This window comes from Enterobacter asburiae (assembly GCF_007035645.1).
Lineage (GTDB): Bacteria > Pseudomonadota > Gammaproteobacteria > Enterobacterales > Enterobacteriaceae > Enterobacter > Enterobacter asburiae_B.
Genome location: NZ_AP019632.1, coordinates 2,921,162 through 2,978,832, shown reverse-complemented (window position 1 = coordinate 2,978,832; position 57,671 = coordinate 2,921,162). Strand labels below are relative to the sequence as shown.

Annotated in this window: 48 protein-coding genes (1 of these 48 cut by a window edge); 27 read left to right on the top strand and 21 right to left on the bottom strand. The window is 55.9% G+C overall.

Features of this window, described 5'->3' with window-relative positions; all coding sequences use genetic code 11:
* Nucleotides 1-51 precede the first annotated feature (51 nt).
* The 7 genes from FOY96_RS14275 to FOY96_RS14245 all read left to right on the top strand — a co-directional run bounded on the left by FOY96_RS14275 (nt 52) and on the right by FOY96_RS14245 (nt 8,356).
* The gene (locus tag FOY96_RS14275) at nt 52-2,316 is read left to right on the top strand and encodes a ComEC family protein (RefSeq protein ID WP_143347287.1); all 2,265 of its coding nucleotides are present in this window, start codon (nt 52-54) and stop codon (nt 2,314-2,316) included.
* 36 nt (nt 2,317-2,352) lie between these two features.
* A complete protein-coding gene (msbA, locus tag FOY96_RS14270; protein ID WP_033145094.1) occupies nt 2,353-4,101 on the top strand; it encodes a lipid A ABC transporter ATP-binding protein/permease MsbA in 1,749 nt (582 codons plus the stop codon).
* Entirely contained in the window at nt 4,098-5,075 is a 978-nt protein-coding gene (gene lpxK / locus FOY96_RS14265) for a tetraacyldisaccharide 4'-kinase (RefSeq protein ID WP_143347286.1), read from the top strand. The genes msbA and lpxK overlap by 4 nt, the downstream gene beginning before the upstream one ends.
* Nucleotides 5,076-5,119: 44 nt before the next feature.
* Entirely contained in the window at nt 5,120-6,349 is a 1,230-nt protein-coding gene (locus tag FOY96_RS14260; RefSeq protein WP_143347285.1) for a winged helix-turn-helix domain-containing protein, read from the top strand.
* A gap of 45 nt (nt 6,350-6,394) precedes the next feature.
* The gene (ycaR, locus tag FOY96_RS14255; RefSeq protein ID WP_006174474.1) at nt 6,395-6,577 is read left to right on the top strand and encodes a protein YcaR; all 183 of its coding nucleotides are present in this window, start codon (nt 6,395-6,397) and stop codon (nt 6,575-6,577) included.
* Complete coding sequence (gene kdsB, locus FOY96_RS14250; RefSeq protein ID WP_143347284.1) at nt 6,574-7,320, top strand: 3-deoxy-manno-octulosonate cytidylyltransferase; 747 nt, start codon at nt 6,574-6,576, stop codon at nt 7,318-7,320. The genes ycaR and kdsB overlap by 4 nt, the downstream gene beginning before the upstream one ends.
* Nucleotides 7,321-7,462: 142 nt before the next feature.
* Nucleotides 7,463-8,356 (top strand): YcbJ family phosphotransferase, encoded by an 894-nt coding sequence (locus FOY96_RS14245; RefSeq protein ID WP_023311002.1) that lies wholly within the window; start codon nt 7,463-7,465, stop codon nt 8,354-8,356.
* Here the strand turns inward: FOY96_RS14245 and elyC are convergent.
* Nucleotides 8,333-9,112 carry an envelope biogenesis factor ElyC gene (gene elyC / locus FOY96_RS14240; RefSeq protein ID WP_064672221.1) on the bottom strand — a complete coding sequence of 260 codons (780 nt, stop codon included), beginning with the start codon at nt 9,110-9,112 and terminating at the stop codon, nt 8,333-8,335. The genes FOY96_RS14245 and elyC overlap by 24 nt on opposite strands.
* Before the next feature lie 124 nt (nt 9,113-9,236).
* Between elyC and cmoM the strand changes: the two genes are divergently transcribed.
* The 7 genes from cmoM to FOY96_RS14205 all read left to right on the top strand — a co-directional run bounded on the left by cmoM (nt 9,237) and on the right by FOY96_RS14205 (nt 19,874).
* Nucleotides 9,237-10,016 (top strand): tRNA uridine 5-oxyacetic acid(34) methyltransferase CmoM, encoded by a 780-nt coding sequence (cmoM, locus tag FOY96_RS14235; protein WP_143347283.1) that lies wholly within the window; start codon nt 9,237-9,239, stop codon nt 10,014-10,016.
* A gap of 3 nt (nt 10,017-10,019) precedes the next feature.
* Complete coding sequence (gene mukF / locus FOY96_RS14230; protein ID WP_033145101.1) at nt 10,020-11,342, top strand: chromosome partition protein MukF; 1,323 nt, start codon at nt 10,020-10,022, stop codon at nt 11,340-11,342.
* On the top strand, nt 11,323-12,027 hold the full coding sequence (mukE, locus tag FOY96_RS14225) for a chromosome partition protein MukE (protein WP_008499954.1): 705 nt from the start codon (nt 11,323-11,325) through the stop codon (nt 12,025-12,027). The genes mukF and mukE overlap by 20 nt, the downstream gene beginning before the upstream one ends.
* A complete protein-coding gene (mukB, locus tag FOY96_RS14220; RefSeq protein WP_094935416.1) occupies nt 12,027-16,478 on the top strand; it encodes a chromosome partition protein MukB in 4,452 nt (1,483 codons plus the stop codon). The genes mukE and mukB overlap by 1 nt, the downstream gene beginning before the upstream one ends.
* A gap of 178 nt (nt 16,479-16,656) precedes the next feature.
* The gene (gene ldtD / locus FOY96_RS14215; protein WP_033145103.1) at nt 16,657-18,480 is read left to right on the top strand and encodes a L,D-transpeptidase; all 1,824 of its coding nucleotides are present in this window, start codon (nt 16,657-16,659) and stop codon (nt 18,478-18,480) included.
* 174 nt (nt 18,481-18,654) lie between these two features.
* Nucleotides 18,655-19,206 carry a peptidoglycan L,D-endopeptidase MepK gene (gene mepK / locus FOY96_RS14210; RefSeq protein WP_033145104.1) on the top strand — a complete coding sequence of 184 codons (552 nt, stop codon included), beginning with the start codon at nt 18,655-18,657 and terminating at the stop codon, nt 19,204-19,206.
* Between the two features lie 20 nt (nt 19,207-19,226).
* On the top strand, nt 19,227-19,874 hold the full coding sequence (locus FOY96_RS14205) for an MBL fold metallo-hydrolase (protein ID WP_033145105.1): 648 nt from the start codon (nt 19,227-19,229) through the stop codon (nt 19,872-19,874).
* 48 nt (nt 19,875-19,922) lie between these two features.
* Here the strand turns inward: FOY96_RS14205 and aspC are convergent, their stop codons facing one another.
* The 4 genes from aspC to pncB form a co-directional block, all read right to left on the bottom strand.
* Complete coding sequence (gene aspC, locus FOY96_RS14200) at nt 19,923-21,113, bottom strand: aspartate transaminase (RefSeq protein WP_033145106.1); 1,191 nt, start codon at nt 21,111-21,113, stop codon at nt 19,923-19,925.
* A gap of 184 nt (nt 21,114-21,297) precedes the next feature.
* Nucleotides 21,298-22,401 (bottom strand): porin, encoded by a 1,104-nt coding sequence (locus FOY96_RS14195; protein WP_047651295.1) that lies wholly within the window; start codon nt 22,399-22,401, stop codon nt 21,298-21,300.
* 606 nt (nt 22,402-23,007) lie between these two features.
* The gene (gene asnS / locus FOY96_RS14190) at nt 23,008-24,408 is read right to left on the bottom strand and encodes an asparagine--tRNA ligase (RefSeq protein ID WP_033145107.1); all 1,401 of its coding nucleotides are present in this window, start codon (nt 24,406-24,408) and stop codon (nt 23,008-23,010) included.
* Nucleotides 24,409-24,574: 166 nt separating this feature from the next.
* A complete protein-coding gene (gene pncB / locus FOY96_RS14185) occupies nt 24,575-25,777 on the bottom strand; it encodes a nicotinate phosphoribosyltransferase (RefSeq protein WP_033145108.1) in 1,203 nt (400 codons plus the stop codon).
* Nucleotides 25,778-26,031: 254 nt separating this feature from the next.
* Between pncB and pepN the strand changes: the two genes are divergently transcribed.
* A complete protein-coding gene (pepN, locus tag FOY96_RS14180) occupies nt 26,032-28,644 on the top strand; it encodes an aminopeptidase N (protein ID WP_143347282.1) in 2,613 nt (870 codons plus the stop codon).
* A 96-nt stretch (nt 28,645-28,740) separates the two neighbouring features.
* Here the strand turns inward: pepN and ssuB are convergent, their stop codons facing one another.
* From ssuB to ssuE, 5 genes are read right to left on the bottom strand one after another with little or no spacing between them, the layout of a single operon-like run.
* A complete protein-coding gene (gene ssuB / locus FOY96_RS14175) occupies nt 28,741-29,511 on the bottom strand; it encodes an aliphatic sulfonates ABC transporter ATP-binding protein (protein ID WP_032658179.1) in 771 nt (256 codons plus the stop codon).
* Nucleotides 29,508-30,299 carry an aliphatic sulfonate ABC transporter permease SsuC gene (ssuC, locus tag FOY96_RS14170; RefSeq protein WP_143347281.1) on the bottom strand — a complete coding sequence of 264 codons (792 nt, stop codon included), beginning with the start codon at nt 30,297-30,299 and terminating at the stop codon, nt 29,508-29,510. Before ssuC ends, ssuB begins: the two co-directional genes overlap by 4 nt.
* 9 nt (nt 30,300-30,308) lie before the next feature.
* On the bottom strand, nt 30,309-31,454 hold the full coding sequence (gene ssuD / locus FOY96_RS14165; protein ID WP_143347280.1) for an FMNH2-dependent alkanesulfonate monooxygenase: 1,146 nt from the start codon (nt 31,452-31,454) through the stop codon (nt 30,309-30,311).
* On the bottom strand, nt 31,451-32,413 hold the full coding sequence (locus FOY96_RS14160; RefSeq protein ID WP_143347279.1) for a sulfonate ABC transporter substrate-binding protein: 963 nt from the start codon (nt 32,411-32,413) through the stop codon (nt 31,451-31,453). The genes ssuD and FOY96_RS14160 overlap by 4 nt, the downstream gene beginning before the upstream one ends.
* Complete coding sequence (gene ssuE / locus FOY96_RS14155) at nt 32,406-32,981, bottom strand: NADPH-dependent FMN reductase (protein ID WP_023335146.1); 576 nt, start codon at nt 32,979-32,981, stop codon at nt 32,406-32,408. Before ssuE ends, FOY96_RS14160 begins: the two co-directional genes overlap by 8 nt.
* Before the next feature lie 248 nt (nt 32,982-33,229).
* Between ssuE and pyrD the strand changes: the two genes are divergently transcribed.
* Nucleotides 33,230-34,240 (top strand): quinone-dependent dihydroorotate dehydrogenase, encoded by a 1,011-nt coding sequence (gene pyrD / locus FOY96_RS14145; protein ID WP_023311019.1) that lies wholly within the window; start codon nt 33,230-33,232, stop codon nt 34,238-34,240.
* Nucleotides 34,241-34,405: 165 nt separating this feature from the next.
* On the top strand, nt 34,406-34,948 hold the full coding sequence (zapC, locus tag FOY96_RS14140) for a cell division protein ZapC (protein ID WP_023311020.1): 543 nt from the start codon (nt 34,406-34,408) through the stop codon (nt 34,946-34,948).
* On the opposite strand, the gene FOY96_RS14135 is transcribed toward zapC, so the two are convergent.
* Nucleotides 34,945-36,054 (bottom strand): YcbX family protein, encoded by a 1,110-nt coding sequence (locus tag FOY96_RS14135; protein WP_143347278.1) that lies wholly within the window; start codon nt 36,052-36,054, stop codon nt 34,945-34,947. The genes zapC and FOY96_RS14135 overlap by 4 nt on opposite strands.
* Before the next feature lie 98 nt (nt 36,055-36,152).
* On the opposite strand from FOY96_RS14135, the gene rlmKL reads away from it, so the two are divergent.
* From rlmKL to rmf, 6 genes are all read left to right on the top strand, one after another.
* Nucleotides 36,153-38,261 carry a bifunctional 23S rRNA (guanine(2069)-N(7))-methyltransferase RlmK/23S rRNA (guanine(2445)-N(2))-methyltransferase RlmL gene (gene rlmKL, locus FOY96_RS14130; protein ID WP_039261606.1) on the top strand — a complete coding sequence of 703 codons (2,109 nt, stop codon included), beginning with the start codon at nt 36,153-36,155 and terminating at the stop codon, nt 38,259-38,261.
* Between the two features lie 12 nt (nt 38,262-38,273).
* A complete protein-coding gene (locus FOY96_RS14125; protein WP_033145115.1) occupies nt 38,274-40,181 on the top strand; it encodes an ABC transporter ATP-binding protein in 1,908 nt (635 codons plus the stop codon).
* A 13-nt stretch (nt 40,182-40,194) separates the two neighbouring features.
* Nucleotides 40,195-41,448: a membrane integrity-associated transporter subunit PqiA gene (gene pqiA / locus FOY96_RS14120; protein WP_023311024.1), complete on the top strand. Its 1,254-nt coding sequence runs from the start codon at nt 40,195-40,197 to the stop codon at nt 41,446-41,448.
* A gap of 4 nt (nt 41,449-41,452) precedes the next feature.
* Nucleotides 41,453-43,093, top strand: a complete 1,641-nt coding sequence (gene pqiB / locus FOY96_RS14115) for an intermembrane transport protein PqiB (RefSeq protein WP_033145117.1) — start codon at nt 41,453-41,455, stop codon at nt 43,091-43,093.
* The gene (gene pqiC, locus FOY96_RS14110; RefSeq protein ID WP_033145118.1) at nt 43,090-43,656 is read left to right on the top strand and encodes a membrane integrity-associated transporter subunit PqiC; all 567 of its coding nucleotides are present in this window, start codon (nt 43,090-43,092) and stop codon (nt 43,654-43,656) included. Before pqiB ends, pqiC begins: the two co-directional genes overlap by 4 nt.
* A 255-nt stretch (nt 43,657-43,911) precedes the next feature.
* Entirely contained in the window at nt 43,912-44,079 is a 168-nt protein-coding gene (gene rmf, locus FOY96_RS14105; protein WP_013097261.1) for a ribosome modulation factor, read from the top strand.
* A gap of 71 nt (nt 44,080-44,150) precedes the next feature.
* Here the strand turns inward: rmf and fabA are convergent, their stop codons facing one another.
* Nucleotides 44,151-44,669: a 3-hydroxyacyl-[acyl-carrier-protein] dehydratase FabA gene (gene fabA / locus FOY96_RS14100; protein ID WP_008499931.1), complete on the bottom strand. Its 519-nt coding sequence runs from the start codon at nt 44,667-44,669 to the stop codon at nt 44,151-44,153.
* Between the two features lie 68 nt (nt 44,670-44,737).
* Nucleotides 44,738-46,498, bottom strand: coding sequence for an AAA family ATPase (locus tag FOY96_RS14095; RefSeq protein ID WP_094934908.1), 1,761 nt, complete (start codon nt 46,496-46,498; stop codon nt 44,738-44,740).
* 186 nt (nt 46,499-46,684) lie between these two features.
* Between FOY96_RS14095 and matP the strand changes: the two genes are divergently transcribed.
* Nucleotides 46,685-47,137: a macrodomain Ter protein MatP gene (gene matP, locus FOY96_RS14090; protein ID WP_032658161.1), complete on the top strand. Its 453-nt coding sequence runs from the start codon at nt 46,685-46,687 to the stop codon at nt 47,135-47,137.
* 63 nt (nt 47,138-47,200) lie between these two features.
* Here matP and ompA read toward each other — a convergent pair whose 3' ends face one another.
* A complete protein-coding gene (gene ompA / locus FOY96_RS14085) occupies nt 47,201-48,256 on the bottom strand; it encodes a porin OmpA (RefSeq protein ID WP_023311028.1) in 1,056 nt (351 codons plus the stop codon).
* 354 nt (nt 48,257-48,610) lie between these two features.
* The gene (gene sulA / locus FOY96_RS14080; protein WP_033145120.1) at nt 48,611-49,120 is read right to left on the bottom strand and encodes an SOS-induced cell division inhibitor SulA; all 510 of its coding nucleotides are present in this window, start codon (nt 49,118-49,120) and stop codon (nt 48,611-48,613) included.
* Nucleotides 49,121-49,337: 217 nt separating this feature from the next.
* Here sulA and FOY96_RS14075 point away from each other — a divergent pair, with 217 nt between their 5' ends.
* Nucleotides 49,338-49,964, top strand: coding sequence for a TfoX/Sxy family DNA transformation protein (locus FOY96_RS14075; RefSeq protein WP_033145121.1), 627 nt, complete (start codon nt 49,338-49,340; stop codon nt 49,962-49,964).
* Here the strand turns inward: FOY96_RS14075 and yccS are convergent.
* Both yccS and FOY96_RS14065 read right to left on the bottom strand, forming a co-directional pair.
* Entirely contained in the window at nt 49,921-52,083 is a 2,163-nt protein-coding gene (gene yccS / locus FOY96_RS14070) for a YccS family putative transporter (protein WP_143347277.1), read from the bottom strand. The two genes, FOY96_RS14075 and yccS, sit on opposite strands and share 44 nt — an antisense overlap.
* A 19-nt stretch (nt 52,084-52,102) precedes the next feature.
* Nucleotides 52,103-52,549 carry a YccF domain-containing protein gene (locus FOY96_RS14065; protein WP_023311032.1) on the bottom strand — a complete coding sequence of 149 codons (447 nt, stop codon included), beginning with the start codon at nt 52,547-52,549 and terminating at the stop codon, nt 52,103-52,105.
* Between the two features lie 123 nt (nt 52,550-52,672).
* Here FOY96_RS14065 and helD point away from each other — a divergent pair, with 123 nt between their 5' ends.
* On the top strand, nt 52,673-54,727 hold the full coding sequence (helD, locus tag FOY96_RS14060; protein WP_143347276.1) for a DNA helicase IV: 2,055 nt from the start codon (nt 52,673-52,675) through the stop codon (nt 54,725-54,727).
* 57 nt (nt 54,728-54,784) lie between these two features.
* Here the strand turns inward: helD and mgsA are convergent, their stop codons facing one another.
* Entirely contained in the window at nt 54,785-55,243 is a 459-nt protein-coding gene (gene mgsA, locus FOY96_RS14055) for a methylglyoxal synthase (RefSeq protein ID WP_033145124.1), read from the bottom strand.
* Between the two features lie 80 nt (nt 55,244-55,323).
* Nucleotides 55,324-55,986: a curli synthesis inhibitor gene (gene csgI, locus FOY96_RS14050; RefSeq protein WP_033145125.1), complete on the bottom strand. Its 663-nt coding sequence runs from the start codon at nt 55,984-55,986 to the stop codon at nt 55,324-55,326.
* Between the two features lie 173 nt (nt 55,987-56,159).
* Between csgI and FOY96_RS14045 the strand changes: the two genes are divergently transcribed.
* Nucleotides 56,160-56,573: a CoA-binding protein gene (locus FOY96_RS14045; protein ID WP_023311036.1), complete on the top strand. Its 414-nt coding sequence runs from the start codon at nt 56,160-56,162 to the stop codon at nt 56,571-56,573.
* 36 nt (nt 56,574-56,609) lie between these two features.
* Here FOY96_RS14045 and hspQ read toward each other — a convergent pair whose 3' ends face one another.
* Nucleotides 56,610-56,927: a heat shock protein HspQ gene (hspQ, locus tag FOY96_RS14040; RefSeq protein ID WP_008499919.1), complete on the bottom strand. Its 318-nt coding sequence runs from the start codon at nt 56,925-56,927 to the stop codon at nt 56,610-56,612.
* Between the two features lie 60 nt (nt 56,928-56,987).
* Nucleotides 56,988-57,671: the 3' portion of a 23S rRNA (cytosine(1962)-C(5))-methyltransferase RlmI gene (gene rlmI / locus FOY96_RS14035; RefSeq protein ID WP_032658151.1), read on the bottom strand. The gene runs 507 nt beyond the window's last position; the window shows 684 of its 1,191 coding nt (coding positions 508-1,191); the start codon falls outside the window, past its right edge — the gene reads right to left on this strand; its stop codon occupies nt 56,988-56,990.

Sequence of the window (57,671 nt, the reverse complement as noted above, 5' to 3'; positions counted from 1 at the left end):
CAATTCCTTCTACCTGATTACATACTGCCCCTCTGAAACAGGGAGGTAGCAATGGGAATTCCCGCGCTTAGTATCTGCGCCATTCTGGCGATAGCCCCGTTACTCTGGTTACCTGAACTGCCATCACGTCACACCGTGTGGATAATGATTGTTGGCGGGATCGTGCTGGCCGCACGGCGAAACGTACGACTGAAGTATGCGGGTATCACGCTGTTATGTTGCGTGTGGGGTATTCTGGCTGCGAAGGAGAGCGTCTGGCCGATGCAGCATTTAACCACGGGGGCCGTGCAGGCTGAGGTAGCGATCGCCGCCACAGATGGCGCAACGCAGCATCAGGGAAACATTCTTAGCGTTGATGGCAAGCGCTGGTGGGCCTCTACCGGCATAACGCTGTATGGCAATTATCTGCCACAGAAAGCGTGTGCCGGTCAGCGCTGGACCATGACGCTCCGGCTCAGGCCTGCCCACGGCGAGCTGAACGACGGCGGTTATGATTCTCAGCGCAGCGCTTTTGCCCGCCACCAAACGCTGAGCGGGCGCTTCACCCGTGCGGAACTCGTTGATGGACGCTGCAGCCTGCGAGCGCAATATCTCATGTCACTGCAAAACCGCCTTTCTGCTTACCGATGGGGGGCGGTTATCCTCGGACTGGGAATGGGTGAACGTCTGGATATGCCCCGGGAAATACAAGACCTGATGCGCGAAACCGGGACGCTGCATCTGATGGCGATTTCGGGACTGCATATCGCGCTGGCGGCATCCCTCGCCTGGTTACTCGCACGTGGGCTACAGTTTTTATTACCCAGCCACCGTATCCACTGGCAAATGCCTCTTCTGGCCGGGTTATGCTTTGCCGCTTTCTACGCCTGGCTTACCGGTCTTCAACCGCCTGCGCTACGAACGGTCATCGCGCTTGCTGTGCTTGCAATGTTGCGGATCGCTGCCCGACAATGGTCTCCCTGGCAGGTGTGGGTCTGCTGTATCGCGGCGATCCTGATAAGCGATCCCTTAGCCATACTCTCGCAGAGTCTGCTCTTATCTGCATTTGCCGTCGCCGCGCTGATTTTCTGGTTTCAGTGGCTGCCTCTTCCTGGCTGGCGCAGGGCACGATGTATACGGCCGCTGCTGAACCTGATCTATCTGCAGGTGGGCATGCTGATGCTGCTGATGCCGTTACAGGTTCTGATTTTCCACGGCTTCAGCATTTCTTCTCTGGTCGCGAATCTCTTTGCCGTTCCCCTGGTGACGTTTGTCTCCGTGCCGCTGATCCTGCTCGGTATGCTGCTTCATCTGCTGCCGCTGGCGGCACCTGAAAGCATTGTCTGGTTCGCAGCCGATAAGTCACTTGCGGGGCTGTTCTGGCTCCTCATGCGCTTGCCTGACGGCTGGCAGAGTGTCGATCAACGCTGGGAGTACATGACGCTACTGCCCTGGCTTATCATCATTGGCTGGCGCTTTCGTGCCTGGAAAACCCTTCCAGCCGTTTGTCTTGCAGGAAGTGCCTTACTGACATTTCCTCTGTGGCGAACGGAAAAAAGCGAGAGCTGGACGCTGCATATGCTGGATGTGGGTCAGGGGCTGGCGATGGTCATTGAACGGCAGGGGAAAGCCATTCTCTATGATACCGGGCTCGCCTGGCCGGGCGGGGATAGCGCGCAGCGGTTGATTATCCCGTGGCTTCGCTGGCATCACCTGCGGCCTGAAGGCGTTATTCTCAGTCATGAGCACCTCGACCATGCGGGAGGACTCGCATCGTTGCAAAAAGCGTGGCCTGACGCGTGGGTAAGAAGCCCATTGCGCCAGGCGAGACATCGCCCCTGTTTTCGCGGGCAGAGATGGAAATGGCAGGGACTCTCCTTCACCGTCCACTGGCCCCCCGAAAATTACCCGGCTCAGGGAAATAACCATTCCTGCGTGGTCAAGGTGGACGACGGTGAGCAGAGCGTTCTGCTAACAGGGGACATTGAAGCGCAAGCGGAACAGGCTATGCTTAGCCATTACTGGCGTTATCTGACGTCTACGCTTATACAGGTGCCCCATCATGGCAGCAATACTTCGTCGTCATTGCCGCTGGTACAGCGGGTGGAAGGTCAGATCGCCCTGGATTCAGCGGCCCGCTATAACGCATGGCGATTCCCGTCGGCAAAAGTTGTTCGACGTTATCGAAAAGAGGGGTATATCTGGCACGATACCCCTCATTCTGGACAAATATCGGTGACATTCTCGCAACATCACTGGCAAATCCGGCGCTTGCGAGAGCAATTTTTACCCGTTTGGTATCATCAGTGGTTTGGCGAGCCCGTCGATAACGGGTAGAATATGCGGCTATTTCAACGAATGCTGGTTTTTTGAATGCATAACGACAAAGATCTCTCCACGTGGCAAACCTTCCGCCGACTCTGGCCGATGATTGCGCCCTTTAAAACAGGCCTGATCGTGGCGGGAGTAGCGTTAATCCTCAACGCAGCCAGCGATACTTTTATGCTATCGCTTCTCAAACCGTTACTGGACGACGGTTTTGGTAAAACGGATCGCTCAGTGTTGCTATGGATGCCTCTGGTGGTTATCGGACTGATGATCTTACGCGGCATCACCAGCTATATCTCCAGCTACTGTATTTCCTGGGTATCAGGGAAAGTGGTGATGACCATGCGCCGTCGCCTGTTCAGCCACATGATGGGCATGCCGGTCTCGTTCTTTGACAAGCAGTCTACCGGGACGCTGCTGTCCCGTATTACTTACGACTCAGAGCAGGTTGCCTCCTCGTCCTCAAGCGCGCTGATCACCGTTGTGCGTGAGGGTGCGTCAATCATCGGCCTCTTCGCGATGATGTTCTATTACAGCTGGCAGCTGTCGATCATCCTTATCGTTCTGGCGCCGATAGTTTCTATTGCTATCCGCGTCGTCTCAAAGCGCTTCCGCAATATCAGTAAGAATATGCAGAACACGATGGGGCAGGTGACGACCAGCGCGGAACAGATGCTGAAAGGGCATAAAGAAGTTCTGATTTTTGGCGGTCAGGACGTCGAAACCAAACGCTTCGATAAAGTCAGCAATAAAATGCGTCTGCAGGGGATGAAAATGGTCTCGGCCTCTTCCATCTCTGACCCGATTATTCAGCTGATTGCGTCACTGGCGCTGGCATTCGTCCTGTATGCCGCAAGCTTCCCAAGCGTGATGGAGACGCTGACGGCGGGTACTATCACCGTGGTCTTCTCCTCAATGATCGCCCTGATGCGTCCGCTGAAATCCCTGACGAACGTGAACGCCCAGTTCCAGCGCGGGATGGCCGCCTGTCAGACGCTGTTCAGTATTCTGGATTCCGAACAGGAAAAAGATGAAGGTACTCGCGAGATTGAGCGCGCCCGTGGTGACGTTGAATTCCGCAATGTCACTTTCGCCTATCCTGGACGTGAAACGCCGGCGCTGCGTAATATCAACCTGTCCATTCCGGCGGGTAAAACCGTGGCGCTGGTAGGCCGTTCCGGCTCGGGTAAATCGACCATTGCCAGCCTGATCACCCGTTTCTACGATATTAACGAAGGTGAGATCCTCCTGGACGGTCATGATCTGCGGGAGTATACCCTGCAGTCGCTGCGTAACCAGGTGGCGCTGGTTTCCCAGAACGTGCACCTGTTCAACGATACTGTGGCTAACAACATTGCGTATGCGCGCACGGATGAATACAGCCGTGAGCAGATTGAGAACGCCGCGCGTATGGCCTACGCAATGGACTTTATCAACAAGATGGATAACGGCCTGGATACGATAATCGGTGAGAACGGGGTACTGCTCTCCGGCGGTCAGCGTCAGCGTATCGCCATTGCGCGTGCGCTGCTGCGCGACAGCCCAATTCTGATTCTGGACGAAGCGACCTCCGCGCTGGATACGGAATCTGAACGCGCTATTCAGTCTGCGCTGGATGAGCTGCAAAAGAACCGTACCTCGCTGGTGATTGCGCACCGTCTGTCGACTATCGAGCAGGCTGACGAAATCGTCGTGGTTGAGGACGGTATCATTGTTGAACGCGGAAGCCATGCTGATTTGCTGGAACACCGCGGCGTTTACGCCCAGCTTCATAAGATGCAGTTTGGCGAATGATTGCACGCATCTGGTCCGGTGAATCTCCGCTGTGGCTGCTGCTTTTGCCGCTCTCCTGGCTATACGGCCTGGTGAGCGGCACAATTCGTCTGCTTTACCGTCTCGGGCTGAAGCGTGCCTGGCGCGCGCCGGTTCCGGTGGTGGTGGTTGGTAATCTTACGGCGGGCGGCAACGGTAAAACGCCGGTGGTGATCTGGCTGGTGGAGCAATTGCAAAAACGCGGTATCCGCCCGGGGGTGGTATCGCGCGGATATGGTGGTAAAGCGGCGCGTTATCCGCTGCTGCTGACGGCGGAAACCACGACTGCCGAAGCGGGTGATGAGCCGGTATTGATTTTCCAGCGCACCGGCGCGCCGGTTGCGGTCTCCCCGGTGCGCAGCGACGCCGTTCAGGCACTGCTTGCCGAACACGCGGTACAAATTATTATCACTGACGATGGCCTGCAGCATTACGCCCTGGCGCGTGATAAAGAGATTGTGGTCATCGACGGGGTTCGCCGCTTCGGTAACGGCTGGTGGCTGCCGGCCGGCCCTATGCGCGAACGCGCTTCGCGTCTTAAGTCCGTTGATGCGGTGATTGTGAACGGTGGTGAGGCAAAAGCGGGTGAAATCCCGATGTACCTGCAGCCGGGCCTGGCGATCAACCTGGTGACGGGTGAACGCCGGTCGGTTGCTGAGCTGCCTTCACCGGTGGCGATGGCGGGGATTGGACATCCGCCGCGCTTCTTCGCGACGCTGGAACAGTGCGGTGCCCGGCTGGAAAAACGCGTTCCGCTGGCCGACCACCAGGCGCTGGTGGAAGGGCAGGTCGACGCCCTGACCGTACCCGGGCAGTCGCTGATCATGACCGAAAAAGATGCGGTGAAATGCCGTGCCTTCGCGAAAGAAAACTGGTGGTATCTGCCGGTTGACGCTGAACTCAGCGGCGAGCAGCCGGAACGTTTGCTCAAGGAACTGATTGCGTTGGTGAAATAAACGCTTACGCGGTTCTGGTGGCGCTTTGACTGACAGGATAACGCATGTCTTTACCGCAACTCTCGCTTTCAGCCGCACGTCATTTACACCTTGCCGCGCAGGGGCTGCTTAAAAAGCCCCGCCGCCGCGCGCAGCCTGCCGATATTCTCTCTACCGTCCAGCGCATGTCGCTGCTTCAAATTGACACCATTAACATTGTGGCCCGTAGCCCTTACCTCGTGCTGTTTAGCCGCCTGGGAAATTATCCTTCGCAGTGGCTGGATGAGGCGCTCAGCAAGGGGGAGTTAATGGAGTACTGGGCGCACGAAGCCTGCTTCCTGCCCCGCAGCGATTTTGCCTTGGTTCGACACCGCATGCTTGCCCCTGAAAAGATGGGCTGGAAATACCGTCAGGCGTGGATGCTGGAACATGCGGCCGAAATTGAGCAGCTTATCGCGCATATTCAGGAAAACGGCCCCGTACGCTCCGCCGATTTTGAACACCCGCGCAAAGGCACCAGCGGCTGGTGGGAGTGGAAGCCGCATAAACGTCATCTCGAAGGGCTGTTTACCTCAGGCAAAGTCATGGTGATTGAGCGGCGTAATTTTCAGCGCGTCTACGACCTGACGCATCGCGTGATGCCGCACTGGGACGACGAGCGTGACCTGCTTACCCAGGAGGCGGCCGAGGCTATCATGCTCGAAAACAGCGCCCGCAGCCTGGGGATTTTCCGCCCGCAATGGCTGGCTGATTATTATCGCCTTCGCCAGCCCGCGCTGAAACCGCTGCTGGACATCTGGCAACGCGAACAGCGCATCATCCCCGTCACGGTGGAAACGCTGGGCGAAATGTGGCTGCATGCGGATCTCCTCCCGCTACTGCCTCTGGCCCAGGAGGGGAAACTTCAGGCAACCCACAGTGCGGTGTTGTCGCCTTTCGACCCGGTCGTCTGGGACAGAAAACGCGCCGAGCAGCTGTTCGATTTTAGCTACCGGCTGGAATGTTATACCCCAGCGCCAAAGCGCCAGTATGGTTACTTTGTTCTCCCGCTGCTGCATAAGGGGCAACTGGTCGGGCGTATGGACGCCAAAATGCACCGCAAGACAGGCACGCTTGAAATTATTGCGCTTTATCTGGAAGAGGGTGTCAGGGTGACGGCGAGCCTGGAAAAAGGGTTAACGTTCGCCATTAGCGAATTCGCGCGCTGGCAGGGTGCCTGCGACGTGACGCTGGGCCGGGTGCCCGACGGACTGTTTACATCCTGTCGAAGTGGCTGGGAAACAGGCACTCCCTGAAAAGGGAATGTGTTAAGCTTTAGCGATTACCCATACGGAGGAACTATGGATCACCGTTTACTTGAAATTATTGCCTGCCCGGTTTGCAACGGCAAACTCTACTACAGCCAGGACAAACAGGAGCTGATCTGCAAGCTGGACAGCCTGGCTTTCCCGCTGCGTGACGGCATTCCGGTACTGCTGGAAAATGAAGCCCGTTCCCTGGTGGCAGAAGAGAGCAAACCATGAGTTTTGTTGTCATTATTCCTGCGCGTTATGCCTCAACGCGTCTGCCGGGTAAACCGCTGGTGGATATCAATGGCAAGCCGATGATTGTGCATGTCCTTGAGCGTGCGCGTGAATCCGGTGCCGATCGCGTGATTGTTGCTACCGATCATCCTGACGTCGCCCGTGCGGTTGAGGCGGCAGGCGGTGAGGTATGCATGACCCGCTCCGATCACCAGTCCGGCACCGAGCGTCTGGCGGAAGTGGTTGAAAAATGTGGCTTCAGTGATGATACGGTCATCGTAAACGTGCAGGGTGACGAGCCGATGATCCCGGCGGTGATTATCCGTCAGGTGGCAGAAAACCTGGCTCAGCGTCAGGTCGGTATGGCGACGCTCGCGGTGCCCATTCACCACGCTGAAGAGGCATTCAATCCCAATGCGGTGAAGGTGGTCATGGATGCCGAAGGCTATGCGCTCTATTTCTCACGCGCCACGATCCCGTGGGATCGCGATCGCTTTGCGCTCTCTAAAGAGACAATCGGTGATACTTTCCTGCGTCATATCGGGATCTACGGCTATCGCGCCGGTTTTATTCGTCGATATGTTACCTGGGCGCCGAGTCCGCTGGAGCAGATCGAAATGCTGGAGCAGCTTCGCGTGCTCTGGTACGGCGAAAAAATTCACGTTGCCGTTGCCAGCGAAGTGCCTGGAACGGGCGTTGATACGCCGGAAGATCTTGAGCGCGTTCGCGCCGAGTTGCGCTAATACCGCCTGCATCCCTCCTGTCGGAGGGATGTTCTCTCCCTCGATAATTCCTCTTTCTTTTTCCTAATTGTTCTCTTCCGGGTGACATCTCCCTTCAGGACGCTCATTATAAAAGCAGTAGTCTTAATGGGGGTAATCTCATATGGAACAGCTGCGTGCCGAACTTAGCCATCTGCTGGGTGAGAAATTAAGCCGGGTCGAATGCGTGAGTGAAAAGGCCGATACCGCGCTTTGGTCGTTGTATGACAGTCAGGGCAACCCAATGCCGCTGATGGCCAGAAGTTTCACCTCGCCGGGCGTTGCCAGGCAGCTGGCATGGAAAATGTCGATGCTGGCGCGGGAGGGAACCGTCCGTATGCCGACGGTGTACGGCGTGATGACCCACGAGGAACACCCCGGCCCGGACGTGCTGCTGATTGAGCGTTTACGCGGCGTGCCCGTTGAAGCGCCCGCGCGCACGCCGGAACGCTGGGAGCAGTTAAAAGACCAGATTGTCGAGGCGCTGCTGGCCTGGCACCGTCAGGATAGCCGCGGGCTTGTCGGTCCGGTCGACAGCACTCAGGAAAACCTGTGGCCGCTGTGGTATCGCCAGCGGGTGGAAGTGCTGTGGGGAACGCTTAACCAGTTCAACAATACCGGTTTAACCATGCAAGACAAACGTATTCTGTTTCGCACCCGCGAGTGCTTACCGGCGCTATTCGACGGTTTTAATGACAACTGCGTGCTGATCCACGGTAATTTCACCCTGCGCAGCATGCTCAAGGACTCCCGCAGCGATCAGCTTCTGGCGATGCTTGGGCCGGGGATCATGCTCTGGGCTCCGCGCGAATACGAGCTGTTCAGGCTCAGCGACAGCGGGGCGGCGGAAGGTCTACTGTGGCACTACCTTCAACGCGCACCCGTTGCAGAAGCGTTTCTCTGGCGGCGCTGGCTTTACCTGCTCTGGGACGAAGTCGCGCAGTTGGTTAACACCGGACGTTTTAATCGCGCAAATTTCGATCTGGCAACAAAATCACTCCTGCCCTGGCTCGCCTGACGATCCTTTCAGCCACTGCCAGAGGCGCCCGAGCGTCTCATAACCGACGCGATCGCTATGCATCAGCCAGGCCGGGGATGGGATCGCCCGTTCCCACGGGTTGAGCGGCGCGTCGATGGCCATCTGGTTTGCCGGTGCGGGAAGCGGGTGCAGGCCTTGCTTCTGGAAGAAAATCATCGCGCGGGGCAGGTGTGAGGCGGAGGTCACCAGTAAGAACGGGACATCGCCAATTGCCTGCTTCACTGCGGCAGCCTCTTCTTCGGTGTCTTTTGGGCTGTCCAGGGTGATAATCGAGGAACGCGGCACGCCGAGTGATTCTGCGACCCTGGCGCCCGCTTCAGCCGTACTCACCGGGTTCGTTTTGGCCGCCGCGCCGGTGAAGATCATTTTTGATCCCGGGTTCGCCAGCCAGAGGCGAATGCCTTCGTTTAGCCGCGGCAGGCTGTTGTTGATCAGGTTTGAACTGGGGGCCCAGTCAGGATCCCAGGTATATCCGCCGCCCAGCACCACGATGTACGCCACTTTCTGATTTCCCTGCCATGTTGGGTATTTGTTTTCGATGGGGCGTAGCAGACCATCCGCGACCGGCTGCAGGCTCAACAGCAGCAGGACAAACCAGCCGAGCGTGATAAGCGTTTTACCACTCTTCTGAAAGCGACTGAGCCACACCAGCGCCAGCCCCAGCGCGATGATGATGAGCAGCAGCGGAAGGGGAAGCATCATCCCTCCAATGTATTTCTTAAGGGTAAAAAGCATCCTTTTTGGTTCCTTTTTTGACCATATAGCAGGTGATTACCCGTGATATTACACCAGAGAGGTTCATTCTCCGCGCGGGTGTGACAAAATAGCGGTTTTGCAGTTAGCGAGTGGAACTCTCCCAATGCGGGATCGCAATTTTGATGACATCGCGGAAAAGTTTTCGCGCAACATTTATGGCACCACGAAAGGTCAGCTCCGTCAGACGATCCTCTGGCAGGATCTGGACACCATTCTGGCTACCTTTGGTGGTCAAACGTTGCGCGTGCTGGACGCCGGTGGCGGTGAAGGGCAGACGGCGATAAAAATGGCCGGGCGCGGTCATCACGTCACGCTTTGCGATCTTTCTGCTGAAATGGTCGCCCGCGCGACGCGTGCTGCAGAAGAGAAAGGTGTGAGCGACAACATGCATTTTATACAATGCGCCGCTCAGGACATCGCACAGCATTTGGAAACACAGGTTGATCTGATATTGTTTCATGCGGTGCTGGAGTGGGTTGCCGATCCGCAAAGCGTGTTACAAACCCTCTGGTCTATGTTGCGCCCGGGCGGCACGCTGTCGCTGATGTTCTACAATGCTAACGGCTTCCTGATGCACAACATGGTTGCAGGAAACTTCGACTATGTGCAGGTCGGGATGCCCAAAAAGAAAAAGCGCACGCTTTCCCCGGACTATCCGCGCGATCCACAGCAGGTTTATGGCTGGCTGGAAGCGATTGGCTGGCAGATCGTCGGGAAGACGGGCGTCAGGGTGTTTCATGATTATCTGCGTGAAAAACACAAACAGCGTGACTGTTTTGACACCTTAACAGAATTAGAAACGCGGTATTGCCGTCAGGAGCCTTTTATCAGCCTTGGCCGCTATATTCACGTCACCGCGCACAAGCCGCAGATGCAAGGATAACCTATGAGTGAATTTTCCCAGACAGTCCCCGAACTGGTTGCCTGGGCCAGGAAAAACGATTTCTCCATCTCGCTGCCGGTAGACAGACTCTCTTTCCTGCTGGCGGTTGCCACGCTGAACGGCGAGCGGCTGGATGGTGAAATGAGCGAGGGTGAACTGGTGGATGCGTTCCGCCATGTCAGTGATGCGTTTGAGCAAACCAGCGAAACCATTAGCGTGCGTGCCAACAACGCAATCAACGATATGGTGCGTCAACGTCTGCTGAACCGCTTTACCAGCGAGCAGGCGGAAGGAAACGCCATCTATCGCCTGACGCCGCTGGGCATCGGCATCACCGATTACTATATTCGCCAGCGTGAATTTTCTACGCTGCGTCTTTCCATGCAGCTCTCGATCGTGGCGGGTGAGCTTAAGCGCGCCGCCGACGCGGCGGATGAAAACGGTGACGAATTCCACTGGCACCGTAACGTCTACGCGCCGCTGAAATATTCGGTGGCCGAGATTTTCGACAGTATCGATCTCACCCAGCGCCTGATGGACGAACAGCAGCAGCAGGTGAAAGACGATATCGCCCAGCTGCTGAATAAAGACTGGCGAGCGGCCATCTCCAGCTGTGAACTTCTGCTGTCAGAAACTTCCGGCACGCTGCGTGAGCTCCAGGATACGCTGGAAGCCGCAGGGGACAAGCTGCAGGCTAACCTGCTACGCATCCAGGATGCGACGCTGGCGCACGACGATCTGCATTTTGTCGACCGCCTGGTGTTCGATCTGCAGAGCAAACTCGATCGCATTATCAGCTGGGGCCAGCAGTCGATCGACCTGTGGATCGGCTATGACCGACACGTGCATAAATTTATCCGTACCGCGATTGATATGGATAAAAACCGCGTCTTTGCTCAGCGTCTGCGTCAGTCGGTGCAGACCTATTTCGATGCGCCGTGGGCGCTGACCTACGCCAATGCCGATCGTCTGCTGGATATGCGCGACGAAGAGATGGCGCTGCGCGATGAAGAGGTGACCGGTGAACTGCCGCCGGATCTGGAATACGAAGAATTTAACGAAATTCGCGAGCAGCTTGCGGCGATGATTGAAGAACAGCTCGCTGTCTACAAAACCAGACAAGTGCCGCTGGATCTTGGGCTCGTGGTGCGCGACTATCTGGCGCAATATCCACGCGCGCGCCACTTCGACATTGCCCGCATTGTGGTAGACCAGGCGGTGCGCCTGGGCGTTGCGCAAGCAGATTTCACCGGACTGCCGCCGAAGTGGCAGCCAATCAACGATTACGGAGCCAAGGTACAGGCGCATGTCATTGACAAATATTGAACAAGTGATGCCAGTTAAGCTGGCACAGGCGCTGGCGAATCCGTTATTTCCTGCGCTGGACAGCCAGCTGCGTGCCGGTCGTCACATTGGATTAGACGAGCTGGATAATCACGCCTTTTTGATGGACTTCCAGGAGTACCTGGAAGAGTTTTACGCACGCTATAACGTGGAACTTATCCGCGCGCCGGAAGGTTTTTTCTACCTGCGCCCGCGCTCCACAACGCTTATTCCGCGTTCCGTGCTCTCCGAGCTGGATATGATGGTCGGCAAAATTCTTTGCTACCTCTACCTCAGCCCGGAACGTCTGGCGAATGAAGGGATCTTCACCCAGCAGGAACTTTACGACGAGCTGTTGACGCTGGCAGATGAAAGCAAGCTGCTGAAGCTGGTGAACAACCGCTCCACGGGGTCGGATCTTGACCGTCAGAAATTACAGGAAAAGGTTCGCTCTTCCCTGAACCGTCTGCGTCGTCTGGGGATGGTCTGGTTTATGGGCCACGACAGCAGCAAATTCCGCATTACGGAATCAGTCTTCCGCTTCGGCGCCGACGTGCGCGCGGGCGATGACGCGCGTGAAGCGCAGCTCCGCATGATCCGCGACGGTGAAGCGATGCCGGTGGAAAACCATTTGCAGCTCAATGACGAGCATGAAGAGAATCTGCCGGATAGCGGGGAGGAAGAGTAATGATTGAACGCGGTAAATTTCGCTCACTGACGCTGATTAACTGGAACGGCTTCTTTGCCCGAACGTTCGATCTGGATGAGCTGGTCACGACGCTCTCCGGCGGTAACGGTGCGGGTAAATCCACCACCATGGCGGCCTTTGTTACGGCGCTGATCCCCGATCTGACGCTGCTTCACTTCCGTAACACCACCGAAGCGGGAGCCACAAGCGGCTCCCGTGATAAAGGTCTGCACGGTAAGCTGAAGGCCGGTGTCTGTTATTCGGTTCTGGACGTCATTAACTCCCGTCATCAGCGCGTTGTGGTGGGCGTGCGCCTGCAGCAGGTCGCCGGTCGCGACCGTAAAGTGGATATCAAGCCGTTTGCGATCCAGGGGCTGCCGACCTCCGTGCAGCCGACGGCGCTGCTGACGGAAACCCTGAACGAACGCCAGGCGCGCGTGCTGACGCTGCAGGAGCTGAAAGACAAGCTTGAAGCCATCGAAGGCGTACAGTTCAAGCAGTTCAACTCGATTACCGACTACCACTCGCTGATGTTCGATCTGGGCGTGGTGGCGCGTCGTCTGCGCACCGCATCAGACCGCAGCAAATACTACCGCCTGATTGAAGCGTCTCTGTACGGCGGTATCTCCAGCGCGATTACCCGCTCCCTGCGCGACTACCTGCTGCCGGAAAACAGCGGCGTGCGTAAGGCCTTCCAGGATATGGAAGCGGCGCTGCGCGAAAACCGCATGACGCTGGAAGCGATTCGCGTTACCCAGTCTGACCGCGACCTGTTTAAACACCTGATCAGCGAAGCCACCAACTACGTGGCGGCGGACTACATGCGCCACGCCAACGAGCGCCGCGTGCATCTCGATCAGGCATTAGAATACCGTCGCGAGCTGTTTACCTCCCGTAAACAGCTGGTAGCGGAGCAGTACAAGCACGTTGAAATGGCGCGCGAGCTGGGCGAGCACAACGGTGCTGAAGGCGACCTGGAAGCCGATTATCAGGCCGCCAGCGATCATCTGAACCTGGTGCAGACCGCGCTGCGTCAGCAGGAAAAAATCGAGCGCTATGAAGCGGACCTCGATGAGCTTCAGATTCGTCTCGAAGAGCAAAATGAAGTGGTGGCCGAAGCCGCCGACATGCAGGAAGAGAACGAAGCCCGCGCCGAAGCGGCCGAGCTGGAAGTGGATGAGCTGAAAAGCCAGCTTGCCGATTACCAGCAGGCGCTGGACGTGCAGCAAACGCGAGCGATTCAGTACACCCAGGCACTGCAGGCATTACAGCGTGCGAAAGAGCTGTGCCATCTGCCTGACCTTACGCCGGACAGCGCCGACGAATGGCTGGATACCTTCCAGGCCAAAGAGCAGGAAGCCACCGAGAAACTGCTCTCCCTTGAACAGAAAATGAGCGTCGCGCAAACGGCGCACAGCCAGTTTGAGCAGGCTTATCAGCTGGTAGTTGCTATTAACGGCCCGCTGGCGCGTAGCGAAGCCTGGGACGTTGCCCGTGAACTGCTGCGCGACGGTGTGAACCAGCGCCATCTGGCCGAGCAGGTTCAGCCGCTGCGTATGCGTCTGAACGAACTGGAGCAGCGCCTGCGCGAGCAGCAGGAAGCCGAGCGTCTGCTGGCGGAATTCTGCAAGCGTCAGGGAAAAAATTACGATTTCGACGAGCTTGAGGCCCTGCATCAGGAGCTGGAAGCGCGTATTGCGGCCCTGTCCGATACCGTATCAAACGCCAGCGAACAGCGTATGACCCTGCGTCAGGAGCTGGAGCAGATTCAGTCCCGTTCGAAGACGCTCCTGGAGCGTGCGCCGGTCTGGCTGGCGGCTCAAAGCAGCCTGAACCAGCTCAGCGAGCAGTGCGGCGAGCAGTTCGAATCCAGTCAGGAAGTGACCGAATACCTGCAGCAGCTGCTGGAGCGCGAACGTGAAGCCATCGTTGAGCGTGACGAAGTGGGCGCCCGCAAGCGCGACGTCGATGAAGAAATTGAGCGCTTAAGCCAGCCGGGCGGGTCAGAAGATCCGCGCCTGAATGCATTAGCCGAGCGTTTTGGCGGCGTGCTGCTGTCCGAGATTTATGACGACGTTGGCCTGGACGATGCCCCGTACTTCTCCGCGCTGTACGGTCCATCCCGCAACGCGATTGTGGTCCCGGATCTGTCGCTGATTTCTGATCAGCTTGCCGGCCTGGAAGATTGCCCGGAAGATCTCTACCTGATCGAAGGGGATCCGCAGTCGTTCGATGACAGCGTATTCAGCGTCGACGAGCTGGAAAAAGCGGTGGTGGTGAAAATTGCCGACCGTCAGTGGCGTTATTCCCGCTTCCCGGAGCTGCCGCTGTTTGGCCGCGCCGCGCGCGAAAGCCGCATCGAGAGCCTGCACGCCGAGCGTGAAACGCTGTCTGAACGTTTTGCGACCCTGTCGTTTGACGTGCAGAAAACCCAGCGTTTGCACCAGTCGTTCAGCCGTTTTATCGGCAGCCATCTCGCCGTAGCGTTTGACGCGGATCCGGAAGCCGAAATCCGCAAGCTCAATACCCGCCGTGGCGAGCTGGAACGTGCGATTGCCAGCCATGAAAGCGATAACCAGCAGAGTCGCGTTCAGTTTGAACAGGCGAAAGAGGGCGTCGCTGCCCTTAACCGCATTCTGCCGCGCCTGAATCTGCTGGCGGATGACACGCTGGCTGACCGTGTGGATGAGATCCAGGAGCGTCTGGATGAAGCGCAGGAAGCCGCGCGTTTCGTTCAGCAGCACGGCAATCAGCTGGCGAAGCTGGAGCCCGTCGTGTCTGTCCTGCAGAGCGACCCGGAACAGTTCGAGCAGTTAAAAGAAGATTATGCCTGGTCGCAGCAGGTGCAGCGCGAAGCGCGTCAGCAGGCGTTTGCCCTGACGGAAGTGGTGCAGCGTCGGGCCCACTTTGGCTACTCCGATTCGGCTGAAATGCTGAGCGGTAACAGCGATCTGAACGAAAAACTGCGTCAGCGCCTCGAGCAGGCGGAAGCGGAACGTACTCGCGCCCGCGAAGCAATGCGCAGCCACTCCGCTCAGCTGAACCAGTACAACCAGGTGCTGGCCTCGCTGAAAAGCTCCTTCGACACCAAGAAAGAGCTGTTAAACGATCTGCAGAAAGAGCTTCAGGACATCGGCGTTCGTGCCGACAGCGGGGCAGAAGAGCGCGCGCGTATTCGTCGTGACGAGTTGCATTCGCAGCTCAGCAATAACCGCGCGCGTCGTAATCAGCTGGAAAAAGCGCTGACCTTCTGCGAAGCCGAAATGGATAACCTGACCCGTCGCCTGCGCAAGCTGGAACGCGACTATCACGAAATGCGCGAGCAGGTCGTGACCGCCAAGGCGGGCTGGTGCGCGGTGATGCGCATGGTGAAAGACAATAACGTTGAGCGTCGTCTGCACCGCCGTGAGCTGGCGTATCTCTCTGCCGATGAGCTGCGCTCCATGTCGGATAAGGCGTTGGGTGCGCTGCGTCTGGCGGTGGCGGATAACGAACACCTGCGCGACGTGCTGCGCATGTCGGAGGATCCGAAGCGTCCGGAACGTAAAATCCAGTTCTTCGTGGCGGTTTACCAGCACCTGCGCGAGCGTATTCGTCAGGACATCATCCGTACCGACGATCCGGTTGAAGCCATCGAACAGATGGAAATCGAGCTGGGCCGTCTGACGGAAGAACTGACCTCCCGCGAACAGAAGCTGGCGATCAGCTCCCGCAGCGTGGCGAACATTATTCGTAAAACCATTCAGCGCGAGCAGAACCGTATCCGCCAGCTGAACCAGGGTCTGCAGAGCGTGTCGTTTGGCCAGGTGAACAGCGTGCGCCTCAACGTCAACGTGCGTGAGGCCCACGCGACGCTGCTGGAAGTGCTCTCAGAGCAGCACGAGCAGCATCAGGATCTGTTCAACAGCAACCGTCTGACCTTCTCCGAAGCGCTGGCGAAGCTGTATCAGCGCCTGAACCCGCAGATTGATATGGGCCAGCGTACGCCACAAACCATCGGTGAAGAGCTGCTGGACTACCGTAACTACCTGGAAATGGAAGTTGAGGTAAACCGTGGCTCAGATGGCTGGCTGCGTGCGGAATCCGGGGCGCTCTCTACCGGTGAAGCGATCGGTACCGGGATGTCAATTCTGGTGATGGTCGTACAGAGCTGGGAAGATGAAGCGCGCCGCCTGCGCGGCAAAGATATCTCGCCATGCCGACTGCTGTTCCTGGATGAGGCGGCGCGACTTGATGCCCGCTCGATTGCCACGCTGTTCGAGCTTTGCGAACGTCTCGATATGCAGCTCATTATCGCGGCGCCGGAGAACATCAGCCCCGAGAAGGGCACCACCTACAAACTGGTGCGTAAGGTGTTCCAGAACAGCGAACACGTTCACGTTGTGGGGCTGCGCGGCTTTGCGCCGCAGCCGCCGGAGTCGTTGCCGGAAACCACGGCGGACGCTTCCTGAAGCGTCTTCTGACCCGAAGCGGCGCACTGGCGCCGCTTTTTTTTTAAACTTAACTTGTGCTTGGGGCTGCGTTATCTTTAAACTTCTTTACATAAGGTAAGGCAACAGCTTAGCCGTCTACCTATAATGAAAGAAAGCCCCAGCGTGATGGGCATGTCGTGATAACAGGGGGCAAGGGATGTTGCTAAAGAAAGAATGTGGTCGTCAGCTGTCTGCGCTGAGTTTATGCCTGGCAGTGATGTTTGCTCCGCTGTTAACCGCCCAGGCCGACGAGCCTGAAATTGTGCCGACTGACAGCTCGGCAACGACAGGCGCGCAGCCAACGTCGTTGTCCCAGCCGCTGGAGCAGTCTCCGGCGACGGCTATCATGGCCGGAATTAAACCGCTGCCGGAAGGCATCGACGCGGAATCGCTCAGCCAGCAGCTGCAGTCGGAGCTGCCGTCAGGCTACACGCCTGTCTATATCAACCAGCTCACGCTCCTCTATGCTGCCCGCGATATGAAACCGATGTGGGAAAATCGCGATGCCGTGCGCGCCTTCCAGCAGCAGCTGGCAGAGGTTGCGATTGCAGGGTTTCAGCCGCAGTTTACAAAGTGGGTTGAGCTGTTAACCGATCCTGCCGTCACCGGGCAGGCGCGGGACGTGGTGCTTTCCGATGCCATGATGGGCTACCTGCAGTTCGTGGCGGGTATTCCGGTCAACGGCAACCGTTGGCTGTACAGCGATAAGCCGTACAAGCTGGCGACGCCGGCGCTGTCGGTGATTAACCAGTGGCAGCTCGCGCTGGACAATGGCGAACTGCCGCGCTTTATTGCCAGCCTGGCACCGGCGCATCCACACTATGCCACTCTGCACCAGTCGCTCCTCACGCTGGTGGGGGACACGCGTCCATGGCCGCAGATGCGCGGCACCGCGACGCTGCGTCCGGGGCAGTGGAGCAGCGATGTTCCTGCCCTGCGCGAGATCCTGACGCGTTCTGGTCTTCTTGACGGCGGGCCAAAGATTGTTCTCCCGGGTGACGATCCACAAAACGTCGCCGTCAGCCCGTCAGCGCCAGTTAAAGAGAAGAAAGCCGTTGCCCTGAGCAACAAACCCGCTGCTTACGATCGCGAGCTGGTTGCGGCCGTTAAACAGTTCCAGGCCGCTCAGGGGCTGGGGGCCGATGGCGTCATTGGCCAGACGACGCGCGACTGGCTGAACGTATCGCCTGCGCAGCGGGCAGGGGTGCTGGCGCTCAATATCCAGCGTTTGCGCTTGCTGCCGGGAACGCTCTCTACCGGAATTATGGTTAACATCCCGGCGTATTCCCTGGTCTATTACCAGAACGGCAGCGAAGTGCTGGCGTCGCGCGTGATTGTCGGGCGTCCGGATCGTAAAACACCGATGATGAGCAGCGCGCTGAATAACGTGGTGGTTAACCCGCCGTGGAACGTGCCGCCGACGCTGGCGCGTAAAGACATTCTGCCGAAAGTCTGGAACGATCCGGGTTATCTTGAACGTCATGGCTACACGGTGATGCGTGGATGGAACAGTAAAGAGGCCATCGATCCTTATATGGTCGACTGGTCGACGATCACAGCGTCGAATCTGCCGTTCCGCTTCCAGCAGGCTCCCGGAGCGCATAACTCTTTAGGGCGCTACAAATTCAACATGCCGAGTTCAGAAGCTATTTATCTGCACGATACGCCGAACCACAACCTGTTCCAGAAAGATACGCGCGCGCTGAGTTCTGGCTGCGTGCGCGTGAACAAAGCCTCGGAGCTGGCCAATATGCTGTTGCAGGATGCGGGCTGGAACGACACGCGTATCTCGGATGCCCTGAAGCAGGGGGATACGCGTTACGTGAATATTCGCCACAATATTCCGGTCAATCTTTACTATCTGACGGCATTTGTGGGTGAGGACGGGCGTACCCAGTATCGTACAGATATTTACAATTATGATCTCACCGCGCGATCCGGCGCACAAATATTGCCAAAAGCGGAACAATTAATCAGGTAAATGAAGCAGTTCGGGAAAAATGATTGTCGTAAGTTAGGGTGAATAGGGGGCAATATCGCTGTAAGCCGCGTATTCACTGGGGTTGGGCGCCTTGACGTACCTGGTTTTGCCAGTTAAGGTGCCCTTCGTGCGCTAAGCATATTACGATTTCTTTTACCTGTAGACCTGATTATCATGGACAAATTTGACGCTAATCGCCGCAAACTGCTGGCGTTAGGTGGTGTTGCGCTTGGCGCAGCGGCCATCCTGCCGACGCCAGCATTTGCCACCCTCTCGACACCTCGTCCGCGAGTTTTAACGCTCAACAACCTGCATACCGGTGAGTCGCTAAAAGCGGAGTTTTTCGATGGCAGAGGCTATATTCAGGATGAATTAGCAAGACTTAACCATTTTTTCCGTGATTTCCGCGCGAATAAAATAAAAGCCATCGATCCAGGACTGTTTGATCAGATTTTCCGCCTTCAGGGCCTGCTGGGCACCAGCAGGCCAGTGCAGCTCATATCTGGCTATCGCTCGATTGATACCAATAATGAACTGCGCGCCCACAGTCGCGGGGTAGCCAAAAAAAGCTATCACACGAAGGGACAGGCAATGGATTTCCATATTGAAGGCGTTTCGTTAGCCAATATTCGCAAAGCCGCGTTATCTATGCGCGCAGGTGGTGTAGGATATTACCCCAGCAGCAACTTTGTGCATATTGATACCGGTCCGGTTCGGCACTGGTAATAACGAAACACAGGAGCAGTATGAACTATCGTATTATTCCGGTTACCGCGTTCTCCCAGAATTGTTCATTGATCTGGTGCGAACAGACTAAACTGGCCGCGCTTGTCGATCCCGGCGGTGACGCTGAGAAAATCAAGCAGGAAGTCGCCGACAGCGGCGTGACGCTCATGCAGATTTTACTGACGCACGGTCACCTCGACCATGTGGGTGCAGCGGCTGAACTCGCTAAACACTACGGTGTGCCGATCGTCGGTCCGGAAAAAGAAGATGAGTTCTGGCTGCAGGGGTTACCCGCCCAAAGCCGCATGTTTGGCCTTGATGAGTGTCAGCCCCTGACGCCCGATCGCTGGCTGAACGAAGGAGAGCGCGTTAACGTAGGGAATGTGACTTTACAGGTGTTGCATTGTCCTGGGCATACGCCAGGCCATATCGTCTTCTTTGATGACCAGTCCCGTCTGCTGATTTCCGGCGATGTGATCTTCAAAGGTGGCGTAGGACGCAGCGATTTTCCACGCGGCGATCACGGGCAGCTGATTCAGTCGATTAAACAAAAGTTATTGCCGCTGGGTGATGACGTTACGTTTATCCCTGGACACGGTCCGATGTCGACGCTGGGCTACGAACGGCTCCATAATCCGTTCCTTCAGGATGAGATGCCTGTCTGGTAACCAGAATAAAAAAAGCCTGCATAATGCAGGCTTTTTTATGGGCACAAATTACAGTACGGCGACAATCGCTTCGCACAGTGGCGCCATGTTGTCAGGCGTCATGCCTGCAACGTTCACGCGGCCTGAGGCCACGGCGTACACGCCAAACTCTTCACGCAGACGCAGAACCTGCTCTTTGGTCAGGCCGCTGAACGAGAACATGCCGTTCTGTTTGATAATAAAGCTGAAGTCGCGGTCCGCGCCTTTCTCAGCCAGGGTGTTCACAAACAGCAGGCGCATGCGCTGAATACGCTGACGCATATCGTTCAGCTCTTGTTCCCAGATAGCGCGCAGCGCATCGTTGCTCAGGATAGTGGCCACAACAGATGCACCGTGTGCCGGTGGGTTAGAGTAGTTCGCGCGGATAACCGATTTCATCTGGCTGAACGCACGATCGACGGTCTCTTCGTTAGCGGCAACCAGCGTACAGGCACCCACGCGCTCATTGTACAGACCGAAGTTCTTGGAATACGAGCTTGCGACAATCAGCTCCTGGTGAACGGCTGCGAACGCGCGCAGGCCTTCGGCATCTTCTTCCAGACCACGGGCGAAGCCCTGGTAGGCAAAGTCAAACAGCGGCAGCCAGCCTTTTTCAACGGACAGTTTCGCCAGGTGTTGCCACTGCTCAAGCGTCGGATCGATACCGGTTGGGTTGTGGCAGCAGCCGTGGAACAGCACCACGTCACCTGCCTGCGCTTCGCTCAGGCTCGCCAGTAGGCCGTCAAAGTCGAGAGAGTGGTTTGCCGCGTCGTAGTATGCATATTCACGCACTTCCAGACCCGCAGAGTTAAACACGCTCTTGTGGTTCGGCCAACTTGGGTTGCTCACCCATACGCGCTTAACAGAGGTGTTTTTCGCAAGGAAATCCGCCGCTACGCGCAGCGCACCGGTACCGCCTGGGGTCTGTGCTGTACGGGCACGTTTGTCACTCACAATTGCGCTGCCTTTACCGAACAGCAGCTCCTGGGTGCAGCGACCAAACTCAGGGATACCATCAATACCGAGGTAGTTTTTGGTGGTTTCGTTTTCCAGCAGATACTGCTCAGCTTTCTTAACGCTGGTCAGTACCGGAGTTTTGCCGGTTTCATCTTTATATACACCAATACCCAGGTTGATTTTGCCAGGGCGGTCGTCGGCACGAAACAGATCGGCCAGGCCCAGAATAGGGTCGGCAGGAGCGGCGGTAATGTTCTCAAACATGACGAAGTTCCATTGTGATTACAGAAGTGAAATCCGCTATCAGGTTAACGGTAGATTTACAAAATGCCAACCGTTTGCGACGAAAAGCGTGCGGCTTTTCAAAAGTCGCCATTATTTTCTGTCACGCATAAAAAAACAGGGCCGAAGCCCTGTTCATTAAGCATATAACAAAGTGGTGTACTGATTAGAACTGGTAGGTTACGCCAACGGTAGCCTGGTTGTCAGAGCCAACCCAGCTGGTGGACGCATCTTTGTCGTCCAGCAGGTTGAAGCGGTAGTCACCGTACACGTTGAAGTTCTTGTTGAAGTAGTAAGTCGCACCAGTGGTGATGTATTTCGCCAGGTCACGGTCGCCGATGCCGTTCAGGTCTTTACCTTTGGACTGAACGTAAGAAACGGAAGGACGCAGGCCGAAGTCGAACTGGTACTGAGCGATAACTTCAAAGTTCTGGGTCTTGTTAGCGATGTTATAAACATTACCATCATCATTCGGAACATAGTTTTCGCCGCTGTTACCCAGGCGGCTCATGTTGCGAGTCTCTGCATAAACGGTCGCCAGGTAGATGTTGTTCGCGTCGTATTTCGCGCCAACAGCCCAGGATTCAGCTTTATCGCCTTTACCATCTTTTTTCTGCTCAAGCGTACGGTTAGCGGTACTGTAGGCACCGATCAGACCGAAGCCTTCACCGAACTCGTAACCCAGGGACAGGCCAACACCGTCGCCGTTTGCTTCATTCAGGTTTTTACGATCGTTTTTACCCTGGTATTGAACGCCAAAGTTCAGACCATCAACCAGACCGAAGAAGTTGTTGTTACGGTAGGTCAGCAGGCCAGTAGAACGGCTGGTCATGTAGTTATCAACATAGCCGCCACCCCAGGTTTCGCCAGAGAAGGACGGAGCCATATCGGTGTAGGATTCTACGTCGTAAACGATACCGTAGTTACGACCGTAGTCCAGAGAACCCGCGTCAGCGATTTTCAGGCCAGCGAAAGCCAGACGAGTTACGTTAGTCTGATCACCTTCAGCTGCACCGGCGCGTGCACGGTATTCCCACTGACCGTAACCGGTCAGCTGGTCGTTGATCTGAGTTTCGCCTTTGAAGCCGATCTGGCCGTAAGAGGAGTCAGCGTTTTTGTGTACGCCAGAAGTGGTGAAGCCGTGTTCGCCCACAACTTTACCGTAGAAGTCCAGTTTGTTGCCGTTCTTGTTATAGATTTCTGCAGCGTTAGCTGCACCGGCTACCAGCAGGGCAGGGATTACCACTGCCAGAATATTGCGCTTCATCATTATTTATTACCCTCATTGGTTTTTTTATGACACTCGCCACTGCCGTCAATAAATTCTGTCAATAAATATTTCCGGAACTATTGATGAGAGTTTGGTGTCTTTATGTATCTGACAGGCATCTTTCCATTCGGCGAAGCGTTTCGCTAGCCTGAAAGTGCTACAATTCTCAAGATTAAGTAACCGAAAGAAAATATGTGTAACCAAATATGTATTTTTCGGAACTTTGTGAACCATCTCAAACTTCAGAACACCCTGGCGAATTAAACAGCAAATCCTATCCTATATATATGAATTCCTTATGATTAATTGAGATAAAGGCGATTCGTATAAACAGACCTTAAACGGCTCGTTTTTTCTTATGACTGTGAAAGGCCTTCCGGATGGCTGTAAAAGTGGTTGAAATTTGTGCTATCGCTTGAGGGTGTAATAATCGCAATAAGAATGGGGTTTATTTTTTGTGGCTGGATATTTCGCGGAAACAAAACGTAACAGGTAGTGGTTGTGACGGGGGGAAGGTTTAAAGACGCTGACTTTGCGCTGACGAAAACTGACAATACAGAATAAAATAATGGCCAGCATTTGCTGGCCATTTCAGTCGTATACCGATTAGAAGCTGGCGTTACGTGGAGTACGTGGGAACGGGATCACGTCGCGTACGTTCTGAACACCGGTAACGTAGGCAATCAGACGCTCGAAGCCCAGACCAAAACCGGCGTGCGGTACGGTACCGTAACGGCGCAGATCGCGGTACCAGCTGTAGTCAGCGGGGTTGAGGCCCATCTCTTCCATACGCGCGTCCAGCACGTCAAGACGTTCTTCACGCTGAGAGCCACCGATGATTTCACCAATGCCAGGCGCCAGTACGTCCATCGCTGCCACGGTTTTACCGTCTTCGTTAAGGCGCATATAGAAGGCCTTAATGTCTTTCGGGTAGTTTTTAACGACAACCGGCGCTTTGAAATGCTTCTCGGCCAGATAGCGTTCGTGCTCAGACGCCAGGTCAACGCCCCAGTAAACCGGGTTCTCGAACGTCTCACCGCATTTCTCGAGGATCGCCACCGCGTCCGTATAGTCCACCTGCGCAAAGTCGGCAGAGACGAAACGCTCCAGACGCGCTACAGCATCGCTGTCTACGCGTTCTGCGAAGAATTTCATGTCGTCAGGACGCTCTTCCAGCACCGCTTTGAACACATACTTCAGCATGGCTTCTGCCAGGCCAGCGACATCGTCGAGGTTGGCGAACGCCACTTCAGGCTCCAGCATCCAGAATTCCGCCAGGTGACGACTGGTGTTGGAGTTTTCGGCGCGGAAGGTTGGGCCAAAGGTGTAGATCTTTGACAGCGCACAGGCGTACGTTTCGCCGTTGAGCTGACCAGATACCGTCAGGAAGGCTTCTTTACCAAAGAAGTCTTTGTCATAGTCCACTTTACCTTCAGGCGTGCGCGGCAGGTTTTCCATGTCCAGCGTCGAAACGCGGAACATCTCACCGGCACCTTCCGTATCGGACGCGGTGATCAGCGGGGTAGACACCCAGAAGTAACCCTGCTCATCGAAGAAACGATGCAGCGCCTGCGCCAGCGTATGACGCACGCGCGCCACCGCACCAATCAGGTTGGTACGCGGACGCAGGTGGGCGACTTCACGCAGATATTCGATGCTGTGGCGTTTTGCCGCCATCGGATAGGTATCCGGATCTTCAACCCAGCCGGTGACTTCAATCGCAGTGGCCTGAATTTCGAAGCTCTGGCCCTGACCCGGTGAAGCCACAACCACGCCGGTAACAATGACGGAGCAACCCGTTGTCAGTCGCAGAACGTCATCATTGTAATTGGGCAGAGAATTATTAATGACGGCCTGTACAGGATCAAAGCAGGAACCGTCATAGACGGCGAGGAAGGAGATGCCAGCTTTAGAATCTCGGCGGGTACGCACCCATCCGCGCACGGTGACTTCCTGGTCAACGGCGACACGGCCCTGGAGTACGTCGGCTACAGGCACAACGCTCATAATATTCTCTCTGTTAATAGTCGGAAAAAATAAACACTTGTCCACCCTTATGGGGGGATATCTATGTTACCTGCCATCCGCTATCAGACAAGTAAATTTCGCAGTCAAAAGAGAAGAATTGAGAAATAAATAATAAGAAGGGAGCCATAAAGGCTCCCGTAAGCGCTTAACTGGCTTTTTTGATCAAGGGGAGGTCGAACGCTTTGCGCAACGCGCGGACAAACGCTTTGTCATGGCAGATGGTTTTACCCGGGCTGTCGGAGAGTTTCGCCACCGGCTTGCCGTTACATTCCACCAGTTTGATGACGATATTCAGAGGTTTTACCTGAGGAATATCGCAGGTCAGACGGGTACCAATCCCGAAGCTCAGGTTCACACGGGTGTTGAAATGACGATAGAGGTCGACCGCTTTCGCCAGGTCGAGATTATCCGAGAAGACCAGCACCTTGCTCATCGGGTCAATGCCGAGTTTTTCGTAATGGGCAATGGCTTTCTCGCCCCATTCAACCGGATCCCCGGAGTCGTGCCGTAATCCCTGGTAACGTTCAGCGAACTCGGGACCAAAGTCGCGCAGGAAAGCATCCATCGTAATACAGTCGGTGAGGGCAATTCCGAGCTGATTCGGGTACTCTTCAAGCCATGCGGCCAGCGCCGCGCGCTGGCTGTTAGCCAGATCGGGGCTGATCTGCTGATGCGCCTGGAACCACTCGTGTGCCTGGGTGCCCATTGGCGTCAGGCTGAGGCGGCGTGCCAGATCGTAGTTGCTGGTGCCCACGAACCACGGCTCCTGCTGCAGACGTTTAACGATGGCCTCCTGAACGTCACGCGAGAAACGGCGACGCGTGCCAAAGTCCATCAGGCGGAAGCGGGACAAGTCCAGCCCTTCGGTCAGCGTGGAGAAGGCTGCGAGTTTATTTTCCAGCGCGGCGACCGCCTGCTCGACGCCTTTTTCCGGCGAACGGTAGCGGTGAGCCAGTTCACTGATCACCGCCAGAAGCGGCACTTCCCACATGATCACTTCCCGCCACGGACCTTCAAGGCGAATATCCAGCTTGCCATTATCGTTAACCACGCTGACCTGCTCCGGCTTATAGCGGAAATCGCGCAGCCAGTTCAGGTAGTCGGCTTTGAAGAAGGGCAGGCCAGAAAGCCACTGATATTCCTCGTCCTGCAGCGTCAGATGCTGCATAGCATCGACCTGTTCACGAATGGCGTCTGCGTAGATACCGAGCAAGTCGTCGCCACGACAGCGGAATTCCGCCGCGACGTGAACGTCATAGTAATGGTGGAAAACGGCTTGCTGCATATGCAGTTTATACGCGTCGGTATCCAGCAACGTATGCAGAACTGGAGAAGCGAATTGAGTCATAGGTGCGCAGTAGCATCCTCTCACAGGAGCGTTTAGTACAATAAACAACTCCGGAGTATACCTTGTTTAGTGATTTATTGAACCCCGATCACAACATAAGCGCGTTTTATGGTCGAGGGCATTTTGTGCCCCGTGTTATACAAATGTAGCAAAAAAAGGTTTTGACCCTGAAAAGATGAACATTCTGCATAGCGCGATTTGCGCAACAGGAATATATTGAAACGTTACTCGACAAACGATGCATAAGGTTTTCTATGACACAACAGCCACAAGCCAAATACCGCCACGACTACCGTGCGCCGGATTACCTGATTAGCGAAATCGATCTGACTTTTGACCTGGATGCCACTAAAACCGTTGTCACGGCGGTGAGCCAGGTGACGCGCCATAGCGCAACTGCGGTGCCGCTGCGTCTGGATGGTGAAGACCTGACGCTGGTCTCCCTGCATATTAATGATGAAGCCTGGTCAGACTATAAAGAAGAAAACAACCAGCTGGTCATCGACAACCTGCCGGAACAGTTTACGCTGCGCATCGTGAATGAAATCAGCCCGGCCGCCAACACCGCGCTGGAAGGGCTTTACCAGTCGGGCGTGGCGCTGTGTACCCAGTGTGAAGCGGAAGGGTTCCGCCACATAACCTGGTATCTCGACCGTCCGGACGTCCTGGCGCGCTTCACCACCAAAATCATCGCCGATAAAACCCTGTATCCCTTCCTGCTCTCTAACGGTAACCGCGTAGGCGAAGGCGAGCTGGAGAATGGCCGTCACTGGGTGCAGTGGCAGGATCCCTTCCCGAAACCGTGCTACCTGTTTGCGCTGGTGGCGGGGGACTTCGACGTGCTGCGCGACACCTTCAAAACGCGCTCAGGCCGCGAGGTGGAGCTGGAGCTGTTTGTTGACCGCGGCAACCTTGACCGCGCGCCGTGGGCGATGACCTCCCTCATCAACTCCATGAAGTGGGACGAAGAGCGCTTCGGCCTCGAATATGACCTCGACATCTATATGATCGTCGCCGTCGATTTCTTCAACATGGGCGCAATGGAGAACAAAGGCCTTAACGTCTTTAACTCCAAATACGTGCTGGCGCGTACCGATACCGCAACGGACAAAGACTACCTTGATATCGAACGCGTTATTGGCCACGAATATTTCCACAACTGGACCGGTAACCGCGTCACCTGCCGCGACTGGTTCCAGCTGAGCCTGAAAGAGGGCCTGACCGTCTTCCGCGATCAGGAATTCAGCTCCGATCTGGGTTCACGCGCGGTGAACCGCATCAACAACGTGCGTACCATGCGTGGCCTGCAGTTTGCGGAAGATGCCAGCCCAATGGCGCACCCGATCCGCCCGGATAAAGTCATCGAGATGAACAACTTCTACACCCTGACGGTGTACGAGAAGGGTGCTGAAATTATCCGCATGATCCACACCCTGCTGGGCGAGGAGAACTTCCAGAAAGGGATGCAGCTGTACTTCGAGCGTCATGACGGCAGCGCGGCCACCTGCGACGATTTTGTGCAGGCTATGGAAGATGCCTCTAATGTCGATCTCTCTCACTTCCGCCGCTGGTACAGCCAGGCCGGGACGCCGGTTGTCACCGTCAAAGACGATTACAATCCGGAAACCGAGCAGTACACCCTGACCATCAGCCAGCGCACGCCGCCGACGGCGGAGCAGGAAGAGAAATATCCGCTGCATATTCCGTTCAGCATTGAGCTGTACGATAACGAAGGCAAAGTCATCCCGCTCCAGAAGGGCGGCCACCCGGTGCACCACGTGCTGAACGTGACCCAGGCCGAGCAGACCTTTATCTTCGATAACGTCTACTTCCAGCCGGTGCCTGCGCTGCTGTGTGAATTCTCCGCGCCGGTGAAGCTGGAATACAAGTGGAGCGATCAGCAGCTGACGTTCCTGATGCGTCACGCGCGTAACGACTTCTCCCGCTGGGACGCGGCGCAAAGCCTGCTGGCGACCTACATTAAGCTCAACGTAAACCGTCATCAGCAGGGCCAGCCGCTGTCGCTGCCTGTCCATGTGGCTGACGCGTTCCGCGCGATCCTGCTGGATGAGAAGATTGACCCGGCCCTGGCCGCTGAAATTCTGACCCTGCCGTCAGCGACTGAAATCGCCGAGCTGTTTGACATCATCGACCCGATTGCCATCGTGGCGGTGCGTGAAGCGTTGACCCGTACGCTGGCTGCAGAGCTGGCCGATGAGTTCCTGGCTATATATAACGCCAATAAGCTTGATGCTTATCGCGTTGAGCACGCGGACATTGGCAAACGTTCTCTGCGCAATACCTGCCTGCGCTATCTGGCGTTTGGTGAAACCGAGCTGGCGAACACTCTGGTGAGCAAGCAGTACCACGAAGCGGATAACATGACCGACGCCCTGGCCGCGCTGGGTGCAAGCGTTGCCGCTGAACTGCCGTGCCGTGATGCGTTAATGCAGGAGTACGACGACAAGTGGCATCAGGATGGCCTGGTGATGGACAAATGGTTCATCCTGCAGGCGACCAGCCCGGCGGCCGATGCGCTCAGCAACGTGCGCAGCCTGCTGAAGCATCGCTCCTTTACCCTGAGCAACCCAAACCGCGTGCGTTCTCTGATTGGCGCGTTTGCCAGCAGCAACCCGGCCGCGTTCCACGCCGAAGACGGCAGCGGGTATCAGTTCATGGTGGAAATGCTGACCGAGCTGAACAGCCGTAACCCGCAGGTGGCGTCGCGCCTGATTGAGCCGCTGATCCGTTTGAAACGCTACGATGCGAAGCGTCAGGCGAAGATGCGTGCCGCGCTTGAGCAGCTGAAAGGGCTGGAGAACCTGTCTGGCGATCTGTACGAGAAGATTGCTAAAGCCTTAGCGTAATAAAAAATTGCCCGGTGGGCAGGTAAAAGCAGAACGGCAACCTCGGTTGCCGTTTTTAGTGTTTTCTCCCCGTGGGAGAGGGCCGGGGTGAGGGCATCAGGCATTAGCCTTGGCTCGCTGTAACTCCGTCCCCCCGCGCTTCATCACCCGATCCAATACCTCAGCTTCCAGCTCCGCCAGCCTTGCCGAGCCCACGCGGCGAGGGCGCGGAAGATCCACCGTCAGATCCAGACCTATTTTCCCGTCCTCTATTAACAGCACCCGGTCAGCCATCGCGACGGCCTCGCTCACGTCATGCGTCACCAGCAGTACCGTAAAGCCGTGCGCCTGCCAAAGGGATCCAATCAAATCCTGCATTTCGATCCGCGTCAGGGCGTCGAGCGCGCCGAGCGGTTCATCAAGCAACAGCAGGCCCGGACGGTGAATCAACGCCCGCGCCAGTGCCACGCGCTGCTTCTGCCCGCCCGAGAGGGCGGCAGGCCATTCACCCGCACGATTTTCCAGCCCAACGGCGGCCAGCGCCTGGCGGGCTTCATCCCGCCAGCTGCCCTTAAGACCGAGCCCGACATTGTCGATAACCGTTTTCCACGGCAGCAGGCGTGCATCCTGAAACATCATGCGGGTATCGTCCTGAATATTCGAAAGCGGCGTCGTTCCTGCCAGAATGTCACCGCCGTTGGGGGCTTCCAGTCCGGCCAGAAGACGTAGCAGGGTACTCTTGCCGCCGCCGCTGCGCCCGACAACGGCCACAAATTGTCCGGCGGGAATATGCAGATCCAGCCCGTTAAGAATGGTGTTTTCGCCGTAGCGTTTGGTCACGCCGTTCAGCAGTAACGGCGTTCCCTGGTTCAGTCGTGCAGTATTCATGCTTTCGCCTCCTGAAGGGTATAGGCCGGGTTCCAGCGCAGCCAGCTGCGCTCCAGCCACTGGGCGCTGACGTCGGCGAGCTTGCCGAGCAGGGCATACAGAATGATGGCAACCACCACCACGTCCGTTTGCAGGAATTCGCGGGCGTTCATCGCCAGATAGCCAATGCCTGAGTTGGCCGAGATGGTCTCCGCCACAATCAGCGTCAGCCACATCAGGCCGAGCGCAAAACGCACCCCGACCATAATGGAGGGCAGGGCGCCCGGCAGAATCACGTGAATAAAGAGGGAAAAACCCGATAAGCCATAGCTGCGCGCCATCTCCACCAGACCGCGATCGATATTGCGGATGCCGTGCCAGGTGTTGATGTAAATCGGGAACAGTGTGCCCAGCGCCACGAGGAAGATCTTGGCGCTCTCTTCAATCCCAAACCACAGGATAACCAGCGGGATCAGCGCCAGATGCGGCACGTTGCGCAGCATCTGAATGGAGGTATCCAGCAGCCGCTCGCCCCAGCGGGAAAGGCCGCTGATCAAGCCCAGAACCAGACCGATGCTGCCGCCGATGGAAAACCCAATCACGGCGCGCCAGGAGCTGATCGCCAGATGCTGCCACAGCTCGCCGCTCACGCTCAGCGACCAGAACGCTTCTACGACGCCCTCCGGAGAGGGCAGAATGCGGCTCGACAGCCAGCCGGTGGACGACGCGAGCTGCCAGAGAGCCACAATGCCGACGGGTAAAAACCACGGCGCGGCGCGCAGCAGCCATTTTTGGGAGGTGGCAGCCATGGTCGCTCCTTAGCTCTGCGCGGCTTTGCGTGGAATAAACTCGTTCGCTACGGCTTCGCCCTGGAGCTGAAGCCGCTGCGGCTGCGGAATTTCCGGAATGGCAACATCCAGATGCGGGAATAACAGCTCGCCCACCTTGTACGCCTCTTCCAGATGCGGGTAACCGGAGAGAATAAAGCTGTCGATACCCAGGTCAGCGTATTCATTAATCCGGGCGGCTACGGTCGGACCGTCGCCGACCAGCGCCGTGCCCGCACCGCCGCGCACCAGGCCGACGCCCGCCCACAGGTTCGGGCTGATCTCCAGGTGCTCGCGCTTGCCGTTGTGCAGGGACGCCATTCGGTGCTGTCCGACGGAGTCGGTTTTGGCAAACGCGGCCTGCGCCCTGGCGATGGTCTCATCGTCCAGATGGGAGATCAGGCGGTCAGCGGCCTGCCAGGCTTCTTCATTGGTTTCACGCACGATCACGTGCAGGCGAATGCCGAAGCGCACCTTGCGCCCATGGGCGGCCGCTTTAGCGCGTACCTGGGCAATTTTTTCTTTCACCAGCTCAGGCGGTTCGCCCCAGGTCAGATAGAGATCGACCTGTTCTGCCGCCAGATCCTGGGCTACGTCCGACGATCCGCCAAAATAGAGCGGCGGTCGCGGCTGCTGTACCGGCGGGAAGTAGAGCTTCGCGTCACGAACGTGAATATGCTTGCCTTCAAAGGTGACGGTTTCACCTTCCAGCAGACGTCGCCAGACGCGGGTGAACTCGGCGGAGGCTTCGTAGCGCTCGGTATGGTCGAGGAACACCCCATCGCCCGCCAGCTCCTGCGGATCGCTGCCCGTCACCAGGTTAAACAGGGCGCGACCGTTGGACAGCCTGTCCAGCGTTGCCGCCTGACGCGCCGCCACGGTGGGGGAGACCACGCTCGGGCGTAAGGCAACCAGGAACTTCAGACGCTGGGTGACCGGGATCATCGACGCGGCGACCAGCCAGGCATCTTCACATGAACGTCCGGTCGGGATCAGCACTCCGGTGAAACCGATTCGGTCCGCCGCCTGCGCAATCTGCTGCAGGTAGCCGTGGTCAACCGGGCGCGAGCCCTCTTCTGTACCAAGATAGTGTCCATCACCGTGGGTGGGTAAAAACCAGAAAAGATTCAGACTCATGATTTAGCTCCTTCTTTGCCTGCGGGCTGCCAGATGCGTTCGCGAATAGTGACCTGTTTTGGCACCAGGTGGTTTTGATAGAAAAGGTCAGCCGTTTGTTGCTGAAGCGCGGCGACGTTCGCGTCCACGGGCGTAATGGTGGTCGGCGGACGGTGGTTGAGATAGCTCGCGATCACCGGCTCAGGTAAGCCCATGGTTTTCGCCAGCAGGGCAATGCTCTCCTGACGCTGGGTCTGGGTCAGCGCATCGGCCTGGGTAAAGGTATCCAGTACGCCCTGAATAAATGCGCCGTTCTTTTCCGCATAAGGACGCGCGGCCAGATAGAACGAGCCGGTCTGCTTCAGCGTGGTACCGTCTTTCAGCACGCGAACGCCGCCCTGCAGCAATGCGGCGGAGTAGTACGGATCCCAGATGGCCCAGGCATCAACGTTCTTCTGCTGGAACGCGGCGCGCGCGTCGGCAGGCGTCAGGTAAACGGGCTGAATGTCAGTGAACTTGAGTCCGGCTTCCTGCAGGGCACGCAGCAGCAGGTTGTGCGAGCTGGAACCTTTCTGGAAAGCCACTTTATGCCCTTTGAGGTCGGCGACGCTTTTAATGTCGCTGTTTTCAGGCACCAGAATCACTTCGGCCTTCGGTTTGGGCGGCTCAACGCCAACATAGACGAGGTCCGCTCCCGCCGCCTGGGCGAATATCGGCGGAATATCACCCGTGCTGCCGAGATCGATACTGCCGACGTTCAGGGCCTCCAGCATCTGCGGGCCAGCCGGGAACTCCACCCAGGAGAATTTGGTGTCCGGGAAGCGTTTTTCCAGCAGCTGGTGGCTTTTCGCCAGCACCATGCTGACGCTGCCTTTCTGATAGCCAATGCGCAAACTTTCCGGAGCCGCTTCTGCGGCATGGGCCAGCGTGGTAAGCGCCATCAGACCTGCCAGTCCGATGCGGGTTAACGTTTTAAACATGTGCGACTCCTTGAGGCTGACCAAACGCCGGGGCCTGGATATCCCTGCGGTGCAGGGCATGCCAGAAGGTTTCCAGGGCAGTATCGAGGCGGGTTTGCAGGTTCGGCGTAAAATGAGGCTTATGTTGATAATCGATAACCTGGGAGTCATCTGCGAAAACGCCGTGGAGGATCTCCTGCGCTTTCAGCGCGTTCAGCACCGGCTTCAGGGCATAATCCACGGCCAGTAAATGGGCAACCGTACCGCCCGTTGCCAGCGGCAGCACGACTTTGCCGTCCAGGGCGCGCTCCGGAAGCAGATCGAGCAGGGTTTTCAGTGCCCCGGAAAAAGAGGCTTTATAAATAGGTGTTGCCACAATTAAGCCGTCAGCGCCGTTAAGCTGCTCGATGAGCGTTTTTAGCGCTGGGCTGTCGAAGCGGGCGTAGAGCAGATCTTCAGGTTCGAAGTTATGCAGGTTCCAGTGGCACACTTCCACATCCAGGGCATTGAGTTTTTCGCGGGCATATTCCAGCAGGGCGCTGGAGCGCGAAGGGAATCGTGGACTTCCGGCCAGGGTAATGACGCGCATACTTCCTCCTTATAACCAATTGTTTGCTTTTATCTAACATTCATAACAATTTTCAGGAGTGTGACACCGCGCGGTTATTCCACTAAATGATTTATCTGCAATTAAAATGCGAAAAAGTGCATAAGAAATAGACGGGGAGGTAAACGATTGCGTTTTACGCTGATTTTTTGCCGCAGGTCAATTCCCTTTCGCGCGTGGATCGCCCATAATCCCCTCCCGGTTTGCACACCGGGAATCCAGGAGAGTTCATGTACTACCCCTTCGTTCGTAAAGCCCTTTTCCAGCTCGACCCTGAGCGCGCTCATGAATTTACATTCCAGCAATTACGTCGTATTACCGGAACGCCGCTGGCCGCTCTGGTGCGTCAGAATGTGCCGGAAAAACCTGTGCAGTGCATGGGTCTGACCTTTAAGAATCCGCTGGGTCTGGCGGCCGGTCTGGACAAAAATGGCGAGTGCATTGATGCCCTGGGCGCGATGGGCTTTGGCTCCATTGAAATCGGTACCGTCACGCCGCGCCCGCAGCCGGGAAATGACAAGCCGCGCCTGTTCCGCCTGGTTGAAGCCGAAGGGCTGATCAACCGCATGGGCTTTAATAACCTCGGTGTTGATCACCTGGTGGAGAACGTAAAAAAAGCCCATTTTGACGGAATATTAGGCATCAATATCGGTAAAAATAAAGACACGCCGGTAGAGCAGGGTAAAGATGACTATCTGATTTGTATGGAAAAAGTCTACGCCTATGCCGGTTATATCGCGGTGAATATTTCTTCACCCAATACTCCGGGTCTGCGTTCCTTACAATATGGCGAAGCGCTGGACGATCTTCTGAGTGCCATTAAAAATAAACAAAATGAACTCCAGACGATCCACCATAAATATGTTCCGGTCGCGGTTAAGATCGCCCCGGATCTTTCTCCTGAAGAATTGATCCAGGTTGCCGACAGTTTGGTTCGCCATAATATTGATGGTGTTATTGCGACCAATACCACTCTCGATCGTTCCCTAGTGCAGGGAATGAAAAACTGTGACGAAGCGGGTGGGTTAAGTGGACGTCCGGTGCAATTAAAAAGCACCGAAATTATTCGCGCCCTGTCTGCAGAATTAAAAGGACGTCTGCCGATTATTGGCGTCGGCGGCATTGACTCAGTGATTGCTGCGCGCGAGAAGATGGCGGCAGGTGCGTCACTGGTGCAAATCTATTCCGGCTTTATTTTTAAAGGACCGCCGCTGATTAAAGAAATCGTTACTCATATCTAATCTTTTCTCTTAATCAGACAACCAGGGCTTTATTTCCAGCCCTGGTTGTTTTATATTCCGTCACTGTTGCTTATTTAGTCATTATAGTCTTTTATTAATGGTGTTATAAACGAGGCGGCAAACAGGACATTTTTAGTACAGGACGTTTGGGGACGGGAGAGACACATGCGAATTAAACCTGACGATAACTGGCGCTGGTATTTTTGCGACGAGCATGACCGAATGATGCTCGATTTAGCCAATGGCATGTTGTTTCGTTCTCGTTTTGCCCGCCGAATGTTAACCCCGGATGCATTTTCCCCGTCGGGCTTTTGCGTTGACGATGCGGCGCTTTATTTCTCTTTTGAAGAAAAATGCCGCGATCTGGTGCTCTCTAAAGAGCAGCGTGCCGAGCTGGTATTAAATGCGCTGGTGGCTATCCGCTTCCTGAAACCGCAAATGCCAAAAAGCTGGCATTTTCTTGCGCATGGTATGAGCTGGACCCCGGCAACGGGTGATGCGGCCAGCGTCAATCTGAGCGATACCGCAGAAGAGGTGAGCCTGCTGGTGGTTGAGCCAGGTGAAAATGCTGCGCTCTGCCTGCTGGCACAGCCCGGCGTTACCATTGCCGGGCGGACGATGCAGCTTGGCGATGCCATTAAAGTGATGAATGACCGGCTGAAGCCGCAGCTGCGCGTAGATTCCTTCAGCCTTGAACAGGCGGTTTAAGCTTCCAGCTGTACGGACGTTTTCGGTATGCAGCTACAGCACAGAATTGTGCCGTCATTTCCAATTGCCGATTTTTTCAGCGCACTAACCTCTCCATCCACCAGCCTGATGCGGCAGCATCCGCAAATGCCTGCGCGACAGGAATAGGGTACGCGAATACCTGCCTGCTCCAGTTGCTCAAGTAATACCTGCTGGTTGTTGCCACGGATGACGTTGCCCTGCCAGTGAATATCTACCGCAGAGGCGGCATTCGTCACAACGTCGACCATTTCTTCTTCCTGACCTGAGCCGTACGCTTTTGCAGGTCCTCGGGCAAGAATTTCTACCTCATCACCGACGCGGATTGCGCCGCTGGAGCGAGGGATCAGGTTCTGGCCGAAATCCACATCGCCGTTATCCTGTGCGGTGCGGAACGACTGCAGCGTCTTCAGCGGTTCGCCGGAAGGGTGCTTCTGGCCTTTCTCAGGGCTCACCGTGGTGAAAATGCAGCGGCTGCAGGGTTTTACGACATCAAAGATGACGCTGCCGATGCGGATCACTTTCCAGGTGTCTTCTTCCCAGGCGTCGGCACCCGTAACCACCAGGTTCGGACGGAACTGTTCCATCTGAACGCTGGCCTTGCTGCGGCCTTGTAAATCACGCAGCGAGGCTTCGTTAGTCAGCAGGAATGGGAAACCATCGGCGAAGGAGAGGGGAACGGCGTCGTGGCGCTTCACGCGACGCGTCGGTTCAGGACCTACCCAGCGCAGCTGCACGTCGCGGGAGAAGAAACCGCTCAGCCAGCGGTTAATCTCATCCGGGGCGATGCGCGCGGTAAAATGATTGCCCCACACTTCCGTTGGCGCATCGACAGGCGCAAAATCAGCAAAGCGAATGACCGCGCTGGAACCGTCCGGCGCGGTAAGGTGCAAACCGTCATGAAGCGGGGAAGGGGTAAAGCGAACCATCTGCGGGAACTGGCGTGCGGTGATGAACGTGCCGTCAGGCTCGGTGACCATAAAAATACGATCGAAGGCGAATCCGCTCATGTCGGCCAGCGCGTGAGAGACGCCGATGCCGCGCATGGATTTCACCGGATGAATAAAAAGCCTGGATAACGTCGCCACTGCACACTCCCACAAATGAAAATAAGCCTTCAACTTTATGACATACACGCCATATTAGCTATAATGCGCGACAATTTTCTAAGAGTAAAAGTGACGATATGAATTCTCTGTTTGCCAGTACGGCCCGTGGGCTGGAAGAGCTGTTAAAAACTGAACTGGAAAGCCTGGGCGCGCAAGAGTGCCAGGTGGTTCAGGGTGGTGTCCATTTTGAGGGCGACACGCGGCTTATTTACCAGAGCCTGATGTGGAGCCGTCTGGCGTCGCGCATCATGCTGCCGATGAAGGAGTGCAAGGTCTATAGCGACCTGGACCTCTATACCGGCGTACAGATGATCGACTGGACAGAGATCTTCACGCCCAATGCCACCTTTGCGGTGCATTTCAACGGCGTGAACGACGAGATCCGCAACAGCCAGTACGGTGCCCTGCGCGTAAAAGACGCCATTGTGGACTGCTTCACGCGTAAAAATAAGGAACGTCCGAACGTCGATCGCGAAAATCCGGATCTGCGTATTAACGTCTGGCTCAACGGTGACACGGCGAGTATTTCTCTCGATCTGAGCGGCGCGGGCCTGCACCTGCGCGGTTACCGAGATCGTACCGGTATGGCGCCAATTAAAGAAACCCTGGCTGCCGCTATTGTGATGCGCTCCGGCTGGCAGCCGGGCACGCCGCTGCTCGATCCGATGTGTGGTTCCGGTACGTTGCTGATTGAAGCGGCCATGCTGGCAACCGACCGCGCGCCGGGCCTGCATCGCGGTCACTGGGGCTTTAAAGGCTGGGCGCAGCACGACGAAGCGCTCTGGAAAGAGGTCAAAGATGACGCGCAAACCCGCGCGCGTAAAGGTCTGGCGGAGTACACCTCCCACTTCTACGGTTCGGACAGCGACCCGCGCGTAATCGAACGCGCGCGCAGCAACGCCCGTCGCGCCGGTATCGGCGAGCTGGTCACCTTCGAGGTGAAAGACGTGGCGAATCTGACCAACCCGCTGCCAAAAGGTCCGTACGGTACCGTGATCAGCAACCCGCCATACGGCGAGCGTCTGGACAGCGAGCCGGCGCTGATTGCCCTGCACAGCCTGCTGGGGCGCAATATGAAGGACTACTTCGGCGGCTGGAACCTGTCGCTGTTTAGCGCCTCGCCGGAGCTGCTGAGCTGCCTGCAGCTGCGTGCCGATCGCCAGTTTAAGGCGAAAAACGGCCCGCTGGACTGCGTGCAGAAAAACTACCATCTGGCGGAGAAAGCGGCGGACAGTAAGCCTTCCGGCGTGGCGGAGGATTACGCCAACCGCCTGCGCAAGAACCTGAAAAAATATGAAAAGTGGGCGAAGCAGGAAGGGATTGAATGCTACCGCCTGTACGACGCCGACCTGCCGGAGTACAACGTGGCGGTTGACCGCTACGCGGACTGGGTGGTGATTCAGGAATATGCGCCACCGAAAACCATTGATGCGCAAAAAGCGCGTCAGCGCATGCTGGACGTTATCGCGGCCACCATCGCCGTGCTCGGCATTGCGCCGAACAAGCTGGTGCTGAAAACCCGCGAGCGTCAGAAAGGAAAAAATCAGTATCAGAAGATGGGCGAGAAGGGTGATTTTATCGAAGTGGGCGAATACAACGCTCGCCTGTGGGTCAACCTGACCGACTATCTGGATACCGGCCTGTTCCTCGACCACCGTATCGCGCGTCGCATGCTGGGCCAGATGAGCAAGGGCAAAGATTTCCTCAACCTGTTCTCCTATACCGGCAGCGCGAGCGTGCATGCGGGTCTGGGCGGCGCGCGAAGCACCACCACGGTGGATATGTCCCGCACCTATCTGGAGTGGGCGGAGCGCAACCTGCGTCTTAACGGGCTGACCGGACGTCAGCATCGTCTGATGCAGGCCGACGTGCTGGGCTGGCTGCGTGATACTGACGAGCAGTTCGACCTGATATTTATCGATCCGCCGACCTTCTCCAACTCCAAGCGCATGGAGGATAGCTTTGACGTTCAACGCGATCACCTGCGCCTGATGACCGACCTGAAGCGCCTGCTGCGTAAGGGCGGTACCATTATGTTCTCGAACAACAAACGCGGCTTCCGTATGGATCATGACGGCTTAGCAGCCCTGGGACTGAAAGCACAAGAAATCAGCCAAAAAACGCTGTCTCAGGACTTTGCCCGTAACCGTCAAATTCATAACTGCTGGTTGATTACCGCGGCCTGAAAGGAAAAATAAATGTCTTTAATTAGTATGCACGGCGCGTGGCTCTCTTTCAGCGACTCGCCGCTTCTCGATAATGCAGAGCTGCATATCGAAGATAACGAGCGCGTCTGTCTGGTGGGCCGTAACGGCGCGGGTAAATCCACGCTGATGAAAATCCTCAACCGCGAACAGGGGCTGGATGACGGTCGCATCGTTTACGAGCAGGATCTGATCGTCTCCCGTCTCCAGCAGGACCCGCCGCGTCACGTGACCGGCAGCGTTTATGATTTCGTGGCGGAAGGGATCTCTGAGCAGGCCGAATACCTGAAGCGCTATCACGAGATTTCGCATCTGGTGATGACCGACCCGAGCGACAAGAACCTCAACGAACTGGCGAAAGTGCAGGAGATGCTCGATCACCACGGTCTGTGGCAGCTTGAAAACCGCATTAACGAGGTTCTGGCCCAGCTTGGTCTGGAAGCGGACATGGAGCTGTCGGCGCTCTCCGGCGGCTGGCTGCGTAAAGCGGCCCTGGGCCGCGCGCTGGTCAGCGGGCCGAAGGTGCTGCTGCTGGACGAACCGACGAACCACCTGGATATCGAAGCGATTGACTGGCTGGAAGGTTTCCTGAAAACCTTCAGCGGCACCATCATCTTTATCTCGCACGACCGTTCGTTTATTCGCAACATGGCGACGCGTATTGTCGATCTCGACCGCGGCAAGCTGGTCACCTATCCTGGCGATTACGACACCTATCTGCTGGAGAAAGAAGAAAACCTGCGCGTGGAAGAGCTGCAAAATGCGGAGTTCGACCGCAAGCTGGCGCAGGAAGAGGTGTGGATCCGCCAGGGCATCAAGGCCCGCCGTACCCGTAACGAAGGCCGCGTGCGCGCTCTGAAGGCAATGCGCCGTGAGCGCAGCGAACGCCGTGAAGTGATGGGCAGCGCCAAAATGCAGGTAGAAGAAGCATCCCGTTCCGGCAAGATTGTCTTCGAAATGGAAAACGTCAACTATCAGGTTGATGGCAAAGTGCTGGTGAAAGATTTCTCCGCCCAGGTGCAGCGCGGCGACAAAATTGCGCTTATCGGCCCGAACGGCTGCGGTAAAACCACGCTGCTGAAGCTGATGCTGGGGCAGCTGCAGGCCGACAGCGGCCGCATTCACTGTGGGACTAAGCTGGAAGTGGCCTACTTCGACCAGCACCGCGCGGAGCTGGATCCGGACCGCACGGTGATGGATAACCTCGCCGAAGGCAAGCAAGAGGTAATGGTAAACGGCAAACCGCGCCACGTGCTGGGCTATCTGCAGGACTTCCTGTTCCATCCGAAACGTGCGATGACCCCAGTCCGTGCGTTATCTGGCGGGGAGCGTAATCGTCTGCTGCTGGCGCGTTTGTTCCTGAAACCAAGTAACCTGTTGATTCTTGATGAACCAACGAACGACCTGGATGTCGAAACGCTGGAATTGCTCGAAGAACTGATTGACGGTTATCAGGGGACCGTGATGCTGGTTAGCCACGATCGTCAGTTCGTGGATAACACCGTAACCGAGTGCTGGATCTTCGAAGGTGAAGGGCGAATTGGACAATACGTAGGTGGTTATCACGATGCAAAAGGGCAGCAATCGCAGTCTCTGGCGCAGAAACAGTCAAAGTCCAAAATAAGTTCAGAACCTGCTGTAACAAAAGCAGAAACTGTCAAGAAAACCTCGGCTAAACTAAGCTATAACCTGCAGCGCGAACTGGAGGGGCTGCCGCAGCGTCTTGAAGAGCTGGAGGCCGCGCTTGAGGATCTGCAAAAACAGGTCGCTGATGCGTCATTCTTTACCCAATCGCATGACTATACTCAGAAAGTACTGGCTGAACTGTCCGCGGCTGAAAAAGCCCTGGAAGAAGCATTTGAGCGCTGGGAGTACCTTGAGTCTCTGAAAAACGGCGCATAGACAGGGATAACATATGTGTGACCAGCACCATGCCGACAGGCATATTTTATGCTCGCAATGCGATATGCTCGTGGCGTTGCCAGAGCTTGGTCACGGACATAAAGCCCTGTGTCCACGTTGCGGCGCAACGTTGACAACCGAGTGGGACGCGCCGCGGCAGCGTCCCACTGCTTACGCTCTGGCAGCATTGTTCATGCTGCTGCTCTCCAATCTCTTCCCTTTCATCTATATGAAGGTGGGAGGGATAACCAGCCAGGTGGATCTGCTTGAAATCCCGGGCGTGATGTTCTCGGAAGATTACGCCAGCCTCGGCACCTTTTTTCTCCTGTTTGTCCAGATAGTCCCGGCTTTTTGCCTGGTCGTTATCCTTTTGCTGGTCAACCGCGTCAGGATGCCCTCATCACTGAAAATCCGGCTCGCACGTATCCTTTTTCAGCTTAAAAGCTGGGGCATGGCCGAGATCTTTCTGGCGGGCATTCTGGTCAGTTTCGTGAAGCTCATGGCATACGGCGACGTGGGGATCGGCAGCAGCTTTATTCCGTGGTGCCTGTACTGTGTCCTGCAGCTGCGTGCTTTCCAGTGCGTGGACAGACGCTGGGCGTGGGATGATATCGCCCCGGCACCGACGCTTGCGCAAACGGTAAAAGTCGGCGTGCCCGGCATTCGTCAGGGGCTGCGTTCCTGCCCGTGCTGTACCGCCGTGCTGCCCGCCGATCTCGACGTTTGTCCGCGCTGCGAAACGAAGGGTCACGTACGCCGTAAAAATAGCCTTCAGTGGACGATGGCCCTGCTGGTCACCTCCATCATGCTGTATCTGCCAGCCAATATTCTACCGATCATGATCACCGATTTGCTCGGCGATAAAATGCCCTCGACGATCCTCGCCGGGGTGATCCTGCTGTGGGGCGAAGGTTCCTATCCTGTCGCCGGCGTGATCTTTATCGCCAGTATTATGGTGCCAACCTTAAAAATGATCGCCATCGCCTGGCTCTGTTGGGATGCGAAGGGTCATGGAAAACGCGACAGCGAACGCATGCACCTGATTTATGAAGTGGTCGAGTTTGTCGGACGCTGGTCAATGATTGACGTGTTTGTCATCGCCGTTCTCTCTGCACTGGTGCGGATGGGCGGTTTGATGAGTATTTATCCCGCGATGGGGGCTTTAATGTTTGCACTGGTCGTGATTATGACCATGTTTGCGGCCATGACCTTCGACCCTCGTTTATCGTGGGATCGTGAGCCTGAATCAAGCCATGAGGAAGAGTAAGAGCATGGAAAATAAGAGTGGAGAGGCGAAAGTGCAGAAGGTCAAAAACTGGTCGCCGGTGTGGATTTTCCCCATTGTGACCGCGCTGATCGGTGCATGGATCCTGTTTTATCATTACAGCCATCAGGGACCGGAAGTCACGCTGATAACCACCAATGCCGAGGGGATTGAGGGCGGTAAAACGACCATCAAAAGCCGTAGCGTGGACGTGGGCGTGGTCGAAAGCGCAACCCTGACCGACGATTTAACCCACGTGGAAATTAAGGCGCGCCTTAATGCCGGCATGGAAAAACTGCTGCACGGCGATTCCGTTTTCTGGGTCGTTAAACCGCAGGTGGGGCGCGAAGGGATCAGCGGCTTAGGGACGCTGCTCTCCGGGGCCTATATTGAACTGCAGCCCGGCACGAAGGGCAGCCAGCCTGGGCAATATCAGCTTCTCGACTCACCGCCGCTTGCGCCGCCTGATGCCAAGGGTATCCGCGTGATCCTCGACAGCAAAAAAGCAGGCCAGCTTACGGCGGGTGACCCGGTACTGTTCCGCGGCTACCGCGTCGGTTCCGTTGAAACCAGCACCTTCGATGCGCAAAAGCGTACCATCAGCTATCAGCTGTTCATCAATGCGCCAAACGATCGTCTGGTGACCAGCAACGTTCGCTTCTGGAAGGACAGCGGGATCGCGGTCGATCTTACGTCGGCGGGGATGCGCGTAGAAATGGGTTCCTTAACCACGCTGTTTGGCGGTGGGGTGAGCTTTGATGTGCCGGAAGGGCAGGATCTGGGGCAGCCGGTTGCCGAGAAAACGGCGTTCAGACTCTTTGACGATCAGCGAAGCATTCAGGACGCGCTTTATACCGATCACATCGACTTCCTGATGTTCTTCAAAGATTCCGTCCGCGGCCTGCAGCCGGGCGCGCCCGTTGAGTTCCGTGGTATTCGTCTTGGTACGGTTGGGCAAGTTCCGTTCTTTGTTCCGGGCCTGAGCCAGATGCTGGACGATGATTATCGTATTCCGGTGCTGATCCGCATCGAGCCGGAACGTCTGCTTAACCAGATTGGCGAGAATCAGGATATTGCCACCCATATCAGTCAACTGATGGACCGTGGTCTGCGAGGTTCCTTGAAGACGGGTAATCTGGTGACCGGTGCGCTGTATGTGGATATGGACTTCTACCCGAAAGCACCGCCGATTACCGGTATTCGTGAATTCGGTGGCTACAAGATCATCCCAACGGTGAGCAGCGGTCTGGCTCAGATCCAGCAGCGTCTGATGGAAACGCTGGATAAGATCAACAATCTGCCACTGAATCCGATGATTGAAGCGGCGACGAACTCTCTGAGCGAAAGCCAGGCAACGATGCGTCGCCTGCAAACCACGCTGGATAACATCAACAAGATCACTGCGAGCCAGAGCATGCAGCAGCTGCCGCAGGATATGCAGAAAACGCTACGTGAGCTGAACCGCAGTATGCAGGGCTTCCAGCCGGGTTCAGCGGCGTACAACAAGATGGTGGCAGATATGCAGCGTCTTGATCAGGTCTTGCGTGAACTGCAGCCGGTGCTGAAAACGCTCAACGAGAAGAGCAATGCGCTGGTGTTCGAAGCGAAAGATAAAAAGGATCCTGAGCCGAAGAGGGCAAAAGAATGAAAAAGTGGCTATTGATGGTTGGCGCTCTGCTGTTAACGGCGTGCAGTTCAGGGGTAGATAATAAAAGCTACTATCAGCTGCCTGTGTCTACCCACAGCGGTGGACAAAGCACGGCCAGCCAGGGAAACCGCCAGCTGTGGGTTGAGCAGGTTGCCGTGCCGGATTATCTGGCAGGAAACGGCGTGGTCTATCAGACCAGCGACGTTAAATACGTGATTGCGACGAACAACCTGTGGGCCAGCCCGCTGGATCAGCAGCTGCGTAACACGCTGGTGGCCAATCTGGGCAGCCAGCTTCCGGGCTGGGTTGTCGCGTCGCAGCCGCTGGGTAACGACCAGGATACGCTTAACGTCACGGTCACGGGCTTCCACGGCCGCTATGACGGTGCGGTGGTGATCAGCGGGGAGTGGTTGCTGAACCATCAGGGGCAGCTGATTAAGCGTCCTTTCCATCTGGAGCTGAAGCAGCAGAAAGATGGCTATGACGAAATGGTGAAAGTCCTGGCTCAGGGTTGGGCACAGGAGTCGGCCAGCATCGCGAGAGAAATTTCCCGTCTGCCATAAGTAAAATTCATCATCAAAAACCGCAGTTGGCCTGTCGCTGATTGCGGTTTTTTTTCGTTTTCACTTCAGATTGTTACTTGTGCCACGTCACAATTTTTGTACAAATGAACTTCCGGCTAGCTCACAAATATGACACCCGTATGAATTTTGAACATTGACGATGCGACTAATTCGGGGTATTCGTTATCTGTGCCTGTGCATTGAGTGCAGACACTGTTTTCTTTCCACCAGACAAAAGAATGAGGGAAACGAGGCATGAAGAGACAGAAACGAGATCGCCTGGAACGGGCTCATCAACGTGGTTATCAGGCCGGCATCGCTGGACGTTCTAAAGAAATGTGTCCTTATCAGACGATAAATCAAAGGTCACAATGGCTTGGAGGCTGGCGAGAAGCCATCGGCGACAGGGCACTCATAGCCTGATAACGTCTCTTTCAAAAAAGAAACCTCCGCAATGCGGAGGTTTCGCCTTTTTGGGGGTGCCAAAAGCACGATCAGAAAGCTGAAGTATCCTGGAACAGGCCAACTTTCAGGTCGCTTGCGCTATAGATCAGGCGACCGTCGACCAGCACTTCGCCATCTGCCAGGCCCATAATCAGGCGGCGGTTAACGATGCGCTTGAAGTGAATACGATAGGTCACTTTCTTCGCCGTAGGCAGAACCTGGCCAGTGAATTTTACTTCGCCCACGCCCAGCGCGCGGCCTTTACCTTCGCCGCCCAGCCAGCCCAGATAGAAGCCAACTAGCTGCCACATGGCATCCAGGCCCAGACAGCCAGGCATTACCGGATCGCCAATAAAGTGGCAACCGAAGAACCACAGGTCCGGGTTGATATCGAGTTCTGCTTCTACGTAACCCTTATCGAAGTTGCCGCCGGTTTCGGTCATTTTCACGACACGGTCCATCATCAGCATGTTCGGGGCCGGTAACTGTGGGCCTTTAGCGCCAAACAGTTCACCGCGACCAGAGGCAAGAAGATCTTCTTTTGTATAGGATTCGCGTTTATCTACCATGTTCTCAGTAAGCCTTATTTTAGTGAAGGACGCAGGATAGCTAACACGTGTACGCTGAACAAGTCCGATCAGTTCGAACTAAACCAGCCCAGCCAGCGTAACGGCCATGGATAACGATGACGAGAATCCTGCTGTGTCGCCTGAGCTATGCGCTCCTGGATAGTCTGCATCAGGGTGGTTTGCCCTTCGCCATCCCAAACCAGATTTGTCAGTAAGGGTAGCGCATCCTCAATCCCTTCGATGGCCCAGATGGTGAATTGCTCTTGCTCAACCGCATCCAGAATATCCTGGCTGAGGCTCAAATGGCGTGCGTTGGGAGCAGGAATAATCACACCCTGTTTGCCGTTTAAACCGCGCTGCTGACAGATAGAGAAGAAGCCTTCAATTTTTTCGTTGAGGCCTCCCACTGGCTGTGCACGACCGAACTGGTCCACCGAACCGGTGATCGCGATGTTCTGATTGATGGGCACTTCCGCCAGGGCGCTGATTAAGGCGCACAGCTCGGCCATAGAGGCGCTATCGCCATCCACTTCGCTGTAGGACTGCTCAAACGTCAGCGAGGCGGAGAAGGGGATCTGTTGCTCAAGCTGCAGCTCTGACATCAAAAACGCCTGCATGATCATCATGCCTTTCGCGTGAATGTTGCCGCCCAGCTCGGCTTTTCGTTCAATATCGGTGAACTCGCCATCGCCAATGTGCACAACGCAGCTGATACGGGACGGCTCCCCGAATGCGCGCGGATGGCCAGGAAATTCAATCACCGACAGGGCGTTGATCTGCCCGACGCGTTCGCCTTCGGTTTCCACCAGAATTTGTTCCAGCAGAATTTCATCCTGCATACGGTCGGCAAGATAGCCTTCTCGCCACTCACGCTGAGCCAGCATCTGAGTGAGCTGTTCTCCGCTGAACGCCCCGTTACCGCTAATCACACCCACTTCACGCAGCTGTTTGCCGATCCAGAGCGGGCAAAGCGGCAGCGTTTCCTGGTCACCGGTGTAGCGTACCGCTTCGCGGATTAAGCCCGGCCACGCGTCAGCCGCAGGGGTTGGCAGCGCAAAACGCTCAGCAACGGCCATCACCCACTGGCACCACTGCGCCATATCGTCGGCATCGGCAATCTGGATATTGTCTTCGTATTCGCTATACACCGCCTGCTCAGCCAGTTCCGGCTCCATTTCCTGGAAGTCCGCCAGCGATTCGCGGTCGCCCGTCAGCACGACGGTCAGCGACAGCGGCATAGACGGAACAGAGACAGGCAGAGGACGAGACTCATCGTAGCCGACCCAGTCGAAACGCTTCTGGTTGACGATAGTTTTCAGACGCATCCACAGCAGCGGCTGCGAGAGCAGGGTACGCAGTGAGATGATGAGAACACCGCCATTTGCGCGATGAACCAGCCCCGGCTGCAGCGAAAGTTCGCCGTTAAACTGGCGCAGACAACCAAAGAGTTGTTCCGCCTCGACCCAGTTAGCGGTAATCACTTCGCCCTTAGCGGCAAAACGGCCATCGGCCTGCGCCGTTGGTTCGAAAGTGACATCATGTCCCGCAATACGATACTGGCCGCCAAAAACTGCGTTCGCTTCCGGCTTCAGCTGGCGCACGGCATCACCGAGCAGCGTCAGGTATTCCGCTTCTTCCGGGGCCTTGAGCAGCATGAAGGGCGCTGTTGCCCATGGGCTTAACACCTGCTCCAGCGCATAATGCAAACGAGGCTGCGTATCGCTAAGGATGAATTCGTGTTCTTTTGCGAGTTCGGGCTGTGCAAACAGTTCCTGGTAACTTTCGGTATCCGGAACAAGGTCACGCCATGCAAGTTTCGTAATGGTCAAAGTTGATGTTTTTTAGTCAGATGTAAAAGCGTGGAGTATACCGTAAGCGGGGGGCTGTACCCAAGCAGGATTGGGGATTTCGACAGGGCGATTGGCTGCATTCACTCACAGGATATGATTTCTTTTCAGCAGATTGCTAAAAAACTGATATTCTGAACAGAGTTACGTGGTAACACTGAGATCGCAATGAAATATCAACAACTGGAAAATCTCGAAAGCGGCTGGAAATGGAAGTACCTGGTCAAAAAGCACCGTGAAGGGGAGCTGATCACCTGCTACGTCGAAGCCAGCGCTGCGCAAGAAGCCGTGGATATTTTGCTGACCCTCGAAAATGAACCGGTACAGGTTAACGGCTGGATCGAGAAACACATCAATCCCGCGTTGTTAAACCGGATGAAGCAAACTATCCGCGCGCGACGCAAACGGCATTTTAATGCTGAGCATCAGCACACTCGCAAAAAATCAATCGACCTGGAGTTCGTTGTCTGGCAACGCCTGGCTGGGCTGGCACAACGACGGGGCAAAACGCTGTCGGAAACCATCGTGCAGCTGATTGAGGATGCCGAACATAAAGAGAAGTACGCCAACCAGATGTCGACGCTGAAGAACGACCTTCAGGCTCTGTTGGGTAAAAAATAGATTTTTCTTTTCTTCAGACAATAAAAAACCCCGCATGGCGGGGTTTTTTTATAAGACGATAACTTATGCCGCTGGCTGAGTTACAACGTCTTTGATGCCTTTAACTTCGATCTCTACGCGACGATCTGGAGCCAGGCAGTCGATCAGTGCAGCGCGAGCTTTCACGTTGTCACAGGTGTTGCCAGTAACTGGGTTAGATTCGCCCATACCACGTGGGGAGATCTTGTTAGCTGGGATACCTTTAGAGATCAGGTAATCAACAACAGACTGAGCACGTTTCTCAGACAGTTTCTGGTTGTAAGCGTCAGAACCGATACGGTCGGTGAAGCCCAGAACCACTACGGAACCGTCTTTAGGATCCAGGTTGCTCAGCTGGGTGTACAGCTGATCCAGTGCCTGCTGGCCTTCTGGTTTCAGAGTCGCTTTGTTGAAGTTGAACAGAACGTCAGACTTCAGAGTGAAGTGCTTGGTCTGTACTTCTGGAGCTGGAGCCGGCGCTGGAGCAACAACTGGAGCTGCTTCTTCCTGCTGGCCGAAACGGTAGGAAACACCTACGCTCAGCATGCCGTTGTCTGGACGAACACCAACGGTGTTGCCGTCGCCGATGTTGTTAACCCACTGGTATTCCAGACGGGTAGCGATGTCACGGGTCATAGCCCACTCAACGCCACCAGCGAATACTGGGGAAACACCGGTGTCATGGTTGTCACCAGAGATGTTGTTGCTGGAATCTGCGCGCCATACCATGCCGCCCAGACGGGTGTACACGTCCAGATCGTCAGTGATTGGGTAGCCCAGTTTAGCGGTCAGCTGAACGCCCTGTGCTTTGAAAGCGCCGTTAATGGTGTCGCCTTTGTATGGCATACGACCTAACCAGTCGTAACCCATTTCAAAACCAACATACGGGTTAACCTGATAGCCACCGAACGCACCTGCACCAAGCTGGCTCTCGTGAGTTGGGCCATCATTGTTCAGGCTGCTGTTGTACCAGCCAGTGTCGTGGAACTGAGACCAGCCCAGTTTACCACCTGCATACCAGGTATTATCTTTCGGAGCGGCCTGCGCTACGGTAGCGAAGCCAGCCAGTGCCACTGCAATCGCGATAGCTGTCTTTTTCATTTTTTGCGCCTCGTTATCATCCAAAATTCGCCATGAAAGTCTCAGGAGAGAATCACGGTTAAATCCTTCACCGGGGGGCGTGGTCAAATATAAATCTACCGATATCTTCGGCTTAGGCCGAGCACCCCTGGCGATGTAAAGTCTACAACGTAGCTGAAAACTTACAAGTGTGAAGTCCGTCAGGCATATGAAAAAAAAAGTTCCGTATACCGATTATTTAACATTTTTCGAACGAATTTTGTGCAATAAAATTAAGGAGAACCGCACCAGACAAGCCTTGCCGCAATTTTCAGGCCGGGAACTTTAATGCCATCTTGTGGTCAAAAAAAATTCCAGGAAAAATCTTAATTTCACTCAATGATACAAATTTGAGTGAATTTTTAGCCCAGAAAGTTGTCCTCTGCGGTAAGAATCCGATCGAACCGGACGCATAATGAACCCGATCGCATTCCCTTCTTCGGCTGCTTCAGTCAGACGGAAATGTTCCTCTTCCGTCAATTCTTCCGGTAACCATCCAATCACCACGCTGTAATTTCCGGTGCGTAACGCGCGGATCATCGACTCAACGGTGTCGCACGGCGGGAGCTGATTAATTTGCATGACCTTAGTAAGCGGAAGGCCTGCGGACTGAACCCACTCACGGCTCAGTTTTTGCTGAGGCGTGAGCCAAAGCTGCCAGCGCGATTGCTGACCAAGCTGTTGTAATAACGGCAACAACAGAAGTTGCGTCAACAGGGGCTGGTCTTCACGATAAACCACTTCACTGATAAGCCCCGTGGAAACACGCTCGACGGAATTCTGCGCGACATTGCCTGCGGTAGAAGAGAGAGAGGTTGAGCGATTTGCATAGCCTGAAGTGTGCATATTCATTCCAGCCCTGTAGTTACTGTATGGATATACAGTAACCCCTGTATGCATAAAGATCAACCTCATTTTCGGAAAGCGACTCGCAAAATTCATTCAATGTTGATGTCCCTCGAAAAATCATCTTGCTCATCGGCAATAAGTTGCCTATTTTCCTGCTAACGGATCCGCTAGTAAGAAATTTCGTTGTTACTTTATGATTTTGAAGGGAAATATCATGAAAAAGATATCTTATGAACGGATTTATAAATCCCAGGAATACCTCTCCCCGTTGGGCGAGATTCATCATCGCGCACTGTTTGGAGGCTATACCCTGGCGGTGGATGATGCGGTTTTTGCCATGGTGTCAGACGGAGAGCTTTATCTCCGCGCCTGTGAGGAGAGTGCGAAATACTGTGTAAAAAATGCCTCCTCTTTTTTGACGTTGATGAAGCGAGGCCGCCCGGTGCTGCTCAACTATTATCGTGTGGATGACGGATTATGGCAGGACAGGGAACGGCTGCTTCAGCTCTCCTCGTTTGCGCTCAGTGCGGCAAGAAAAGAGCGCTATCAGCGCCATCAACGAAACCGACTCAAGGATCTGCCAAACCTGACCTTTCAGCTTGAAGTCTTGCTCTTTGAAGCTGGCATTACCAATGAGGAAACGCTGCGGGCGCTGGGTGCCAGAGCGAGCTGGCTGAAGATGCGGGCAAAAAACAAAGCGCTCGGTATTAAGGTTCTCTTCGCACTGGAAGGGGCTATCGAGGGGCTGCATGAGGCGGCACTCCCGGCAGGCATTCGCCGGGAGCTGACGGAGTGGTTTAATGCGCTGCCTGAGCCACAGGAGAATCACTCCTCCAGGTAGCGATTTGCTGTTGCAGCCGGCAAATTTCAGGCAGCAGAGCGATAAGCAGGCCTATTTGCTGAAGCACCAGCGGCGCTTTGCTGTCGTTTTCTGGGTCAAGATGCGCAATGCGTTGAGCCAGTTCATCCAGCGCCTGTTGAACGCGCGGCTCATCGGCCGGTCGGTGATGAAGTGCGTCATCAACGTAGCAGACGGCGTCATCGAGCAGGTTGAGAATGCCCGGGTTGGTGAGTTTCTCACGGTGGGCACCCAGCGTCGAAATATAGCTGGTGAACGTATGGTTCAGACAGAGCAGGCGGAACGCAGTCTCACGAATCTCCGCCGTGGCGCGAGGCTCCGTTGACATGTTAGAGACAACGGAGGCCAGTTCTGCATCACTGTTGTGCGCGTCGCGACGGGCTATCCGGTAAGCCAGGCGGTTATCGCGCCCCTGGTGGTACTGCTCCAGGATTGCGTCAAGGTATCGACAGTTGGCGTTCATTGCCCTGTCTACCACGCGCGGCAAATTGCGGAAACGCCAGTCCGGCCAGATAAAGCTGACCGCAGCCCAGGCAATCGCACAGCCAATCAGGGTATCGATCACGCGGGGCAGGGCAACTTCAAACCCTTCACCCAGCAGGTTAAAGCAGAGCAGCACCAGCAGCGTGATGAACATGGTGGCGTGGGCGTACTGCACGTTGCGAAACGCGAAGAACAGCACGCCGGTGATCACAATCAGAATCAGTTGACCTTCAACGGAGGGCACGAAATAGAGTACCGGAAGGCCGATCGCGACGCCGACCAGCGTGCCGATAATACGCAGCGCAAGACGGTGTCGGGTGGCGTTATAGTTCGGCTGGCAGACGAACAGGCTGGTCAGCAGGATCCAGTAGCCGTGGTGCAGCCCGGTTATCTGGATAAAGGCATACCCCACGCACAGCACCAGCGACATTCTCACCGCGTGGCGAAAGAGTGCCGACTCCGGCGTAAAGTTACGGCTCAGACGCAGCCACATATCGCTAACGCTGTGCAAGCTGTCATCAGCAAGCTGATTTTCCACCTCACTGCCCGGCAGCGCCATCGCCTGTTCGGACTCAATGGTCGCCAGCTGAGCATCAATCGCCCGCAGGTTGTTCAGCAGAAAGCCCAGCGCTTTGATGTGCTCCGGTGACGTTCCGCTGGCCTGAACGCGGTCGAGCGCCGCATCAAGATGGCTGAATACGCGTTCAAAGCGGGGGTCATGCTGATAGGGCGTGCGCAGCAGAATAGAGCGCGAGAGCTGCTGACACGCCTGAGACTGCATGGACAGCAGGCGCTGGAAGCGGAACATTACGTCGCTGTAGCGGAACTTCTCGCGCAGGGCCGCGTATTGAACGTGCGAGGAGCTGGCGCGTTCGTGAATGTCCTGGGCGGCAAAATAGTAGTGTAAGGTCCTTCGCGTTCCGCGCTGACCGCGATCGCCGCGAAGACGGGTAAGCAGAGAGGCTTTTGTCTGGTTAAGGGTGGCGACCAGCTGGCCGTTTGCCAGCGCCAGATCGTAGAGCGGAGCCTGGCTTTCTTCCTCGATATCCGGGTCGAACAGCCGGGATTTCAGTTCCAGATAGTGGGCTAACTGCTCAAAGCTGCGGGCAAGGTTATCCTGCAGCGGGCGAACCGGGAAGATCAGATGACCGGTTAGCGTCAGCAGGTTATACCAGATGGCGCCCAGCAGCAGGAGAACCGGCTGCTGGTACCATTGGTCATAGAGGGAAACGCCCAGCATGGTGTAGATAGCGATCAGCAATGCACCAAACGCGATGGTGGCATAGCGCTGCCCGAGGCCGCCCAGCAAAATAAACCCGCTGGTTGAGAGCGTAAGGCCCAAGGCAAACAGCCAGGGCCACGGGAAAAGCAGCTCAACGGACGCTGACGCAATGAAAAAGCAGACGAGTGTAATGACCAGGTTACGTAAACGTCCGGCCAGACGATCGTCCAGGTCCGCCAGCGCCCCGGCCACCACTCCCAGCGTAAGCGGAATGGTGAGCTTGACATCATTCAGCCACCAGGGCAGTGCAACCGTGCCGCAAAGGGCGATAAATATCCTGACGTTGTATAGCCAGGTGCTGTTCCAGGTATAACGGCGAAGCAATGGGCTTAGCATAAACGCGGCCGGTCCTTATTTACTGAAAACGACGACGCGCGTTTGCTTCACGCGCCGCCTGGGCCACTTCTACCGGAACAACCCTGCGACCGACGGGCCAAAGGGCGATAGCGGCGATCTTAAAGTTCGCTATCCCCACCGGAATACCAATAATCGTGATGCACTGTGCAATACCGGCAAAAATATGCATGATGCACAGCCACCAGCCGAAGAAAATCAGCCACAGTATGTTCAGCAGGGTTCCGCCCGTATTCATCAGGGCGTTTTTGCTCTCCGGATTGAGTTCGTCAACGTGGATAGCTTCATTCCCGTAGGGGATTAAGGAGAGTTTTGTGATCTCCCAGCAGGAACGAGTCAGGGGAAGCGTGAAAATCAGGACGATGCTCACCAGCGTGGCAAAAAGCCAGGAAAGGGTGGTGGCAAAACCGCCCAGCACAAAATTCAACACATTCAGAACGGTACGCATAAACCCTCACTTCCTTTCGATAAAATTAACGCCCAATGATTGTAACGTTTTTTTAGGCTGGAGCACCTTAAAACTGGCAGTTAAACTGTCAGGTAAATTATCTCTTCGTGGATTTGGCGGAACATGGAACTGAAAGCAACGTCGTTAGGCAAACGCCTGGCGCAACACCCTTACGATAGGGTGGTTCTCCTTAATGCCGGGGTGAAAGTCTCCGGGGAACGCCACGAATACCTTATTCCGTTTAATCAGCTTCTGGCTATCCACTGTAAACGCGGGCTGGTGTGGGGCGAGCTGGAGTTCGTTCTGCCTGACGATAAAGTCGTGCGTCTTCACGGCACCGAGTGGGCGGAAACCCAGCGTTTTCATCATCACCTGAACGCACTGTGGCAGCAGTGGAGCCAGGATATGAGCGTAATTGCCGCCCAGGTGCTGCAGCAGGTGCTGGACGATATCGCGCAGAGCAACGCACAGCACGCGTGGCTGACCCGTCAGCAGACCGCCGGGCTGCAGCAAAAGATCCGACAGGCACTCTCGGCGCTGCCGCTCTCCGTGACGCGTCTCGACGAGTTTGACAACTGTCGCGACGCCTGGCGCCAGTGTCAGGCCTGGCTGAATGATAAGGATAAAAGCCGTCTCGCTCATAATCAGGCCTGGACGGACGCCATGCTCACCCAATACGCCGACTTTTTCAGTACGGTGGAATCTTCACCGCTCAATCCGGCCCAGGCGCGCGCGGTGGTCAACGGCGAGCAGTCGCTGCTGGTGCTGGCGGGGGCCGGTAGCGGTAAAACGTCGGTGCTGGTGGCGCGTGCCGGCTGGCTGCTGACGACCGGAGAAGCGGTAGCCGATCAAATACTGCTTCTGGCCTTTGGCCGCAAGGCTGCCCAGGAGATGGACGAACGTATCCAGGAACGTCTGCACACGCGGGATATCACGGCCAGAACCTTCCATGCCCTTGCGCTGCATATTATTCAGCAGGGCAGTAAAAAAGTGCCTTCCATCAGTAAGCTGGAAAACGACGCGCAGGCGCGTCAGGCGCTGTTCATCAAAACGTGGCGCCAGCAGTGCAGTGAGAAAAAGGCGCAGGCGAAAGGGTGGCGTCAGTGGCTGGAGGAGGAGCTCGGCTGGGAGGTGCCAGAGGGCAGCTTCTGGCAGGATGACAAACTGGCGCGTCGGCTGGGTTCGCGACTTGACCGCTGGGTCAGCCTGATGCGAATGCACGGTGGAACGCAGGCAGAGATGATTGAAAGCGCGCCGGAGGCGATCCGCGATCTGTTCTCGAAACGGGTCAAGCTGATGGCTCCGCTGCTGAAAGCCTGGAAAACCGCGCTGAAAGAGGAAAATGCCGTCGATTTCTCCGGTTTAATCCATCAGGCCATCATCATTCTTGAGAAGGGACGTTTTGTCAGCCCGTGGAAACACATTCTGGTGGATGAGTTCCAGGATATCTCTCCGCAGCGTGCTGCACTGCTCTCGGCGCTACGGGCGCAAAATAAACATACGTCGCTGTTTGCGGTGGGGGACGACTGGCAGGCCATCTATCGCTTCAGCGGGGCGCAGCTCTCCCTGACAACCGCGTTCCACCACTATTTTGGCGAAGGGGATCGCAGCGATCTGGACACCACCTACCGCTTCAATTCACGCATTGGTGAGATCGCCAACCGCTTTATCCAGCAAAACCCGCATCAGCTGGCCAAGCCGCTCAATAGCCTGCGCCCAGGGGATAAAAAAGCGGTCACCCTGCTTGCGGATGACCAGCTGGAGCCGCTGCTGGACAAGCTCAGCGGCTACGCGAAGCCCGATGAACGTATTCTGGTGCTGGCCCGCTACCATCACCTTAAGCCCGCGACGCTGGAAAAAGCCGCCACCCGCTGGCCGAAACTGCAGCTTGAATTTATGACAATTCACGCCAGCAAAGGGCAGCAGGCTGACTATGTGATTGTGGTGGGGCTGAAAGAGGGCAGCGACGGTTTCCCGGCCCCGGCCCGCGAGTCGGTGATGGAAGAGGCCCTGCTGCCGGTGCCGGAAGACTTCCCGGATGCCGAAGAGCGGCGTTTGCTGTATGTGGCCATCACCCGCGCGCGGCATCGCGTGTGGCTGCTGTTCAATAAAGAGGAGCCATCCGTGTTTGTCGATATCCTGAAGAGTATTGATGTGCCGGTGGCGCGTAAGCCATAACGATGTCAGGCAAGATTTTGTAGCCGGGTAAGGCATAGCCGCCACCCGGCAAAAAAGCTACTTCAGTCTGTCGGAAAGATAACGCTGATAGTCCGGAATAAGGATATCAACCGGCGAGTTAAACTGCGGCGATTCGATGATGAAATCCGCCGTCGACAGGTTTGTCGCCACCGGAATATTCCACACCGTCGCCAGGCGCAGCAGCGCTTTAACATCCGGATCGTGCGGAACCGCGTTCAGCGGGTCCCAGAAGAAGATCAGCACATCAATTTTCCCTTCGGAAATCTGCGCGCCGACCTGCTGATCGCCGCCCATCGGACCGCTCAGCATGGCATTCACCTGCAGACCCGTTTCGCGCTGGATCAGGTTACCGGTTGTGCCGGTCGCCGACAGGGCGTGCTTTTCCAGCGAAGGCTGATGGCGGCGAACCCAGTTAAGCAGCATTTGTTTACAGTGATCGTGCGCCACAAGAGCAATGTGTTTGCGCTCAGGCAGCGTGCGTGTTGTCAGTTCCATAATCATATCCATCAGGTTAACTGACTACACGATGACGGGAACCGTCTGACGCTGCAAGAGAAAGGCGTAAAAAATGTGGCTTATGATGAAGGTTGTTGTTTTGCCCACTGTAAAAAACGGGCCCGCGTGTCGGGATCGGCCTGCTGGAACCAGAATTTTAGGCGCTGTTCCGTCAGGGTCTGGGACTGGGGAGGAATAACGTCCAGTTCAGAGACGCCGGATAAAAGCGTACTGTCGTCCGCCATCATGGTGGCAAACTGCGGAAGCGATGCGCGTTTTCCCGCTTTGTTATAGGTCTGGGTCGCGGCCTCGTAATCCGGGCCTTTCGGCGAGGTCGTTAACGCCAGAATATCCAGCTTCACCGGAATCGGCATCGCATTCCCGTCCAGCAGTTCAACGCGGGGTGAAGCGTCGAAGGCCGCAGATTCCTTCTCCGTTTCAAGGCGAGGCAGGGTGATGTTCACCTGACTGATTTGCCGGGTATTAAAGCTGACGATCAGCGGCGGGGAGATGTACATCCGTTGCTCGTGATTAGCCAGACCGATCGACTTTTCTACCCGAAAGACCAGCTGATGCGGCCCGTTATCTAACTCGATGCTGTCTGCACCGCGCAATAACGAGCTGGAGACCTTTTTTCCGTCCAGTACAAGAAGATCAATGTCGGTAGAGAGCCGGAGCGTGGTAGCAAAAACGCAGACCGGCATCACTAACGCAATCAGGGCAGTGGCAATACCGGTTTTCATAGAAGGCTCCCGTCAGAAATCCTGTCGCCGCATTAATGTATCTAAATTTTTCGATAATCACGTTTACTAACATATAGACATATTTCGCCGTTTTGCCCTCATGCATCTGTATGGGATGGATGGTTGAGATGTGCGGTTTGGCGTACACTTTTAAAAAAGCCAGGAGAAAAACCATGAAAGAGAACGATATTGCCGAGATTCTGACATCCACGCGTACCATTGCGCTGGTGGGCGCGAGCGATAAACCCGATCGTCCCAGCTATCGGGTGATGAAATACCTTCTCGATCAGGGCTATCACGTTATCCCGGTCTCGCCAAAAGTGGCGGGGAAAACATTGCTGGGCCAGCAGGGTTACGCCACGCTCGCGGAGGTGCCGGAAAAAATCGATATGGTCGATGTCTTCCGTAATTCCGAGGCGGCGTGGGAAGTGGCGCAGGACGCTATCGCCGTAGGGGCGAAAACGCTGTGGATGCAGCTGGGCGTGATTAACGAGCAGGCCGCCGTGCTGGCGCGGGATGCGGGGTTGAAGGTCGTCATGGATCGCTGTCCGGCGATCGACATCCCCCGTCTGGGGCTGGCGAAGTAATAAAAAAAAGCCCGTTATCGGGCTTTTTTTACACGCTTAGTTCCGCAGGCGCGGAGCCTGTAACTGTTTGCGGATAGTCTGAGCAAGTTCATCCATTGTGGGTTGCTCCGGATGCTCTTCCTGCAGCTCGCTACTCAGCTGCGCTTCGGCCAGATAGGTGTGAACGGGTTGTCCATCATCACCTTCCATTACCACATGGTACCAGGGCGCGGCGCGAAGCTCTGCGTTCACCGCCAGCTCGTCTGCTGACGGTTCATCAAGGGAATACTCCGGGTCGATATCCACGACCACACCCAAATACCCTAGCAAAGTGTGGCGGACCTGCTGGCCGATACCGAATTTGCTGGCAATCATAGTCACCTCCCGGGAAATACGACTTACACGTTATGTGCGGGCAATATTTCTCTTTTCAAGTTACATGACGCGACAGGCAAACCCTTTCAGATACAGTCCTTCCGGGTAGGTAGCAATCACGGGGTGATCGGCTGCCTGACGGAACTGCTCTATAAATTGTACATCACGACCAGCATCTATTGCGGCATCGGCGATGATTTTCTGAAATAAATCTGTGGTCATCAGGCCGGAGCAGGAGAAGGTGAGCAGAACCCCGCCCGGGTTCAGCAGCTGGATAGCCAGCATGTTGATATCTTTATACCCGCGGCACGCGCCCATCAGCTGGCTTTTGTTTTCCACAAACTTCGGCGGATCCATCACGATGACGTCGAACTTCTCGCCCTGATCGCGATATTTACGCAGCAGCTTGAACACGTCATCGCGGACAAACTCCGCTTTGCTCAAGTCCAGCTTGTTGAGCTCGACGTTCTGTTTTGCCACGTCCAGCGCTTCCTGCGAGGTGTCCACGCTCACCACCTGAGCACAGCCGCCCATCAGCGCCGAAACGGCAAAACCGCCGGTATAGGAGAAGCAGTTCAGCACGCGTTTGTCGGCAACGTACTGACGCGTAGCCAGACGGCTATCGCGCTGGTCGAGGTAGTAACCCGTTTTGTGCCCGCCCTGAATATCCACCAGCAGCTTCATGCCGTGCTCTTCAATCGGCAGCAGGGCCGGTGGCAGTTCGCCCGTGACGGGCCCCTGAGT

Bases quoted from the DNA above. Each gene is read 5' to 3' on its own strand.
- FOY96_RS14125 (WP_033145115.1), top strand. From the start codon at position 38,274: ATGTCTTTAATTAGTATGCACGGCGCGTGGCTCTCTTTCAGCGACTCG.
- cmoM (WP_143347283.1), top strand. From the start codon at position 9,237: ATGCGGGATCGCAATTTTGATGACATCGCGGAAAAGTTTTCGCGCAAC.
- ssuB (WP_032658179.1), bottom strand. From the start codon at position 29,511: ATGAATACTGCACGACTGAACCAGGGAACGCCGTTACTGCTGAACGGC.
- mukB (WP_094935416.1), top strand. From the start codon at position 12,027: ATGATTGAACGCGGTAAATTTCGCTCACTGACGCTGATTAACTGGAAC.
- ompA (WP_023311028.1), bottom strand. From the start codon at position 48,256: ATGAAAAAGACAGCTATCGCGATTGCAGTGGCACTGGCTGGCTTCGCT.
- pncB (WP_033145108.1), bottom strand. From the start codon at position 25,777: ATGACTCAATTCGCTTCTCCAGTTCTGCATACGTTGCTGGATACCGAC.
- FOY96_RS14075 (WP_033145121.1), top strand. From the start codon at position 49,338: ATGAAAAAGATATCTTATGAACGGATTTATAAATCCCAGGAATACCTC.
- ssuE (WP_023335146.1), bottom strand. From the start codon at position 32,981: ATGCGCGTCATTACCCTGGCCGGAAGTCCACGATTCCCTTCGCGCTCC.
- fabA (WP_008499931.1), bottom strand. From the start codon at position 44,669: ATGGTAGATAAACGCGAATCCTATACAAAAGAAGATCTTCTTGCCTCT.
- zapC (WP_023311020.1), top strand. From the start codon at position 34,406: ATGCGAATTAAACCTGACGATAACTGGCGCTGGTATTTTTGCGACGAG.
- helD (WP_143347276.1), top strand. From the start codon at position 52,673: ATGGAACTGAAAGCAACGTCGTTAGGCAAACGCCTGGCGCAACACCCT.
- pqiC (WP_033145118.1), top strand. From the start codon at position 43,090: ATGAAAAAGTGGCTATTGATGGTTGGCGCTCTGCTGTTAACGGCGTGC.
- FOY96_RS14275 (WP_143347287.1), top strand. From the start codon at position 52: ATGGGAATTCCCGCGCTTAGTATCTGCGCCATTCTGGCGATAGCCCCG.
- ssuD (WP_143347280.1), bottom strand. From the start codon at position 31,454: ATGAGTCTGAATCTTTTCTGGTTTTTACCCACCCACGGTGATGGACAC.
- elyC (WP_064672221.1), bottom strand. From the start codon at position 9,112: ATGCTTTTTACCCTTAAGAAATACATTGGAGGGATGATGCTTCCCCTT.
- hspQ (WP_008499919.1), bottom strand. From the start codon at position 56,927: ATGATTGCCAGCAAATTCGGTATCGGCCAGCAGGTCCGCCACACTTTG.
- FOY96_RS14195 (WP_047651295.1), bottom strand. From the start codon at position 22,401: ATGATGAAGCGCAATATTCTGGCAGTGGTAATCCCTGCCCTGCTGGTA.
- ldtD (WP_033145103.1), top strand. From the start codon at position 16,657: ATGTTGCTAAAGAAAGAATGTGGTCGTCAGCTGTCTGCGCTGAGTTTA.
- pqiB (WP_033145117.1), top strand. From the start codon at position 41,453: ATGGAAAATAAGAGTGGAGAGGCGAAAGTGCAGAAGGTCAAAAACTGG.
- pqiA (WP_023311024.1), top strand. From the start codon at position 40,195: ATGTGTGACCAGCACCATGCCGACAGGCATATTTTATGCTCGCAATGC.
- pyrD (WP_023311019.1), top strand. From the start codon at position 33,230: ATGTACTACCCCTTCGTTCGTAAAGCCCTTTTCCAGCTCGACCCTGAG.
- pepN (WP_143347282.1), top strand. From the start codon at position 26,032: ATGACACAACAGCCACAAGCCAAATACCGCCACGACTACCGTGCGCCG.
- mepK (WP_033145104.1), top strand. From the start codon at position 18,655: ATGGACAAATTTGACGCTAATCGCCGCAAACTGCTGGCGTTAGGTGGT.
- mgsA (WP_033145124.1), bottom strand. From the start codon at position 55,243: ATGGAACTGACAACACGCACGCTGCCTGAGCGCAAACACATTGCTCTT.
- ycaR (WP_006174474.1), top strand. From the start codon at position 6,395: ATGGATCACCGTTTACTTGAAATTATTGCCTGCCCGGTTTGCAACGGC.
- rmf (WP_013097261.1), top strand. From the start codon at position 43,912: ATGAAGAGACAGAAACGAGATCGCCTGGAACGGGCTCATCAACGTGGT.
- rlmKL (WP_039261606.1), top strand. From the start codon at position 36,153: ATGAATTCTCTGTTTGCCAGTACGGCCCGTGGGCTGGAAGAGCTGTTA.
- aspC (WP_033145106.1), bottom strand. From the start codon at position 21,113: ATGTTTGAGAACATTACCGCCGCTCCTGCCGACCCTATTCTGGGCCTG.
- msbA (WP_033145094.1), top strand. From the start codon at position 2,353: ATGCATAACGACAAAGATCTCTCCACGTGGCAAACCTTCCGCCGACTC.
- kdsB (WP_143347284.1), top strand. From the start codon at position 6,574: ATGAGTTTTGTTGTCATTATTCCTGCGCGTTATGCCTCAACGCGTCTG.
- asnS (WP_033145107.1), bottom strand. From the start codon at position 24,408: ATGAGCGTTGTGCCTGTAGCCGACGTACTCCAGGGCCGTGTCGCCGTT.
- FOY96_RS14045 (WP_023311036.1), top strand. From the start codon at position 56,160: ATGAAAGAGAACGATATTGCCGAGATTCTGACATCCACGCGTACCATT.
- FOY96_RS14245 (WP_023311002.1), top strand. From the start codon at position 7,463: ATGGAACAGCTGCGTGCCGAACTTAGCCATCTGCTGGGTGAGAAATTA.
- yccS (WP_143347277.1), bottom strand. From the start codon at position 52,083: ATGCTAAGCCCATTGCTTCGCCGTTATACCTGGAACAGCACCTGGCTA.
- matP (WP_032658161.1), top strand. From the start codon at position 46,685: ATGAAATATCAACAACTGGAAAATCTCGAAAGCGGCTGGAAATGGAAG.
- FOY96_RS14260 (WP_143347285.1), top strand. From the start codon at position 5,120: ATGTCTTTACCGCAACTCTCGCTTTCAGCCGCACGTCATTTACACCTT.
- mukE (WP_008499954.1), top strand. From the start codon at position 11,323: ATGTCATTGACAAATATTGAACAAGTGATGCCAGTTAAGCTGGCACAG.
- mukF (WP_033145101.1), top strand. From the start codon at position 10,020: ATGAGTGAATTTTCCCAGACAGTCCCCGAACTGGTTGCCTGGGCCAGG.
- csgI (WP_033145125.1), bottom strand. From the start codon at position 55,986: ATGAAAACCGGTATTGCCACTGCCCTGATTGCGTTAGTGATGCCGGTC.
- FOY96_RS14205 (WP_033145105.1), top strand. From the start codon at position 19,227: ATGAACTATCGTATTATTCCGGTTACCGCGTTCTCCCAGAATTGTTCA.
- ssuC (WP_143347281.1), bottom strand. From the start codon at position 30,299: ATGGCTGCCACCTCCCAAAAATGGCTGCTGCGCGCCGCGCCGTGGTTT.
- lpxK (WP_143347286.1), top strand. From the start codon at position 4,098: ATGATTGCACGCATCTGGTCCGGTGAATCTCCGCTGTGGCTGCTGCTT.
- sulA (WP_033145120.1), bottom strand. From the start codon at position 49,120: ATGCACACTTCAGGCTATGCAAATCGCTCAACCTCTCTCTCTTCTACC.
- FOY96_RS14160 (WP_143347279.1), bottom strand. From the start codon at position 32,413: ATGTTTAAAACGTTAACCCGCATCGGACTGGCAGGTCTGATGGCGCTT.
- FOY96_RS14065 (WP_023311032.1), bottom strand. From the start codon at position 52,549: ATGCGTACCGTTCTGAATGTGTTGAATTTTGTGCTGGGCGGTTTTGCC.